Source organism: Arthrobacter sp. JSM 101049 (genome assembly GCF_041679245.1).
Taxonomy (GTDB): Bacteria; Actinomycetota; Actinomycetes; order Actinomycetales; family Micrococcaceae; genus Arthrobacter_H.
This window is the reverse complement of the sequence record NZ_JBGFFC010000003.1, coordinates 167,333-225,003: the sequence shown is the minus strand read 5'-3', so window position 1 is coordinate 225,003 and position 57,671 is coordinate 167,333. Positions and strand designations below refer to the sequence as shown.

Below are 57,671 nucleotides of genomic sequence, written 5' to 3'. Positions count from 1 at the left end.
CTCCTGTCGATTCGTCGATGAACCCGGTGACGAGCCGGGCGAGTTCGTCGGCTTCCTGGACGGGAAGCATGTGCCGTGCCCCGGGAACGACGGCGGTGCGCGAGCCCGGGATGGCCTCGCCCAACCGGCGGGTCATCTCGGGGGTGGATCCCGGATCGAGTTCGCCGGTGACGGCGAAGGCCGGGACGCGGATGTTTCCCAGCTCCGGTCCGATGTCAGCATCCCCAGTGGCGAAGACCCGATAGGCGTGCAGGTAGGAGGTGACGTCGTTCGCGCGGAGCGTGGCCCGGGTGGCTTCCACCCATTCCGGCCCCACTCCGGAGCCGTTCGGGTACCACCGCTCGATGGACGCCTCGACGCTCGCCGGGAAGTCCCGGGCCCCCATCTCCAACCGGCTGGCCACTGCGGCGGCCTCGGACGCCGTCCGCCGGCAGACCGAGGAGACGCTGGTCAGCGACGCCGCCCGTTCCGGGTGGAAGCGGGCCACATGCTGTGCGATGAGCGCACCGAGGCTGAAGCCGACCAGGTGGGAACGATCCGGGATCCGGGCCAGGACGTCCTCGGCCAGTTCCGCCAGGGTGGTCGCCCGGGACAGGGGCGGTTGGCCCCCGTGCCCGGGAAGGTCGATGGCCGCCACGGGCCGGTCGGTCAGATGTCCTGCCGCACGGGTGAACGGTCCCCACATGGTGTGGTCGAGCCCGACGCCGTGCAGCAGGACGATGGGAGTGCGCATGGCCACCGGCTACTGTTCGGTCGACAGCGACGCCAGGCGCTGCTGCGGGCGCCCCTGCGCGGAGGCGGCCAGTGCCACCAGGATCTCGCCGGGGTGCGGCGCGTCGGGGATGCGTACCTCGATGCTCTGGTGGTGCGAACGGATGGTGGCATCGGTCTTGTGCTTCAGCGGGATGTCGAAGACCGTGCCCGCCCCGGCGCGCTTTTCCACCGCCGGCAGCAGGGTCGTCGCGTCGGCCGCCCGGCGGAAATGGTCACCGAACTTCAGCGTGTGGATCAGCGCCGAACCGTGTTCGATCTCGCCTTCCAAGCCGACGATGGCAGCCTTTCCATAGGCTTCGACGGGGCTGCCCAGCGCCTCGATGACGCGGGGGGCCAGCAGCGCACCCAGGTCCGAGGCGGTGGCGTCGATGCCCGGGCCAAGGTCGTCCACGAAGCCCTGGCCGGCCCAGGGGTTCTCGATGACGGCGGCAACCACCGCGACGCGAGCGGCGGGCTCGACGGGGCGGCCGCCCTCGGTCACGGTTTCCTCGAGCAGGGTGATGATCTTGCGGACGTTCATGATGATGCTCCTTGCAGGACGTTGGAGGTGACGGCGCGGTCGGTCGTCCGGTCGCCGATACGGGCGTGGGGGCGGGGTCCGGTGGAGGCGGCGGCGATGACCACGATCTCCCCGGCGCGCGGGGCGTCGGGGACGCGCGCCGCCACGGTCTGGTAGTGGCTGCGGGTCGCTGCGTGCTCCTTGTGCCACATGGGCACGACGATCGACGTGCCGGCATCGGCGCGGTCGTCGGCGAAGGAGATGATCGACGTGCCTTCGAGGAACTCGCGGACCAGGTTGCCGAAGTATGGGGTGTGGATCAACGCCCCGGCATGTTCGATCTCCCCGGCCGTGCCCACGATCGCCGCCTTGCCGAAGGCCTCGATCTGGCTGGCCCCGCCGAGTCCGGCCTTGAGCCGGTCGGTGAGCAGCTGGGCGATGCGCGGGGCAACGCGTTCGGCTGCTTCGGCCAAGTCTGCCGCTGGGCCGGAACCCAGCCAGGGATTGGAGACGACGGCGGCTGCCGTGGCCCGCAGCGCCGGTACAGCCGGCGCCTGTCCGTTCTCCTGCATGACCTCCTCCTGGTAGTAGACGATCTTGCGGATGCCGGCATCGACCGCGCCGGTAGTGTCTGGCCTAGGCAAAGTGGGGCATCACTTTCTCGGAGAACAGCTGCAGGCTGCGCATGGCGTGCTCGTGCTTGAGACCCGGGTGGGTGGTCCAGAGCATCATGTGCTCCATCCCGACTTCGCGTTCGAGCTCCTTGATCTTCTCGGTCACGTACTCCGGGGTGCCCACGAGCATGTTGCGGTCCATGAGCATGTCGAAGTCCAGCTGGTGAGCGTCGGTGAGCTCCTCGCCTTCCTCCATGAGGTTGCTCAGCCCACGCCAGTGGGTGATCCACCGGTACGTGTTCATCACTGCTTCCTCGAACTCCTCGCGTGCCTGCTCCATGGTGTCGGCGACATAGACGTCGCGCACCAGGGCAACGCCCTCGCCGAGCGGGACCTCGCGGCCCTGTGCCTGGGAGGCGTGCTCCCGGTAGAGCTCGAAGCGGCCCTTCAGTGCGGAAACCGGGGGGAGCCAGAAGATGCCCTGCACGCCGGCCTCCGCGGCGCTGACGATCGAGCGCGGGCTGTCGATGACCTGCCACAGCCCCGGGCCGTTCTGCTGGTAGGGGCGGGGAACCAGGGCCATCTTCGTGATCTCGCCATCCTCATTGGTGAATTCCGAGGTGGCGGGGGAGAGCGGATGGTTCCATTTCACGCCGGGGGCGGGGAACTGGTAGAAGTCCCCCTGGTGGCTGAAGAACTTGTTGTTCCATGCCTTGTCCAGGATCTCCATGGTCTCGGCGAAGAGCTTGCGGTTCTGTTCCTGATCGCGCGGGTCGGCGGCCGGATTCAAGTTCAGGGCCTCCCGCCCGTACAGGCCGCGCCCAACACCGACCTCGAGCCGGCCGTCGGAGAGCTGGTCGAGCAGGGCCAAGTCCTCGGCCAGGCGCAGCGGGTGCCAGAACGTCACGATGGAGGCGGCCTGTCCGATGCGGATCGTGCTGGTGCGGGCGGCGATGTCCACTCCCATGAGGATCGGGTTCGGGGTCAGTTCCTGGCCCTCGTGTCCGAAATGGTGCTCGGTGTACCAGGTGGACCAGAAGCCGTACTTCTCGGCCGTGATGGCGTACTCGCGGGCATCCTTCATGTGCTGGTTGTAGTTCTCGATGTCGCCGGGGGCTCCGAGGCCGTGGAAGACGGAAAAGCGCATGATGGCTCCTTTCGGTTGGCGCGCTTCGCTGCGCGTCGTGGTGGTGGTGGGTCGCGGGCGGTGGCCCGTCCCGGAGTCGCTAGTGGACCTGGTCTTGCCCGTGCGTGGTGCGTGTATCGGTGAGGACTTCGCGTGCCGATGCGTAGACGTGGTTGCGCATCGTGGATTCCGCGCCGAAGGCGTCCTTCGCACGGATCATCTCCAGCACGGTCCGGTGCTCGTCGGTGGATGCATGGATTCGGCCTGGCCGCTCGACGGTCTTGAGGACCAGCCGGTGGTAGGCCAGCTGGTTCATCAGGCGCTGGTAGTGCTCGACGAGTTTGGTGTTGTCGGCGGCCCGGATGAGCGTCCAGTGGAACTCGTGGACGAGTTCGGCATACCGTGCCGTGTCGTCATGCTCGGCGGCTGCATCGGATTCGTTGATGTTGCGCTGCAGCACGTCGAGTTCGGGGACCATGCCCCGGCGGGCCAACAGGCCCGCCGCCATGCCCTCGAAGCTTTCCTTGAGCTGGAACATCTCGACGATCTCACGGCGGGTCGCTTCGCGGACGAACGTGCCGACCTTGGGGCGGATCTCGATCAGGCCCTCGTGCTGCAACTGCTTGAGCGCTTCCCTGATGGGGGTGCGGCTGACCTCGAAGTGCTGGGCCAGGAAAACCTCCGACAGCGGGGACCCGGGCAGGTACTCGCCGCCGAGGACCAATCCGCGGACCTTCTCCAGCAGGGTGGGCTCGGCGAGGTCGCGTGGATCGTCGTCGACGAGGGTTGATAGCTGTTGCATGCAAGAAAGACTACGTTGCATGCATTACGTGGTCAAGCATTCGTCGCTATCTCGGGTACTTGGCGGCAATTCTCTGAGATTTCATTAAATTTTGAGGCGAGTATTGCATACATCAGTGATCTGGATTACGGTCTCTAGCATGCAACAGACTTTCAATACTTTCCTGACCGAGGCTTGGCGGGCAGCATGGGATGACGGCAATGTCGCCGCCCTCGACGCGCTCGTCACCGACGACTACGTGCGCATCAGCAAGGGCAGTGGCAAGGGTGCCGACCTCGTGGCCTTCAAGGCAGAGATCCGCGCCATCCGGGAGGGCTTTCCGGACCTGAAGACCACGATCGATTCCGTGATCCTCGACGGCGACCACGGCGCCATCTTCTGGAGCAGCACGGGCACGCACACGCGTCCATTCCTGGGTGTTCCCCCCACGGGCCGCAGCGTCAGCACCCGTGGCTCCAATTACCTCACCCTCTCGAACGGCAAGATCGCCTCCGAGACCGTGACCTGGGACGGCGGGGAACTGCTGAACTCCCTCGGAGTGCGCCACCTCGGCGACGCCCTGGCAGCCGAAGCCGCGGCCGACGGCGAGCAGAAGGTCGTCGTCGACACCATGTCCGGAGAACCCGACCCGGAGGTCATGAAGACCTTCAACCGCCAGTTCGTCACCGGCGTCACCGTCGTGACCACGCGCGAGGGCGAGACGCCGAAGGGCCTGGCGGTGAACGCCTACGCCTCCATCTCGCTGGAACCCCCGTTGGTGATGGTGTGCGTGCAGAAGACGTCCTCGACCTACCCCGCCCTCTTCGCCTCCACCCACCTGGGCATCAACATCATCGCCAACAACCAGAAGGACACCGTCGGGACATTCGCGTCCAAGGCGGCCGACAAGTTCGCCGAGATCGACTGGCATGCCGGCCCGGACGGGAGCCCGCTCATCGATGGCTCCTCTGCCTCGATCGAAGCCGAGATCCGCGAGCGCTTCCAGGCCAAGACCCACACGATCTTCGTGTGCCGGGTCCGCCATGCCGAGGTCAGCGACAACGAACCCATGGTCTACAAGGCCGGCCGCTTCTACGACGGCGACCAGCTCAGCCCCCTCTGATCGACCGGCAGCTCCGGGGCCGGGGCCGCCACGCCCCGCCCCCGGCGGCCCCGTCTGTCCCCGACGGTGCCACCACCACCGGCCGAGCCCTCCGGGCCGGCGGCCCCACACCGTGCAATGAAGCAGAATCGGAGACCCTCCGTGGTACAGCAACTACCGTCCCCCGTGGAAGACCCGTCCGTCCGACCGCCGCGAAGCGGCGCCAACCGCGGCACCCGCCCGGGCGGTGTCGGCTCGGTGTTCTGGGGCTCCGTGGCCCTCATCGCCGGGTTCGTCCTCTGGGCAGCCATCTCGCCCTCCGGCCTGGGCGCGGCGATGACCGCGGCCATGGACTGGGTGGCGGCCTCCATCGGCTGGAGCTACCTGTTGGTCACCCTGCTGTGCATCCTGTTGATGGTGTATCTGGCCTTCAGCCGTTTCGGGGGCATCCGGCTCGGTTCAGACGACGCTCGGCCCGAGCACAGTACCTGGGCATGGCTGGCGATGATCCTCTCGGCTGTCATGGGCATCGGGCTGATCAGCTACGGTGTCGCCGAACCGATCTCCCACTTCATGGCACCTCCCCATGGCCTCGCGGAGGCCGGCACCATGGACGCGGCGGTGATGGCGCTTCAGTTCAGCTTCTTCGACTGGGGACCCCACGCATGGGCGGTCTTCGGGATCTTCGGCCTGGCCATCGCCTACTCCACCCACCGCAAGAACCGGCCAGGCCTGATATCCCCGATGCTCCGCCCCGTGCTGGGGCGATTCGTGGACGGTTGGGGCGGCAAGGCCATCGACATCATCGCGATCATCGCCACCCTGTTCGGCACGACGACGTCCCTGGGACTCGGAGCCGCGCAGATCGACGAAGGCATGGGGCGGGTCTTCGGGATGCCCTCGGGCCTGGTCGTGCAGATCGTCATCATCGCCGTCATCACCGTGCTGTTCACGCTCTCGGCCCTGTCGGGGGTGAACCGCGGCATCAAGTACATCAGCCAGGTGACCATGGGCCTGTCCGCCGCCATGGCCGTTTACGTGCTCTTCGCCGGTCCCACGAACTTCATCTCCAACCTCTTCTTCCGGTCCGTCGGACAGTACGCCTCTGACTTCTTCGCGACCAGCCTGATCACCCCCAGCTCCGCCGATGACCTCCAGTGGATGCAGTGGTGGACGTACTTCATGATGGCCTGGTGGCTGAGCTGGGGTGCCTTCGTCGGCGTCTTCCTGGCCAAGATCTCGCGCGGACGCACCATCCGGCAGTTCGTCGCCGGCGTCCTGGGGATCCCCAGCCTGGTCTTCTTCGCCTGGTTCACGATCTTCGGCGGCACGGCCATCAACATGGAGATGGGTGGCGCGGACATTGCGGCCAAGACCACGGACAACCTGAACAACGCCTTCTTCGCCATGCTCGAGGGCCTGCCGCTGCTGAACATCACGGCGGTCATCACCATCATCCTGGTCGCGCTGTTCTTCATCTCCGGTGCCGACGCCAACACGTTCGTGCTCAGCATGCTGTCCTCACGCGGATCGCTCCAGCCGACCAAGCCCGTCCTGACCGTCTGGGGAGCGATCACCGGCATCTGCGCCATCGTGCTGCTGCTGGTCGGCGGCTTGACGGCGCTCCAGCAGGCCGCCATGCTCTCCGCCCTGCCCTTCACGATCATCGTCGCCCTGCTCGGCATCTCCCTGATCTCCGAACTGCGGCGCGACCCCGAATTCGCCGCCTACCGTCCCCACGGCACACCGTTCCCGCCGACCCCGGCCCGGGAACGCGAAACCACCCACGATCCGCTTCCGGCGGGCAGCAAGGAACTCCCATGACCACCATCAAGCAGCAGAAGGTCGCGCCGGTGTCCGAGGACTCCATCGCCCAGGACCGGGGCTACCGCAACAGCCTGACCAAGATCGAGCCCTACGGCATCGAACACATCCCCGACGTCGAACGCCACGGCAAGCCGGCTTCGCAGTTCTTCCTGTGGTTTGCCGCCGGCATGAACTTCCCGATCGTCGTCCTGGGATTCAGCGCCACCTACTTCGGGCTGCCGTTCTGGTCGGCGGCGCTGGCCATCCTGGCGGCGGGCCTGATCGCCGCCAGCGTGATGGGCTACCTCTCGGGCATGGGCGTCCGCCTGGGCGTCCCGCAGCAGATGCAGGCTCGCGGTCCCCTGGGGTTCATCGGCAACCTCCTGCCGGTGGCCTACGTGAACGTCTTCGCCGGCATCGGGTGGGCCGCCGTCACCGTCATCCTGGGCGGGCAGGCCATCGCCCTGCTCTCGGGCATGCCGTTCTGGGCCTCGGCATTGATCCTGATGCTGCTGCAGCTGGGCGTCGCCGTGATGGGGTACAACCTCATCCACTTCCTGCAGCGCGTCCTGTCGATCATCCTCTTCGCCGGATTCATCTTCATCACCGTCGTCGCCCTGGCGAAGGGCGAGGTCGTGAACACCGTCAACACCTCGGCCCCGGGGTTCGCCGGCCTGGGCGGGTGGATCATCTTCTTCGGCTACTTCATGTCCTTCATCATCGCCTGGATGCCCTTCGCCTCGGACTACTCCCGCTACCTGCCGAACACCCCGGCCAACCGCCGCGGTGCCGGCGTCTTCACGATGCTCGGCAACTTCACGACGCTCTCCTGGATGGGCATCCTGGGCGTCCTGCTCGGGGCCACGGCCACCACGGACGACGCCATCGGCGCGCTCAAGGAACTGATGGGTCCCTGGGCCATCGTCGGCATGGGCATCGTGGCGCTGTCCTCCTTCACGCAGAACTTCCTGAACGTCTACGGCGGGGCCATCTCGATCCAGACCATGGGCGTTCCCGTGAAGCGGCACACCGCCGTCGTCTTCATCTGCGCCGCCTCCTACCTGGTGGCCCTGTGGGGCCAGACGGGGTTCAACGACGGCTTCACCGTGTTCCTGAACCTCACGGCCTACTTCGTCGGCCCCTACGTCATGGTCCTGGTCTGCGACTACGTCCTCGGCCGGCGCCGCAGCGAGCGCGGACTGCGCGAGCTCTTCGACAAGTCGCGGAAGTTCGAATGGGGCTTCGTCGCCTGGGCAGCGGGCGTGCTCGGCTCCACCCCGTTCTGGATCTCCGGCCTCTACACCGGCCCCATCGCCGCGGCGAACCCCCAGCTGGGTGACCTGACGTTCTATGTCGGGGCGGCCATCGCCCTGGCCGTCTACCTGGCCACCTTCCGGCTGCCGCGCCTGTCCCGGCGCGAGGCGCTGACGGCCGACCAGGGATTCTGAACCGTGGTGGTCCTGCGGGGCAGCGGCACCGCGCGGCTGGTCGTGATCGACATGCAGGAGGCTTTCCGCCGGCCGGGGCAATGGCACGTGCCCCGCTACGACGAGGCCGCCACCCGGATCGACCGGCTCCTCCCGCTCTTCGGCGACCCGCTGTTCACCCGCTTCGTCCCGGATCCGGCCGAGCCGGGATCGTGGGGCGCCTACTACGACCGCTGGGACCAGATGCGGTTGCCACCCGAGGACGCCGTGTGGGGCATGGTGCTTCCCGGGTACGACGGCGGTGCCACCCTGGATCTTCCCACGTTCGGGAAGTGGGGCACGGCGATGGCCGGACTCGTTCCGGTCGGCGGAGAACTCATCCTCACCGGCGTCGCCACCGACTGCTGCGTGCTGTCCACGGCGCTGGCAGCCGTTGACGCGGGCCGGTTCGTCACCGTGGTCACCGACGCCTGTGCCGGGCAGGACGATGCTGCGCATGACGGGGCCGTGGAGCTGATGGGACTGCTGTCCCCGATGGTGCGGCTGGTGACATGCGACCAGCTGCTGGCCGACCGGTAGCCTATGCAGTCGAAAACCGCCGTGGCACGCTGGAGGCATGGATAGAGCCGATCTTGAACAGGCGGTGCAATTGGCCACCGATACCGAGCGGATGGCTGCCGCCGAGTACCGCGCGGAGATCGCGCAGAGCGACGCCGATGGCAACGGCCAGCTGTCCGACAAGGGACGGGAGTGGGTCATCGCCTTCGACGAACTCGCGGCCGCACGCGACGAGCTGGAGGCCGACCAGCGCTGAAAGGAGGTCCACCGTGTCCTATTACCTGGAGTACACCGTCCCGGCCGGCTCGGAGGAGGACGGCTTCGAGTTCCCCGTCAACGACGAGCAGCGCGGCGAAACGATCCCGCTGACCGAGACCGATGCGGACGTGGTCCACACCGACAGCCTGCCCGTGCGCACCGAGGTGTTCGGGGCGTCGCTGCCGGAGGCCCAGCAGGCGACCGAATCGATCCTGCCCAACAGCAGGGCCCGGCATGCCAAGCTGTATGACGACTCCGCGGATTCCCTGCAGCCCGGTGCGGGCACCCTGACGGCCCGGTACGCGGAGGGAACCGGCTGGCAGGACGCCGTGTAACGGCCAGAAAGTAGCAGCGGCCAGACATAAGTTCCGTCAGCGGAACGGCGCCGGACCCCCGAGGGGATCCGGCGCCGTTCCGCTGGCGGGCCCGTGCCCCGCGGGCTGCTACGCCTTCTGCGCCTGGTTGGCGTGCAGCAGCGGGGCGAAGAAGGCCGCGAGCTCATCGGTCGCGGTCAGCGGCAGGACGTTGGCCACGTACTGGTCCGGGCGGACGATGACCACGACGCCGTCCCGGCTCAGACCGCGCTGATCGAAGATGTCGGCGCCGGGAACGATGCCGTAGACCTTCTCGAGGTTGGTCAGCTTGAACGGGCCGACCTCGGGGCGGAACACGGCGGGGACCGCGTTGATGTCGATCTCCTCGTGGGGCTGCTGGTAGATGACCTTCAGATCGAACCAGGCATCGTCGTCGTACCCCTCTGGGGTGGCGGTGAGCGGTGAGTCCGGTGCGGTGGCGAGCCATGCGGCCAGGTCCGTGGTGGGGGAGGCGGTGCCGGCCGGTGCCGGGTCGGCGAAGACGTAGATGCGCCAGCGGCCGTCGGCGGTGGCCTGGTGGCCCAGCTGCAGCGGGTTGGTGTCGCAGACGCGGGAGGCCAGGGCGGACTTGAAGCGCTTGCCGACCGGGAAGCCGGTGGCCAGGTCCTGGTGGGTGGCCTCGCCGGTGATCAGCGAGGGGGCATACTCGGTCATGAAGCCGGCCGGGAACTCGGCGGTGTCCACGTAGAAGTCCTCGAGGTCCGAGGGGCTGTCGAACTCCTCGGGCTTCTTGGCCATCATCGTGGACCATTCCTTGTCGAAGTCGATGAGGTTCTTGGCCACTACCTGGCGTTCGGCCGAGTAGGTGGAGAGCAGCTCCTCGGGGCTGCGGCCCTCGAGGACGTGGGCGAGCTTCCAGCCGATGTTGAACCCGTCCTGCATGGACACGTTCATGCCCTGGCCGGCCTTGGCGGAGTGGGTGTGGCAGGCATCGCCGGTGATGAACACGCGCGGCGTCTGGGTGCCGACGTTTTCGGGCAGGACGTCGTCGAAGCGGTCGGTCAGGCGGTGTCCGACCTCGTAGACGCTGTGCCAGGCGACGTTGCGCACGTCCACGGTGTAGGGGTTCATGATGGCGTTGGCCTTGGCGATGATCTGCTCGATGGTGGTCTTGCGGACCTGGCCGTTGTCGTTCTCCGGCACGACGCCGAGGTCGACGTACATGCGGAAGAGGTGCCCGCCCTCGCGGGGGATGAGCAGGATGGATCCGCCGTCGTGCGACTGGATGGCGCACTTGGTGCGGATGTCGGGGAAGTCGGTTCGGGCGAGCACGTCCATGACGCCCCAGGCATGGTTGGCCTGGTCGCCGGCCATGGTGCAGCCGATGGAGGCGCGGACCTTGGAGCGGGCCCCGTCGCAGCCGACGACGTACTTCGCGTGGACCGTCTTGGTGGCGCCCTCGTCGGGACCGGCGCTGCGGACCAGGGTGACCGTGACCGGGTAGTCGCCTTCGTCGGTGACCTCCAGGCCCTGGAAGTCCCAGCCATAGTCCGGGACCAGGCGGGTGGGGGAGTTGCGGGCGACCTCGGCGAAGTAGTCCAGCACGCGGGCCTGGTTGACGATCAGGTGCTTGAACTCGCTGATGCCGGTCTCGTCGTCCTTGGCGCGGCCGCCGCGCACGATGTGCGTGGGGTTCTCGGTGTCCGGGCGCCAGAAGGCCATCTCGGTGATCCAGTAGGCCTCGGAGGTGATGGCCTCGGCGAACCCGAAGGCCTGGAACGTCTCGACGGAGCGGGCCTGGATGCCATCGGCCTGGCCGATCTCCAGGCGGCCGCCGCGGCGTTCGACCAGGCGGGTGGTGATGTCGGGGAACTGGGAGAGCTGGGCGGCGGTGAGCATGCCGGCCGGTCCAGAGCCGACGATGAGCACGTCGACCTCCTCGGGCAGCTCCTCGGGGCGGTCGATGCCGACGCCGGCTACCGGCTGGACGCGCGGGTCGCCTGAAACGTATCCGTGGTGGTGGAACTGCACGGTGGGTCCTCACTTCGCTGTGTGCTGGTCGTTCATGCGTGTTCTATATTAGAACTCAACATTCGATTATCGAACACGCCATCTGCAAGACACTATACGGGGAGTATGACGCGGCTAACAAGTGGTGCCCCGGATCGCCGTCACGCTGGGGTCCGGGGACGACGGCGGTGCGCTGGCTGCCGTGGGCACAGCCAGGGTGTTCCGGTCCTCCACGTCTGGCCGGCGGGACAACCCGAGGGGGCGTACTCCTACGCCACGGCGAGCAATGCAGCGAGCTCCTCCACCGCCGCTACCCCCGTCATGTCCCGGACGAGCAATGGCAGCTCGGCCATCGGCACGTCGGAGACGTGCTGGCGCAGCAACTGCAGGCCGGCATCCTCGTGTTGGCGGCGTTCCGCGAGGAATGGCCCGGCGTCGGACGGGGAGCGGCGGTTCACGACGACGGCGGACACGTCGATGCCCAGGGCCCGGAGCTGCCGGACGATGTCGGCGGATTCGGCGACCGGCATCTTCTCGGCGGTGGTCACGACCACGAAGCCCGTGGCGGTGGCATCTGTCACCGTGTCGCGCATGCGTGAGAACCGGTCGCGTCGGGAGACCAAGGTGCGCCGCAACTCGGAGTCAGCTGCTGCTTCCGGGTCCTCGGCGCCGACAAGTCCCCGGGCCGCTGCGGCGAATCGTTCCGACCTCGAGCGGCTGGCCAGCAGCGATTCGGTCCACCCCGACAACTGCTCGGGCAGGCTGAGCAGGTGCAGGGTGTGCCCCGAGGGCGCAGTATCGAATACCACGAGGTCGTAGGCGTCGATACTGTCGTCGATGAGCTCGGCAATCCGCTCGAGCACGGCCGACTCATGGCTGCCCGGCGCCGTTTTGGCCAATTCGAGGTGCTGGTTGGCGGAGCGGTGCAGCCGCTCGGGCAGGAGTTTCCTCATGGTCGCGCCCACCGCGGCGAAGTGGCGCTCGATGGTGCTGACCGGATCGATCTCGACGGCGTCGACGAAGCCCTCGGGTGCGGCGAAGACGCGTGTAGCAGCGTCGGACAGCGCCACATCCCACAAGTGGCCGAGGTTGTGGGCTGGGTCGGTGGACACGAGCAGTACGCGCCCGTTGTCCCGGGCACGGGCCAAAGCCAGGGCCGAGGCCACTGAGGTCTTGCCGACCCCGCCCTTGCCGCCGACGAAGAGGACCCTGCGCTCGTCCGCGAGTTTCAGCAACATGCGATGTGGTCCAGGGGAGAGCGGGGGATGCCCATGCGGCGGTGCCATGCGTGGAAGTCCTCCCAGACGGCGGGCATGAGTTCGGCCGTGTAGTAGGCGGCAGGATCCGGCACGCCCAGGGCCTCGCCGAGGACGGCGATCATGAACAGGTCGTCCTCGTCCTGCTGCTCCTTCTTGAACATCTGGCGGTACGGACCCACGTAGAACTCCAGCATGCCCTCACGGAACGCCGACCAGCGCCGGGAGAACCGCTCCCGGCGCCGGACTGTGGCCGAAGTTCCCACCGTCAGAGGTCTTCCCGGACTGCGCTCTGCTCGGCGTCGGCATTCTCATGTTCGGGTTCCTCGTTCCAGGCCCTGCGCATGGCCAGAACCGCTTCGACGCCAACCCACACGCTGGCCACGATGATGATGACGTCCAGCGAGAACAGCATCCAGTCGGGATTGCCGGGATCGGCGAAGCTGCCGAGCTGTTCCAGCGCCGCCCAGAAGGCCATGACGAAGATGATCACCAGCGGGATCACCGCGGCAATGGGATTGCGGCCCTTGCGGATCAGGATGACGGCGATGATGGACAGGCTCAAGGAGGCCATCAGCTGGTTCGTGGTGCCGAAGAGCGGCCAGATGCGCAGGCCGCCTTCGCCGCCCAGGCCCTGCGAGAAGGTCAGGCCCAAGCCGAGTATCACGACCAGGAGCGTCGCGGGGAACTTGCCGATCTTCAGCTTGACGGCCTCGCCGGCTTCCTGGATGACGAAGCGCAGCAACCGCATGCCGGTGTCCATGGTGGTGGCGGCGAACAGCACCGCCATCGTCGCCAGGACCGTGGCGCTCAAGGAGGCTGGCAGGCCGATGCCGTTCTGCATCAATGTCCCGCCGCCCTGCACGAAGGCGTTGACTCCGGCGGATCCGAACTCGCTGTAGATCTTGTCCCATTCGGCCACGGACTTGAAACCGCCGATGACGGCGAGGATGGTGCCCAGCGACAGCAGCCCTTCGCCGACGGCACCGAAGTAGCCGACGAAGCGAGCATCGGTCTCCTTGTCGAGTTGCTTCGACGAGGTCCCCGAGGCGACCATGCCGTGGAAGCCCGAGATGGCGCCGCAGGCAATGGTCACGAACAACAGCGGGATCATGCTCGGGGTCCCCGCCGGGACGTCCATGTTGATCGCCGGTGCCACGATGTTTGGGGGAGTCGCGGAGAACAGTGCGGCCAGCAGGACTGAACCGAAGAGCAGGATCAGCCCGACGAACAGCTGGACGCCGTTGATGTAGTCGCGCGGCTGCAGCAGCACCCACACGGGCAGAAGCGATGCGATCGCACCATAGACGAACAGGGCGACGATCCAGACGGTGGCCGGGGACATGCCGAGCAGCGACTCGGGCAGGACCACCGGGACCTGGTCGCCGACCACGATGAGCGCATAGAGCACGACGACGCCGACGACGGTCACGGGAAGCAGCGGCCAGCGCATCCGGTAGACAGCCACGCCCACCAGGAGGGCGACGACGATGGCACCCCATACCGGAATGACCGCGCCCGGCGTGCTGATCAGGAGGTTCTTGATCACGACGGCGAATGCCGCGATCACCATGAGCAGTACCAGGAAGATGACGACCAGGAACAGGTTGGCGCCGCGCTTGCCGATGTAGCGGGCGGAGAGGGCTCCGATGGAGCGGCCCTTGTTGCGTGCCGAGGCCCACAATGTGCCGAAGTCATGCATTCCTGCGAAGAAGACGGTTCCGAGGGTGACCCAGAGCAAGGCCGGAAGCCAGCCCCAGATGACGGCGATTGCGGGTCCGACGATCGGGGCGGCACCTGCAACCGAGGTGAAATGGTGGCCCCACAGGATGAACTTGTTCGTCGGCACGTAGTCGACGCCGTCCTTCAACTCGTGCGCAGGCGTGACGAACGCATCGTTGAGCTTGTAGACCTTGCGCGCGAGAAATTTCGAGTAGACCAGGTAGCCGGTGGCCATGATGGCCAGGCCGATGATCATGAGAACCAGGGAACCCATGAGTCCTCTCCCTCCTAGATGGACTAGTAAGGCCGGTTTGCCCGGAGAGACCCAACGGTGGCCGGCGGTGCGAGTGAGACGCTGCCGGGGTGCGGTGGAGGCCGGGTGATGCCGGTCATATGTCTTGTCAACGTATCAGGTCCGAGCCCAAAGGGCTTCGGCAAACGCAGTATGGAGGGTTGCACGTGGCGGGGCCACCGCTGGCCCCACCGGGGTTCGTCGGCGGCCCCGGCCGGCGCCTGTGCCTCAGCGCCAGCCGAGCTCCGGTGCCACATGCTCCAGGATCGCCTCGATGACGTGGGCGTTGTAGTCGACGCCGAGCTGGTTCGGGACCGTGAGCAGCAGGGTATCCGCTGCGGCGATCGCCTCGTCCTCGGCCAGCTTCGCCACCAACTCGTCCGGGGCTCCCGCATACGAGCGGCCGAAGACCGCGCGGGTCTTCTCATCGATGTTGCCCACCTGGTCGGAGCTGTAGCGGTCGCGGCCGAAGTACTGCCAGTCGCGTTCGTCCGTCAGGGCGAAGATGCTGCGGCTGACCGAGACGCGCGGCTCCCGCTGGTGCCCGGCCTCCTTCCACGCCTGCCGGTAGAGCTCGATCTGCTCCGCCTGCTGGACGTGGAACGGCTTGCCGGACTCGTCGTCCTTGAGCGTGGAACTCTGCAGGTTCATGCCGAGCCTCGCCGCCCAGACCGCCGTGGCGTTCGATCCGGAGCCCCACCAGATCCGCTCGCGCAGGCCCTCAGAATGGGGCTCGACCCGCAGCAGGCCCGGAGGGTTCGGGAACATCGGGCGAGGGCTCGGCTGCGCGAACCCCTCGCCGGTGAGCACCTCGAGCAGGCGTTCGGTGTGGCGGCGGCCCATGTCGGCGTCCGATTCGCCGTCGGCGGGGGAGAAGCCGAAGTGGCGCCACCCGTCGACGACCTGTTCGGGTGAACCTCGGCTGATGCCCAGCTGCAGCCGGCCGCCCGAAATGAGGTCGGCCGCACCGGCGTCCTCCGCCATGTAGAGCGGGTTCTCGTAGCGCATGTCGATCACGCCGGTGCCGATTTCGATCCGGCTGGTCCGCGCGCCGATCGCCGCCAGCAGCGGGAACGGGGAGGCGTATTGCTGGGCGAAATGGTGGACCCGGAAATACGCCCCGTCCGCGCCGAGCTCCTCGGCCGCGACCGAGAGATCGATCGCCTGCAGCAGCGCGTCCGAGGCGTTGCGCGTGGCGGACTGGGGGTGGTCGGTCCAGTGGCCGAAGGACAGGAATCCGATGTTCTTCACACCCATGTCCAACCCGGTCGCGATGGTTCCTATTCCGTGTGCCGGGCAAGGACAGAGTACGACGGCGGTGCCCCGGCTTCGGCGATGCCCAAAACAGCCGGGAACTTGCTCATGACGCCGCGTCTACCAAAAATGCACGTAGCTCGTCACGGGTGGAAAGAGCCACCAGCTGGACGAGTCCCCAATTGTGTGCATGGTTCGAAGCCGATGAATAGTGGGCGGGCCACTCCTGCGCATAGTCGACCAAGTCGTCTACTAGGAGGTCGACGGCTTCGTCAATGGTCGTGGCCTCCGCCGCAAATGATTGCCCCTGGGATAGCAGTACATAGGCGTTGTCTTCGCGATGGACGGTGACCGGAAACGAAACTGCATTCCGGAGATAGTCGCGCAGGCGCGCCGAATCCACGACGGCGGCGCGGCGGTCGCCACTGGAAATCTCCGTGATGCCGCCGTGTGCCGAGGAATCGAGGATCGATTTCAAGCCGACACGAGCTTGTGAATAGGTGACCGGACGCGGCCCGGGAAGGGTGCCCATGCATCCAATCTGGCTGCGTACCTGACGTACGTCAAGTGCAAATCTAGTGCGTGGGCAGTCTTGGACGTCCCCCTTCAGCTTTCCGGGACGAACACCTTCCCGGGGTTCAGGATGCCCAGCGGATCGAAGAGCTGCTTGATCCCGAGCTGCAGCTCGTACTGGTCATCGCCGAGTTCGTCGCGGAGCCATGTGCGCTTCAGCAACCCGATGCCGTGCTCTCCGGAGAGCGTTCCGCCGAGGTCGAGCGCGGTATGGAACATCTCCCCGGCCGCGGCCCAGACCTTCTCCGGGACCTCGTCGCCGGTGTAGACGAAGCTGGGGTGCAGGTTCCCGTCCCCGGCGTGGCAGGTGGTGGGGATGACGACGTCGTACTTGTCCTCGATGCGCCGGATCTCGGCGAACGCGTCGGCCATCCGGTCTCGGGGCACGGCCATGTCCTCCACCAGCATCGTTCCCATGGCCTCGAGTGCCGGGAACGCATTGCGCCGTAGGCCCACGAGTCGGTTCGCTTCGACCGGATCCGTGGTGACCTCCACCCGTCCGCCGGCGGCGACGGCCAGTTCCGCCACACGCTCGGCGGTAGCCCGGGCGTCGGGCCCGTCGCACTGCACCAGCAGGAAGGCACCGGCCCCGCCGAACACCGCAGTACCGGCGTGCCGCTCCATGGCAGTGATCGTGTGCCCGTCCATCAGCTCCATGATGGAGGGGACGAGCCCGTGCGCGGTCACGGCGGAGGAGGCGGCGGCCGCGTCTTCGACGGAGCCGAAGAACCCGCCGACAGTGGCGACCTCGCCCTCGACGAGGGGCAGCAGCTTGAGCGTGGCCTCGACGATGATGCCCAGAGTGCCCTCGGAACCGATCATCAGCGCGCAGACGTCGAACCCGGTGACCCCCTTGACCGTGCGGTGCCCGACGGTGATGAGCCGGCCGTCCGCGAGGACCACCTTCAGCGCGAGCACCGCCTCCCGGGTCACCCCGTACTTCGCACACAACAGCCCCCCGGCGTTCATCGCGATGTTGCCGCCCACCGTGGAGATGTCCTTGCTCGCCGGGTCGGGCGCCCACCACAGGCCGTGGCCGGCCAGCGCTCGGTTGAGGGCGCCGTTGAGGATTCCCGGTTCGACGACGGCGAGACGGTTTTCGGGGGAGACCTCCAGGATCCGGTTCATCCCGGTCAGGGACAGCACGATTTCCCCGGGGCTCGCAATGGCCCCGCCGGCCAATCCCGTCCCGGCGCCGCGCGTGACCAGCGGAACCTGGAATTCGGAGGCGAGGCGGCACGCGGCCTGGACGTCCTCGATGGTGGCGGCGTTGACGACCGCCAGCGGCGTGCCGGGGGAGCGGTGCCCCGAGCGGTCGACGGTCATGGAGTCCAGCAGGGCCGGATCCGTGTCCACGTGGCCGGGCAGCGCCGTCTCCAGAGCGTCGATGATCGTGGTGGTGCTGTGCGTGGTGGTCATGGGTCCTCGTTGCCTGCCGTGCGGTTCACCGGGCAGTCGCGCGCGGTTGGCTTCATTCCAGCAGCGCACCGTGACCCAGGTCAAAGCTGCCGCGTCGGAGACGCGCTGACGTCATGTGGGTTGCGTCGCTCGACCGAGCTGGCCTTGGACCCCGAGGATGACGTTGAGCAGGGTCTGGGCGAAGAGCCAGAAGTTGATGACTGCCAGGACGATGCCCAGCAGCCACTTGTCGGTGGGCTTCCAGCCCGGCGGCGGCCGCCATCGGCGCGGCGCTCACCGTCCCGCGCCGCCAGCCGGGGCCAGGTAGGCCAGCGCGGCGACGGCCTGGGTCTGCGTCCCGACCGCGAGCGTCGGATCGATCGCCGGGGCGAAGCAGGGCGAATGGTTGGCCGGGATGTCCTTCGAAACCGTCCCGGCGGTTACGGCCTTCTGGTAGACGTCGGTCGGCACGCAGCCCACGGTCCAGTACGCGTACGGGGTCCCGAAGGCGTCGGGGACGCGGCTGAAGTCCTCCGAGGCGGTGTAGGGCGCAGTGTGGGAGACCCGGTCCGCGCCGAAGTGCGCGGCGAACGCCTCGGTGACCCGGGCATTGGTATCGGCGTCGTTGTCGGTCAGCGGGAACTGGTCGTAGTACTCGAACTCGGGGTCCTTCGGCGATCCGGCGGTGGCGCATTCGCCGCGGACGATCCGTGCGATGGACTCCATGATGTGCGTGCGGATTCCCTCGTCGTAGGTGCGCAGGTTCAGCAGCAGCTCGGCCCGGTCGGGGATGATGTTGGACTTTGTCCCGGCGTTGGAGGCGCCGATGGTGACGACGGCGAAGTGCCCGGGCTCGATCTCCCGCGACACGATGGTCTGCAGGCGCAGCACGATGGATGCTGCGAGGACCACCGGGTCGACGGAGTTGTGCGGCATCGACCCGTGCGCCCCGCGCCCGTACACGGTGATCTTCAGCGAATCGCCGGCGGAGAGCACCGGCCCGGCGGTGGTGCCGACCGCCCCGGCCTCGGTGGTCATCACGTGCTGGCCGAAGGCGACGTCGGGCTTGGGCACCTTGGTGACCAGGCCGTCGTCGATCATGGCCTGGGCCCCGGCTGCGGTCTCCTCGGCCGGCTGGAACAGGGCGATGTGCGTGCCGGACCAGGCGTCCTGGTGCTCGGCCAGCAGCTTCGCGGCCCCGAGCAGGCAGGCAATGTGCATGTCGTGCCCGCAGGCGTGCATGACGCCGTCGTTTTCGGAGGAGTAGTCCAGGCCGGTGTCCTCGGTGACCGGCAGGGCATCGATGTCGGCCCGCGAGAGGACGGTGGCGCCGGTGCCGTTCTCCAGCACGCCGACCACTCCGGTGCCGCCGATCCGCTGGACCGCATAGCCGATGCCGGCGAGTTCGGACTCGATGCGCTCGGCGGTGCGGTTCTCCTCGGAGCTCAGTTCCGGATGCCGGTGCAGGTCCTTGTAGAGATCGCGCTGCCAGTCGAGCTGCGCATCGAGGGTGGCGAAGATGTCGGGAATGCTCATGTTCAACCTTCCAGGTCGACCACATGCGGGAACGACGGCGGTCGCCCCGAGGGGTGCGGGTCCTGAAACCAAACTACGCCCGCCCGAGCGGTGCACCCAAGGACAAAAGCCAACGGTGACTAGTCATGACGGCTGGCCGAGGCCTGAGGCGTCAGGGCCGCTCCTGGCTGCCCAGGAAAAACGCACCGATGGAACCGGCGAGGGTGGCGAACACGGCGACGGAGTAGACGGCAAGCGCTACTTCCAGCAGACTGGCGAAGACGCCGTCGACACCGAGCTCGCTTCCAGTGATGGTGGACATGGCGGCGTCGTGCAGCGCCCCGGCGTAACTGGGATATGACTCGTTGAGGTAGAGCAGCTGGCTGGCCACCAGAATGACGACGGCGGTGACCGCCACCAGCCATCCGATCCGGGTGGAGAGCAGGCGGCCAGCCGAACGGGAGCCGCGCACCCCCGCGGAGAGGATGCTGCCGATCCGGCCGAGCCGGGCCACCCTCCAGAACCGCAGCGCCTGCAGGGCCCGGAAGAACCGCAGGAACGGCACCAGCAGGAACAGCACCTGCCACCAGTTCCGTTTCCAAAATGCCCACTGGAAACGGGCGATGAAAGAGCGCAGCAGGAACTCGACCACGAAGATGCCCCAGAAGAACCAGGCGGCAACTTCCAGGACGGCCAGCATTCGGGCGTCGTCGGCCAGCAGCTGCGCCAGCACCACAAAAACAAAGATGATGCCCAGCACGCCCATCGGCCGGTCCATCCGGGCGGCCAGCAGCTCGGCCCGCCCCAGCTGGTCTACACGGACCGCCGGGTCCGTCCGGTTCTGCCTGCGCTTCTGTACATCTGCCATCGGCTTCAGGTTATAGCCCGGCCTGTACCGGGGCCAGCACGGGATCAGCCGGCGGCCACGGGACCACGGCAGTGAATCCTCCCTCGACAGCCGCGCCGGCCGTGGCCGCGGCGGTGCCCGGATGCCGGACCTGCACGCGGCAGGAAGTTGAAGATACCCGGCGGGTCCTTCATGCCCTACGTCGTCCTGGACTTCTTCGCTTCATCCTGTGAACGCTGACCACCCAGCCGGACACGCCGGACGCCCTGTTCTTTACCCGCTCCGGTTCATCGCCGTGGGCATCGGTTACGCGGTGAGGCTCCACATTCAGCAACACGTTGTGCTGCGCACCCTGCAGCGAGCCAAGGTCCTCGACGAGCGCCAGGCCGCTGCGGTCTTCAGGGCCGGGGGTGCGGCAACGGATGCCGAGGACCGCGAGTCCGTCTTGAAGTAGCGCAGGCGCCCGCGCGCCTGGGCGCAGTTGATGACGACGGCGGGGCCGCCTCCCATTGAAGATGGCCCCGCCGTTGTGGCTATCTCATGCTGGCGCTCCTCTCAATGGCCGTGCCGCCAACGAGGAGCGCGGTCATCATGCCAGCGATGATTCTTCCGAGCGTGCAGGCAACGTCGCGACCGTGAGCCTGGAACACCCAGCAAGCCGCTCGCATCAGGTCGAACGGCCGTCGCTCGGGTCGACGGGCGCATTCGCGAGCTCCGCCTCGATCTGGTGGACGAGCTTGCTCCTGGGCCAGTCTTCCTCTGGCTGCGTGGGAGGCATGCCAAGTCTGCGTGTCGGCAGCATCGAGTTTGTCCAGCAGAACGGCATTGTGTCCCCACGGCAATATTGCAACGGGCTGTTGCAACACTTTGGGATCGGGGCAAGCTGCCGCGAACGACTTCATGTAGCGGGGGTTGCGGGGGAGTAGCGCCGGGGCAATGGTGCAAGCGGCCCTTGCACCATTGCGTCGGCATCGCAGACCCCGGGCAATTGCTCGCGTGCATGCGGGGTTGCGGCAAAAAAAGGCCCTGGCCTCCGGAAACTGGTCACGAAGGTCGGCGGAGAATCGGTCGATGACCTTCGTGGTCCGGGTTGTACAGCTTGACGACAGGCCACCAACCTTTCGCCGAGCCCGGTCCACTGATGCCGGGCCGGCGCGGAACAGGAGTAACCATGCCCATCGGTGCACGCCAGCGCAGGGACGACATCGTGCTCCTGGCCCACACCAGCGGCTTGACCAGCGTCGAGGAACTCTCGGTCCGCTTCGACGTCACCGCCTCCACGATCCGCCGCGACCTCGCCCGGCTGACCGGCGAGGGCAAGATCGCCCGCACCTACGGCGGCGCCATGGCGCTGACCGGCAACGGCGGGGAATCCACGTTCCGTCAACGCAACCAGGAGGCAGCCGCCGCCAAGCGCGCCATGGCCCGCCTGGCCCGGACCCTGGTGCACGACGGCGAATCCATCCTCCTCGACGCCGGCTCCTCGGTCGCGGCGCTGGCTACCGAGCTCCAACACGACATCTCGCTCACCGTCGCCACCACGTCGCTGGCCGTGCTCGAGGAGCTGGCCGAGGCCGACGCCATCCACGTCGAGTGCCTCGGAGGCACCCTCCGCCATCCCAGCCAGGGCTTCGTCGGCCCCCTGGCCGAGGCCGCCCTGGAGCGCATGACGTTTGACCGCGTGTTTCTTGGGGCGGACGGCGTCGCCGTGGACTCGATCTGCGAGGCGGACCTGCAGCAGACACGGCTGAAGGAGATGATGTGCCGGCAGGCCCACGAGGTCGTGGTGCTGGCGGACGCCTCCAAGCTCGGGGCCGCTCCCTTCCACGCGTGGGCAAAACTGCCCGAGGGATGGACCCTGGTCACCGACGATTCGGCGACCGAGGAACAGCTGGAACCGTTCTACCTCGCCGGCGTCGAGGTGGTTTTGGCGACGGTGACGCCTTTGGTGCAGGCGACGCCCGAGGCGTGACTAACCAGTGGTAAGCGGACTCCCTGTCATTGGATAGGTGCCTAACCGGTGGCAAGGGTTGCCGAAAGCAGCACTTACTGTCGGGGAAGGAACTGTTCATGTGGTCCGATAGTCGCGACGCGCGTCCTGCGGTTGGTTCCAAAAAAGCGGTTGTCATCGATGGGCTCCCGGGTTAGGCCAAGCGGCATAACCCGACCTAGGAGTCATCTTTCATGCTGGATGCGGAGCGCCAGTTGGCGCTTTTCCCCGCCGGCAGCCGTACCGCGGCACGCTCCGGCCCAAATGGTGCCTATCTCGGCGACCTCGGGTGCCACATCCGGCATCTACGCGACCTCCCGGATGATCCACGGGCTGGCGCGCGAGGGCGGTGCGCAGCAGCGGTTCGCCCGGCTCTCCCGCACCAAGGTCCCGCGCAACGCCCTGCTGTTCTCCTGCACGTTCCTGCTCGCCGGCGTCGCTTTGCTCTACGCCGAGGGCGGCGTGGCCGAGGCCTTCACCCTGGTCACGACCATTTCCGCGCTGTGCTTCATGTTCGTCTGGTCGATCATCCTCGTCAGCTACCTGGTCATCCGCAGCCGCCGCCCGCACCTACACGCGGCCAGCAAGTTCAAGATGCCCGGCCGGACGTTCATGCCCTATGTGGTGCTCGGCTTCTTCGCCATCACCCTCTGGGCCTTGACCACCCAGCCGGACACGCTCTCCGCGTTGCTGTTCACCCCGGTCTGGTTCATCGCCGTCGACTTCGGCTACGCGGTCCGCCGGCTCAACCCGCAGCACGCCGCCCTGCATACCCTGCACGATGCCAAGGTCCAGGACGAGCGCCGGGCCGCCCCAACTTTCCGTGCCGGGACCAGCGTCGAGGACCGCGACGTCAGCGAATCCGTCTCGAAGTAGGGCCGACACCAGGCTGCACCAGTCGGCACGACGCCGGTGCCCTTTCTTGGGGAGGGGCACCGGCGCCGTAGTTTATTCAGTTGCCCGGCGCTGGTGCGGCGACGTTGGCGTTCGCGCTGCCGAGTGCAAACCAATTCGAAGAAAGAGAAATGAAACATTCGCTTGGCGAAGGACCGAACTGTCCGAAACACCACATATGGTGTTCTCAATCACAAAAAATGAGAGCCCACGCGAATGGCGTTCTCACTGGGGTCCGGGGGGAATGATGGTCGAGAACGGATATGCCGAAGAGCTCGCCACCGAGCAAGCGCATTTCGATAAGGCAAGAGTGGGCTATGACTCATCCTTGGCCTACGACAGCCCGAGTAAGTGGAACGTTGGGACCGGACCTGAACGCCGTGCCATGAAGAAGCATGTTGACTCGAAAGAGCGGCTGGCGGACGGCGAACCGGTGGCATTCGGGCGAATGGACCTCGAGGACGGGGACCGCTACTACGTTGGCAAGGTCGCCATTAGCGACGAAGGGCGCGACAAACTGGTTATCAGCTGGAAGTCGCCCATGGCCAAGAAATACTACCAAGCCACTACAGCTGATCAATTGGGTCTGTTGCGCAAACGCGACTTTCGTACCACGCGCAACCATGTCGATTCATTCTCCGACAAGGTCTTTAAGCAAATTGCTGCGGCGATAGAGAGCCTCGATGACGAGATCCGAGCCGACGACGCCTTGCTGCACAGCCTCGCTACGTCCCGTACTGGCAAGATGCAGGACATCGTTCGCACGATCCAGGCGTCGCAGGATCGTCTGATGCGTCGGCCCAAGGATCAACTGCTCGTCGTCCAGGGCGGCCCGGGCACGGGAAAAACGGCGGTCGCGCTTCACCGCGCTTCTTGGTTGCTGTACACGTACAGCGACGAACTGCCTGCTGACGACATGCTGGTGGTGGGCCCGAACCCCGCCTTCACCAAATATATCCAACAGGTGCTCCCGGCCCTCGGCGACCAGCGGGTGCGGCAGACCTCCATCCACGAACTCCTAGCCGGGGAACTCCGCGTCAGGGCGACCGAACCGGCCAATGTCGCACGGGTCAAGGGGCTGGCTGACATGGCAGATGTCATCGCTCGAGGGCTGGACGACCGAATTAAAGTACCGACTTCACCACTGCGCATTAACCGTCGGAACTCGGCTGCCACCGTGACTATTCAGCGTGAGACAGTGGCTCCGGACATCAAGGAACTTCGCTCAGAACCGTATGGCAGAGGGCGAGAGGAGCTCAAGGCCCGGTTGCTCACACATTGTGCAGCAGCAGCCGGGTTGCGTTCTGGTATTCCGGCGGCCCAAGTTATGGACCCCGCCTCAGTTGATGCTGCCGTGGACCGTATGTGGCCGCGGCTGTCGCCAGCGCAATTCGTGCGGGAATTGCTGGGTTCGAAACAACGCATCCGGTCCGCAGCAGCGGAATATCTGTCGGCGGATCAGATCGAGCTGCTCTATCGCGGTGCCGCGGATCGAGTATCGGATGAGCCGTGGACCTTGGCGGATTTGGCGCTGATTGACGAGGCCGAAGGCTACATGTCCGAAGTCGAATCCCTGTGGGGGCACATCGTCGTCGATGAAGCGCAGGACCTGACTCCTATGCAGCTTTTCGCCCTACGGCGTCGCTCGCGACGCGGGTCAATGACGCTCGTTGGAGACGTCGCACAGTCGACAGGGCCCTTCGCCCGGGATAGCTGGGACGACGTCGTCGAGGCTTTAAAATCGCGCTTGCCTGCAGAGGTCGAGGAATTGCAGCACGGCTACCGCGTGCCCAAGGAAGTCTTTGAGGTGGCGGCCAAATTGTTGCCGCTGGCGGCCCCCGGGATTACGGCGCCGACAATTGTTCGACGCGCCAATGCGGATCCCATGCTCTTCGATGTCGTCAGCGGACAAATGGCGCGTGAGGTGGCCAGGGTGGCTAGCCATCACAGTTCCAAGGGTCGATTCGTCGGTGTGATTGCGCCGAAGGAGACGTGGGAGCAAATCCAGAATGCGTTCACCGAAGCCGAACTCAAGTGGAGCGACTCGAGCGAAGGGCAGCTCGGTTCGTCCATCAATCTGGTAACTCCCGAGGACTCGAAAGGCCTGGAGTTCGACGCCGTCGTGGTGGTCGAGCCTCAAGCGATTATGGACCAGGACAATGGGGCGCGTCTTCTCTACATTGCCTTGACGCGAACCACGTCGAGGTTGGATGTCATCGCTCCTGCGGGGGAGATTCCGCAGATCCTCCGGGGAGCATTTTCTGAGATCACGTACATTGATGATCCGGAGGTCAGCAAGCCCTCGGAAGAGCCTCAAAACTCCGCTGGTCCGACGATTGACGAAGGGTCTCCGGTCGATGCCCCTTCAATACAGCCGGAAGTCGAGGCGGCTTCCAGCCAACCCGGAATGGACCATGCTGCCGATTCGGCTGAGCAGGTATCCGCGGACAAAGCCACTGTTACGCCTCTTGCACTCGCGCGGTCAAACGGCAGCGCCGTCCCCAGTTTCGGGCCACCACCAGTTCAGGCCGGCACCTCGGCAAATGTTGAACAGTTCAATCCCGTCGAGGTGGAACTGATTGCTCGAAATGCGGAGTACCTTTTGGATGTGGTCCTGAAATTCTATGGACCTGAAATCCGTCGCGCCGTCATGGAGGAAACGCTGCGCAGATTGGACGTCTCCTCTGGCGCCCAATAGTGGCCCGGCGACCGAAACCGATAGTAACCCAGCTGCATACCATTGGTTAGGCACTTGACCAATGGTATGGAGGAGTGCGGGCAGCGTAGATCGCATCCGGTCCGCTCGTTCAGGCCTTGCCGGAGTAGTCGTACCAGCCCTTGCCAGTCTTCCTCCCGAAGTCGCCGCGTTCATACATCGCCGCCAGATCCGGATGCGGAAGGTCGGCGGGATCGCCGGTCTCATCGAAGGTGGACTGGCGGATCTGGTAGCTGACGTCCAGGCCGACGAGGTCCATGAGCTCGAACGGGCCCATCGGGTGACCTAGTGCGGACCTGGCAGCGGTGTCGATGTCCTCGAAGCTGGCGATCCCGTCGGCACGCAGCCGCAAGGCCTCGTCACGGATTGCGCCCATGAGCCGGTTTGCGACGAACCCCGGGATCTCCCGGTTGATCAGCACCGGGGACTTGCCCATGGCCCGCGCCACCTCGAGCACGGTGTCGATGGTGTCCTGCGAAGTCGCCGCGTGGCGGACCACCTCAACGCATTTCATGACCAATGCGGGGTTGAAGAAGTGCATGTTGCAGACCTTGTCCGGCCGGCCCGTGGCCGCGGCGACCTGGGATGAGCCGATCGATGACGAGTTAGTCGCCAGGATCGCCTCGGACCGGGTGAGGCGTCCGAGATCGGCGAAGATCATCCTCTTTGTGTCCAGGTTCTCGGTGGCGGCCTCGATGACCAGGTCCGCTCGCGGTGCGACGGCTGAGAGGTCCGTGGAGAAGCGGATCCGCTGCCAGGCGGCATCGGCTTCCTCGCGGGGCGTCCGATTCTTCTCGACGTTGCGTTCCATGCGGTCCCGCAATCCTGCCCGGACCTTGTCCAAGGCCGTGCCGCTGACGTCTTGGATGGTGGTGTCGTATCCGGCCAGTGCGCCGACGAGCCCGATTTGGGAGCCCATGGCCCCGGAACCGATGACCAACAGGTTTTCGATGTCCATGCTCGCGCCCTACCGGAACGCGGGGGTGCCGGTGATGTGGTTCCCGAGGATGAGGGTGTGGACCTCGTCGGTGCCCTCGTAGGTGCGCACGGATTCCAGATTGTTCGCGTGGCGAAGCGGTGAATGGTCCAGCGTGATTCCGTTGCCGCCGAGCATGGCACGCGCGTCGCGGCATATCTGGATGGCCTCGCGGCAGTTGTTGAGCTTGCCCACCGAGATCTGGACGGGCTCCAGGGTGCCGGCGTCCTTGAGCCGTCCGGTGTGGATGGCCAGCATGGTGCCCTTCTGGATCTCCAGGAGCATGTCCACCAGCTTCTGCTGGGTGATCTGGTAGGCGGCCAGCGGCTTGTCGAACTGCATCCGCTCCTTCGAGTACGCCAGGGCCGCCTCGTAGGAGTCGCGGGCGGCTCCCATGACGCCCCAGATAATCCCGTAGCGGGCCTCGTTCAGGCAGGAGAACGGCCCACGCAACCCTTTCGCCCCGGGCAGGACCGCGGTGGCAGGGAGGTGGACGTCGGTGAGGGTGATGTCGCACTGGATGGAGGCACGCATGGAGAGCTTGGGCTCGATGACGGTGGCGGTGAAACCCTCGGTGTCGGTGGGGACCAGGAACCCACGCACCCCTGCCTCGGTCATGGCCCAGATGACGGCGATCTGCGCGATCGAGGCCAGGCCGATCCAGCGCTTGGCCCCGGTGAGGGTCCAGGAACCGTCGGGTTGTTCGGTGGCGGTCGTGGCCATCGAGGACGGGTCGGAACCGGCCGTCGGTTCGGTCAGCCCGAAGCAGCCGATGATGTCGCCGGCCGCCATTCCGGGCAGGTAGGTGTTCTTCTGCTCCTCGGAACCCCACTTGTGGATGGCCGACATGGCCAGGGAGCCCTGGACGGAGACGAAGGTCCGCAGTCCGGAGTCCCCGGCCTCGAGTTCCATGGCGGCGATGCCGTATTCGACGGCGGTGCGGCCGGGGCACCCGTAGCCTTCCAGATGCATGCCGAGCAGACCGAGGTCTCCCATTTCGCGCGCAATCTCGACGGGGAAGTGCGCGTTCTCGTACCAGGCGGCGATGTTCGGGCGGATCCGGGCATCGACGAAGCCCCGGACTGTGTCGCGCAGTTCGAGTTCGGCGGCGGTGAGCAGCCCGTCGAGGTTCAGCACGTCGGAACGGTTCTCGGCGGCCGGGCGGGATTCGGTGGTCGAAGTCATGGGTGGATCTCCTGGAAGGGGTCGGGTTTTAGCGGTCAGCGTGCGTGACGGGCATCCGAACGCCGAGGATCTCCTCGGTATCGGCGCCAAGGACTGGGGGAGCGGAGCGCACCGGCGGCCGTATGCCATTGAAGTTCACCGGGAACGCGACCTGGCGCATGGGCCCGATCCTCGGGTGCTCGACGGTCTGCACCATGCCCAGCGCCTCGGTCTGCGAGTCGTTGTAGACCTCGTCGAGGTGCTTGATCGGCGAGGCGGGGATCCCCTTGTCGGAGAACAACGAGCACCAGTGCTCGACGCTGCGCGTGCCGAGCGTGCGGGACAGTTCGGCATTGACGTATTCGCGCTGGACTACGCGTCCGCGGTTCTGCAACAGCCGCACATCTTGGGCCAGGTCGTCCCGGCCGATCGTGGTGCACAAGCGCTGCCAGAGGGCGTCGTTCCCGATGGCGATGACGAAGTATCCGTCCTCGGCCGGGTACGCCTGATAGGGGACAAGGTTTGGGTGGCCGGAACCCAAAGCCTCGGGCCGGCGCCCGTCGGCGAAGTAGTTGGTTGCCCAGTTCACATGCAGCGCCAGCTGGCCCTCGTAGAGCGAGGTGGTCAGGTATTGCCCGCGGCCGGTCCGGCTGCGCTCGAACAGGGCGGAGACAATTCCGATGACCCCGAAGAGCCCTGCGCCGAGATCGCCCATCGCGAAGCCGGCCTTCATCGGCGCCCCACCGGGCTCGCCGGTCAGGGACATCAGCCCGCCGGCCGCCTGGGCGATCATGTCGTAGCCGGGGGCGTCGCGCATTGGCCCGTGGTCTCCGAACGCGGAGATGTGCAGGACGACCAGCTGCGGGTACTGCTCGGAGAGCTCGCGGTAGTCGAAGATCCGCTGCAGCGAGGACCCCGGGCGGAAGTTCTCCACCAGCACGTCGGCGTCGGCCAGCATGCGGTGCACGTGGGCCTGCCCCTCCTCGGACTTCAGGTCGATCGTCACCGACTTCTTGCCGTGGTTCGCCGCGTGGAAGTAGGTGGCGTCATCGCCCAGCGCGGGCGGCCCCCAGGATCGGGTGGGGTCTCCGCCCTCGGGGTGTTCGATCTTGATGACCTCGGCACCCAGGTCGGCCAGGGACATGGTGGCGTAGGGTCCGGCCAGGATCTTGGACAGGTCCACCACGCGCACGCCGGCGAGCGGGCCGGCGAACGAGGCGGCGGGGGCGGAGGGGCTGGAGTCGGTGTTCATGCTGTCCTCATCGTAGGTTGGGCTCTCATACCACGGGAGTGGGGGAGGCGACGGCGTCGCGGGAGACCACGGCCCCGTCGATGATCTGCTCCAGATGGGCCAGGGCCTCGGGTGCCACCTCATCGTCGTGCAGGATGTTCAGCGCGATGAAGGCCCGGGCCACCAGCAGCTTTCGGAAGTTGCCGTCCCGGGTGGCTTCGGTGTCGGCCTGGGTGAGCAGCAGGGTCGCCATCACCAGCTGCGCGAGCGCGTCGGCATAGCGGCCGATCAGCGCCTCGGCGTCGGCACCTGGCCCGGCGAGCAGGGCATCCCCGCGCACCGTGATCGCCTCCCACCGGTGCAGCAGCGTGCGCACATCGTCCCCGGCCTCGGGCAGTTCCACCGCCTCCAGCGAAGCGGTCATCGTCTCGGCGAGCAGCCGGTGCGTACCCTGCTGCCGCAGGCAGCGCAGCACGTCCAGGGCGATGACGTTGCTCGACCCCTCCCAGACGGAGCCCAGGTGCGAATCGCGCACCAACCGGGCGTCGGGCCACTCCTCGATGTAGCCGCGGCCGCCGCGGACCTCCATGGCCTCCGCGGTGACGTGCCGGGCACGCTTGCAGATGTAGTGCTTGGCCAGCGGGGTCAGCACCCGGATCAGCTGGGTCGCGGTCGCATCCCCGGCGTCGGCGCGCTGGAGGGCGTCCCCGGCGAAGAAGACCATCCCCAGGGCGGCCTCGGCCTCGGCCTGCAGCGGCAGCAGGGTCATCCGCATCAACGGCGCCTCGATCAGCGGGCGCCCGAACACCACGCGCTTCCGGGCGTGGGCGACGGCCTCGTTGACGGAGCGGCGCATCAGCGCGGTGGAGCGCATCGCGTTGGACAGCCGGGAGGTGTTGACCATCTCGGCCATTTGCCGGAACCCACGCTCGAGCTCGCCGACCTGGACCGCGTAGGCGCCGTTGAGGGTAACCTCGCCGCTGGGCATCGAGCGGGTGCCGAGCTTGTCCTTGAGCCGGTCGATCACGTACGCGTTCCGCGACCCATCGGGCAGCACCTTGGGCAGCATGAACAGCCCGACGCCACGGGTGGTGTCGTCCCCGCCGGGGTAGCGGGCCAGGGTAAGGATGATGTCGGCGTCCGGGTTGGAGGCGAACCACTTGCGTCCGGACAGCTTCCACTCCTCGCCGTCGCGCTCGGCGACGGTCTCGGTGCGGGCGATGTCGGTGCCGGCCTGGATCTCGGTCATGAACATCGCCCCGGTGTACCGCCGCGCCGAGTCCACGGAGGTGAGGCGGTCGATGACCTCCTCGAAGCGCCCGGCCCCGAACTTGCGCAGCGTGCGGGCCGCGGCGTCGGTCATCGACACCGGGCAGGCCAGCCCGAACTCGGCCTGCACGAACACGTAGGACAGGATGTACTTCACCAGGTGCGGCGGCACGTCGTCCCACCCGTGCAGGCCCCGGTGGGACAACGCGGAGAGTCCGTACTCCTCGTACGCGGCCCGCGAGAGCTCCCGGTAGCTGTCGTGGTAGGTGATTGCATCGACCCGCTCGCCCTCGCGGTCGAACTGCTCGAGCACCGGCGGGTTCTTATCCGCCGTCTCGGCCAGCGGGCCCAGCCGTTGTGCGGCGTCGGCACCCAGGGCATTCAGCACGGGGGCCAGCAGCGCCCGGTTGGTCGGGTCGAGGTAGGACTCGATGAGCGGCTGCAGGGCAGGGTCGAGGGACACGAAGTTCATGGTGGGGTTCTTTCGTAGGTGGTGCGGGGAAGCAGGTGGGGATTCTCAGCGCACGACGGCGGTGCTCTCCTGGGTTGCGCCGGTGGCGGTTTCGTCGGCCTCGACAACATGGCCGGCTTGGCCCTCGCGGTTGGTCCAGCTCTTGCCGCGCAGCAGCAGCGACATGCAGACCGCCGAGACCAGGACGTAGAACAGGCCGAGGGCGACGACGGTCCAGATGGTGCCGGAGACGTTGAGGAGTGCCTGGCTGACGAACGGCGCTGTGCCGGCGAACAGGGCAGTTGAGAGCTGGTAGGCAACGGAGATCCCGGTGTAGCGGATCCGGGTCGGGAAGAGCTGGGCGAGTACGCCGGCCAGTGCCGAGTAGTACATGGCGTGCGGTGCGGTGGCCAGGACCATCCCGAGCATGGCCAGGGCGAAGCTGCCGGTCTGGATGAGGACGAACATCAGCGGCAGCAGCACCAGTTCGGGCAGCAGCATGATGAGGATGGCCTTCTTGGCGTCGATTTTGGAGGCCAGCACCGCGCCGAACGGCTGGATGATCACCTGTGCGACGAGCGCGACGGTGACGATCTGCAGGAACTGGGTACGGCCGAAATCCAGCTCCGTGGTGGCCCAGGAGAGGGCGAAGGTGGTCTTCAGGTACGTGATGGCGACGCCGGTCACGACGGCCCCGACGGCCAGGGAGACAACGCGCCAGTGGTCGCGCATCAGCGTGACCAGCGGGATCCGCTGCTGCGGGGTCTGCTGGGTGGCTCGGATCATCTCCGGGGACTCGGTGATGTGCAGGCGGATGTAGAGGCCGATGCCGATGAGGATCGCCGAGGCGAGGAATGGGATCCGCCAGCCCCAGGAGCCGAAGTTCTCCGCACTCATGTAGGTCAGGCCCAAGAAGGCTGCGGTGGCGAGCAGGTTGCCGACGGGTGAGCCCTGCTGGGCGAACGCGCCATAGAGGATCTTCTTGCCCGGCGGAGCGAACTCGGTGGCGATCAAGACCGCGCCACCCCATTCGCCGCCCATGGCGATGCCCTGGATGACGCGCAGGACCACCAGCAGGATGGGTGCCATCGCGCCGATCTGCGAGTAGGTCGGCAGCAGGCCGACGCCGACGGTGGCCAGGCCCATGAGCATCAGCGTGGTGATGACGGTGTTCTTACGGCCGAATTTGTCGCCGAAGTGGCCGAAGATGATGCCGCCCAGTGGACGGGCGATGAAGCCGACGGCGAAGGTCGCAAAGGCGGCCAGGGTGGCGATCGCCGGTTCCTCGCCGGGGAAGAAGAGCTTGCCCAACACCAGGGCTGAGGCCGTGCCGTAGATGTAGAAGTCGAACCACTCGATGGTGGTGCCGACGAAGGCGGCGACGCCTGCCTTGCGGCCCTGCTTGGTGTCGAAGGCCGGTGGCTCGGTGGGGATCGGCGCTGATCCGTTGGCTGTGCTCATGGCAGTTCTCCCGTGCTGGAGGTCGTGCGGTGCTTTGTGCTGCACGTCACTCTTCCAGTTGTTTTCACAAGAGTCTAAGACCTAATATCAAGGCAATTATTTTAATTAACCGAACAATGGAGGCGTTGGATGGAGCTACGGCACTTCACGGCGTTCATCGCCGTGGCGGAGGAACTCCACTTCGGCCGGGCAGCCGAGAAGCTGCACGTCGCTCAGCCGGCGCTGAGCCACATGATCCGATCGCTGGAAAAGGACCTCGGGACCCCGTTGTTCGAGCGGACCACCCGGAGAGTGAGGCTGACGTCATCGGGAGAGGCGCTGCTCGAGCCCGCGCGGTCGATCCAGGTTCAAGTCGACGGTGCTCGGCGGATCGCACGGGCTGCGCAGGAAGGCGAGGTAGGCCGCGTCCGCGTCGGTTTCGGCGGAACGAGCGGCTACTCGATCCTGTCGCTGCTTGCCCGCGAGGTGGCGCGCCGGCATCCGGGCATCAGCCTTGAGCTGCATCCGCGGACGTACTCGGGCGATGCCGCGCTGGCGCTGAGGGACGAGGGGATGGATTTGGCGATCGTGAGTCCGCCGGTACCGGCGGGTATCGACGTTCACGTGATTCGAGAGGAGCGGGTCATGGTGGCCATGCCGTCTGACCACGAGCTCGCTGGCCGCGAGTCCGTCAGCATGAACGAACTCCACGACCAAGCGTTCATTTCTTATCCGGCATCCCATGGATCGAAGGTGCGGGAGTCGATGATGCGGATGTGCGATGAAGCGGGATTTCTGCCGCACATCGCGCAGGAAGCACCGGATCCGTACAGCTTGCTAGCCTTGGTCGGCGCTCAGGTGGGGATCGCCATCGTGGTCGAGTCGTCGGAGCACATTCGCATTGACGGCGTGACATATGTGCCGCTGGCGGAGGGGGCTAACGCCTTTACTCTGGCTTTGGGTTGGCGGCATAGTAATGCCTCGACGGCGTTGGCACGGGTGCTGGACATTGCGAGGGAGATACTGCCGCTCCCTTGGACGTAATTGGTCTAGTGCGCACACTAGAGGTACCTGGGAGCGCCGTGACGGTAAGGGCAACAGGCGCGCTGCATGGCGATTCCATGGTGCTGGAACTGCATCGGTTGCCCCGGTCGCCGCATATTCAAACGCTAGGCGTCGTGAGGTGGTAATCGAATTCCCGAATCCGGCACCAGCTGTCCGGAAGGATATGGAACCCGGCAACCGGAGCGCTTTTTGCTGGACTTCGATACCAAACCGTCGAGAGCGTTGGCCCGGGCCATGGGGAGAACACCACGACGTTCTCGGGATCGTTGCCGGCTCAACCAGGAACCCAGGCTCCGCTCGTGGTCGGTTGTCCCGCTCCGGTATGCCGGGAGCCGCCCATGTTTTTCGATGAACACCCTGCAGGCAGCGAGTCGTTCATCCCAGTGTTTGGCGTTGAGTTGGTCGCGTCCGAGAATGGTCCACCGGGGTATGGACTCCAGCTGGCGCTCCTGAAGGGCCGTCAGGCCGCCAGCTGCGGATTGGCTGCGTTGAGCACGGGCCCAGTGGTACAGGAACACCTCCAGCGCCCCGGAGACCGTGGTCGTGTCCGCAGACCGCCGAGGAAATCTTCCTCGTGTCTCGACGAAGACGGAGAGTGACAGTCGATTGCCTTCCCATCCCTGCATGGCGTCTTCGTTCCGGAAGACCGGCAGGGATGGCTCCCGGCACGGGGACAGCCGCGTGTCGAACAGAGTCGGGTCGCGTTCGAGCTGCTCCCGGATGAATGACTCCGCGGTCCGTGGCAGTGTGTGGCAGATCCGTGCGATGTCTGTTGGCTCGAGTCCGCGCCGGTACAAGAGCATCCACTCGGCTCTGGAAGCATGATCACGCGCCATACCAGCAACCTATCCCATCCCCAAGGCCGCTCAGGGATCGTCTTCGCTGCGTGTGGAGGGCCGGGGGCCCTATTGTCGGCAGTTCTGCCATCTACCCCGCTATGAAAGACGCGGCATGAGTGGACGAGACATATAGCCGAGGACTTTGGGTTGTCGGGTCTCCGCCTGGACTGACATATCAGGGGAATATCGGCGTTGGGCGTATGCCTTTGACCGGAAGCTGATGGGGACGGCCTGGGGCTGGAACGTCGAAGCCGCCTGGCCCCGGGCAGAGGGAGGCCTGGGTATTGGAGCCGATACCTTGTGTGAACCAAGGCCCCGTCACGGCATGCGGGGGCTGCGAGCCGGCGCGGGAGGTGTCAACGGTGGGTTAGTGCTGTGCCGCTATTTTATCGGCCAGTTGGGACATCTGTCGGAGAAGCACTGATGGGTGTTGGTTCAGGTCGATCGCGTGGCAGTGGATATACGCTGTGTGCCCGATGATTTCGTGGATCCTGGGTTCGTCCTCGCCCTTGGCGTATACGAGGTGCCCGGCTTCGAGCCCGAACCGCATGCAGTAGGCCAGCATTTGGTAGATGTCGGCATTGGGGTAGTTGGCAAGTTTAGTTCGCTTGTATTTGGCGTCGATGACTGCCTTGCAATGGATGCCGTCGTGCCACAGCAGGTCGGGCCGCAGCGCAATCTTTGCACCCGTGTCGAGGTACGTGCCTTTCGCCTGCGAGGTCGCGGTGCCGCCTCGGTCCTCCAAGCGGTGGGCCAGAACTGTCGTAACGAAGTCCTCAAAGACCCTCCACATGTCGAACAGGAACGCGGTGGTGCCAATGTTCCCTCCGTCTTGTTCGAGGGAAGAGTTTCGCAGGATGATTTCCGCGAGGACCAGGGCTGGCTTGTATCTCGCATTAAGCCTGGTGAAGTGCACGCGGGGCATGGCCTGACCCACGGCAAGGGGCGTGACCCCGTCCAGGGCCTGTGTCATCTTCCGCAGGGCGACCATCGACCCGTCCGTCAAATCCGGCAGATTCAACAGGCGGCGGGCCGCCGAGAGGAGCAGCCGGTTTTCGGCTACGTCGGTGGTGAACTCGTCATAGACCACTTGTGCAGGGAAGGCGAGTCCTCCTCGCCGGGCGATCTGGGCGGGAATGTCGATTCTGCCCCGCATGATTGGCAGGGAGTCCTCGTAGCTCTCGTACCCCTGGATGATTCCTTCCCGGATTGCCTTGGAGGCGTTCCGGATGAACGTGAGAGCGATGGTGTTCACCAGGTCGACGTCCACGTCGGGGCTGATGGCGATGTCGTCATCGAGCCAGAAACCGCGGTCCAGGCTGTAACCCATGAGGAAGAAGAGGCTAGTGACCGGGATCTTGGGACGGATGGTGATTTGGCAGCCGACTGCCATCAGGACTCCGACCTTGCGGATGTTCGCCACCAACCACCCACCGCCTTCTGCGGGGGTGACGGTTGCGATGTCGAGCCGGTTGAGAACCGTGGCGACACCATCGGGCAGGCAGTGGATTTCGGGGCCGTTGCCCTCGCGGAGCTGGAGCCGCAACACGGGCCTATTCCGCCGGATCGACGGTGGCCGGGGGAGAGGTCTTCATCCGGACCCGCAGCGCCTCGAGGCCGTAGGTCCCTTCGACGTCGATCCGTTCGCCGTAGTGGTGCTCAGTCAGGAGGGGCAAGATGTCGTATTCCCAGATGTCCTCCAGCTGGCCGGGTTGGAATAGCCCGTCCTTGGGCATGAGGTAGCTTGGCCCGATCCTGAAGTCGGCGGCTCCGATCTGCGCGTTGGCCAACGCGAGGAGGTCCGCTGGTTCCTTGCCGAGTCCGTGGCGGTCAAGCCAGCGGGCGAGGACGGCGTCGATGGGGTACTTGGCCGGATGCAGTTCCACGAACGAGAAGCGCCGGCGCATGGCCGTGTCAAGCAACGCGATGGACCGGTCGCTGGTGTTCATCGTGCCGATGAGGAAGAGGTTCGCAGGCATCACGAAGGAATCCTCGCCGTCCCGGCTGTATTGCAGCTTGATGGGTCGGTCCCGGTATTCCAGCAGGAAGTACAGTTCGCCGAAGATCTTGGCCAGATTGCCCCGGTTGATCTCATCGATGACCAGGACGTAACTGAACTCCGGATTCTTCCTGGCCTGCTCCACTATCCGTCGCAGGGGACCGTCCTTGAGCTCATAGGTCAACGATCCGGCCTCCGTGGTGACCGGGCGGTAGCCCTGGAAGAAGTCCTCGTACGTATAACTGGGATGGAACTGGACTATTTCGGTGTACTCACCGTCGCCTGCAACGTGGTTGGCCAGCGTCATCGCCACGAAGGTCTTACCCGTTCCGGGAGGCCCATAGAGGATGATCTGGCCGCGGCGTTCGAGCAGGTCCAACTGCTTTTGCAACCAATCCGCGTCGATGTACAGGGACTCCGCCAGTGTTGCGTCGGCAGCGCGGAAGGGACGCCGTAGAGTGGCCCGGGTTTCGACGGCGAGCCCGGTTTCCGGTTCGGGCTCGGGATCCGGCACCACGTTTGCTAGAGGCTGCTTCTTCCATTCGTGCGCGAATGGTTCGGCGTAGAAGCCCACCGGACCACCGGCCTTTTGCTGCAGCTTCAAGATGATGGCCAGCAGGTCACGGTCCACATCGGCGGACCCTTCCCCCACTTCGCCGATGAACGCATCGCGGATGGCGAGTTTGTGCGCTTCGGAGACGATGGAGCTGATGCGCAGGGGGTGGACGATGTAGGTCAGCGAATTGCGCTGCGTTGGGAAGCTGTGGCCCGGCAAGTCGTTCACGAAATCACGCCACGCCCACGCGTCTCCGAGCAGCACTTCCTTCTCGTCGTCGGTCTGCTTGAGCCAGCTGTCCAGCAGCTGAATGATCATGACAAGCGCGCCGTAGAGGTTGTTGGACATGGCCGGACCTGGGTTGAACGTTCCGTTCTTGAAGGCCCGGGCAATTTCCGCAGGGATTTGCACGGGATGGTCCATGTAGCCCAGAAGGGCCTGCACGCGCTCCGTCTTCGCGCGTTCACCGATCGTCCCGGGACTGATCGGAAGCAACTGCCAGCACACTAGTTCGGCCATCAGTAAACGGGCGTCGTCTGAAACATCGGCCATCTGGACTTTCAGCTTGTCCACGAAATTGCCCGATTCCGGATCAGGGGCATCGACGAAAACCGAGCGAAGGTCATCCACGGAGCCCGATTGCCAGACAGGCCGCCCGGGGGAGAACACGGAGTCGCCTGCCCGCAGGCCGCGCTCCACGAACGGCAGGGCGGCCTGCCGGACCACTTCCTCGTTCTTGTCCACGGCCACGATCGTGGTGCTGAGCTGCTCCTGCTTTTGCCGGCTGGTCAGCGCGCTCCAGGCGTTGTAGCGGTTCCTGGCCTCCGCAACGAGGCCTTGGGCATCGGGGTAATCCTCGAGGGCGTGCACGCCTGCGGCGGTGGCTTTCCACACGCCGGTGCCGCTTTTCTCCAGCCAGCCCGCCTTCACCAGGTCCACGCTCGACCACATCAGGTTCGACTCGCCACGGGAGAGCCCGTCCTTGAGCTGCGTGGACTCGGATCCTTCCTCCGGAACCTGAGAAAAGACCTGCGGAAAGAACGCTTCAGGACCGGATGTCGGGGGAAGACCCTCCGGGTGGTGCGCCAGGAACTCAAGCATCAAGCGCACGCGTTGTACATTGTTCTCCGCAGCTGACATCTCTGTCTCCTTCATGGCTTTTGATTAGACTATCCGGCCTGAAGGCAATGATCGTGTGGAGAACACCGGAGTGAACACGTCGGGGAAAGGAACAGCGCTGGTGGAGGGGCGCTGTGGAACCTTACAGGTAATGGGACCGGAAGGGCTCACATGGTCATCCAAATTCGATTCGCCGGACTCGCGATTTCATATGCGCCGTTATCGGCGTTCAACCACCAGTTGTTTTTTGCCAGGACTACAAGCCCAGTTGTTTTTCAATCCATGCTTGGAGAAGGTTCACACCAACTTGTCCCGCTTTGTCGCCGATCGAGAGCAGAAAGCCTTTGAGCCGTTGCTTAGCTTTCAAACGACCGTTGACCGGAGCCGAGCCATCCAAGAATTCCCGTAGAGAGTTCAAGAGGTCGCCTTGCTCTGCTGTGTCAGCGTGATGAGCGATCAAAGCCTGAAGCTCGTTCGCTTGTTTACCCTGGATGGCGTCACCCGCGATGTTCTGCGCAATAATGCCTTCCGCGCGTGTGATGAATTGTTGGTTGATAATTAAATATGGGGCTGCTGATAGATGTCTGCGTGCTGGAGCTTCAAGCAGTTGGGGCTCATTTGGCAGAAGCATGTCGACGACTTGGGAAATCGCAGTTCCGGACTGACTGGGGATTTCGTCTAGGAGCTCGGATTCAAGCTGCTGTCGGATGTCTAGACTTCGGCGCTCCCGCTCATGCTTCACATCGATTTGGAGGCGACGTGCGCGTTTAGCGTACTGAGACACTATGGAGGATGCGCGTTGGAGGTTCACGCCCATGCCAACCAACAGTTGTTCAGCTTCCAACGGGTGCTCAACCAAAGCAAGAAAAGCTTGAAAACGCTGCATTTCGCCGTGTAGTCCAGACGCATCCGACCGGTTCTCAGCAAAGAACTCGATGACACGACCGCGTGCCGTTGTATAACCGCCTTGACGAACGTTCATGCCCCGGACCGAGGTGAGCCATTCGTGGAAGAGCCTAAGAAGGTCAGCGGATTCGTTTTCGTACAGACGCCCGGCAGGCACGTAAAGTCGAAATAGAAGATTGCTTTGCTGGTCTTCGATGAAGCCGAGAGAAAGCATAGAGGCGTCTGCATTTCGCCTATATGGCGTGGTATTGATACCGGCCTCTGAGAGGCGTTCATTTGCTCGCAGGCGGACATGTTCGTCGATATCACCGAAGTGGTCACGGGCTGCTTTGTCCGACCATTCATCGTACGACGCGTCTTCGTCAGATTCGACCTCCACTCCCTCATGGATTGCGGCACCGCCTAGGACCGCTTCATGTATTAGAACTAAGTGGGGTTGTGCGGCAATCGCTGCCAGCATGCCGTCAATGACGACTTGGCTGATAGTGCCGAGCGGAGGCTGACGGTCATCTTCTCCGTTTCTTCGGTCTGAAGCAAAGCACTGATAGGCGTGCTCACGTAGAACTGCAATCACTCCCAGGCAGTTCTTCGACTTTGCCATCCGGGTGATTTCGTTCCAGTTGGTTTCACCGGAATTCAGGCTCTTTCCTCTGTGATCAATTCCCGTCGTGATGAATTTGCTAGTCAGCGCCTCAGTTCGGGAGTCGAGGAGTAGGAAGTATCCGGAAACTGACTGCATTATGAATTCCATCCCTTCTCTTGGATACGGCTGAACCAACTATGCCAGAGCTCTTTCTCACTTGACCGTCTGCTAGCCCTCTCGCATGCAGTCGGCCCCTGAGGATATGTCCTCAAACCAGAGCATGGAGCCGCTTAAGGGTCGATAGGCCAACACACCCATATCCTGACCCGGGAACTGGGTGAGAAAGAGGCAATAGTGGAGGGGCCGCTACGTTGCAAGGTCGTTCCCGGCCACAAGAATGTCCTGCGCTGTGGGCTGGAACGTCGTTCGAATCTGATTGTCGATTCCATGAGAAACGGTGGGGGCTGCTAGACATTGAGAATCAAGTTCTTGAAATGGGGGAGTGCATGCCGAAAATTCTGGACAACACCGAAGGGAACACCCTCGGTGGCAGCCTGTTGAAAGCCTTCCCGCAGCACCAACGCCTTGATGTGGCTACCGGGTATTTCGACTTGCGCGGGTGGGGGACTTTCGCCGAGCAAGTCGACGCCAAGGCCAGCAACGCGAGCTCCCAGAAGCCGGTGGTCAGGATCCTGGTGGGCATGGTTGCTCCTTCCGACGCTGCAGCCATGCTCACCACGTTGCAGGAGCAGATAGGGCGCCCCGACCCCCATGCCGGACTGCACGATTTCGAAACGGCAGACAAGCGGGCCGCGCATTTGGTGAGTCACTTGAGGGACCAGCTCATGCGGGGACTCTCCACCACCGCGGGCCAGAACGCGCTACGCGGGCTCAAACGCCAACTCGCCGCCGGCCTCGTGGAGATCAAGGTCTACACAACCCGGCCCTTGCACGGCAAGGCCTACATCCTGCACAACCCAGGACACTACGCGTATCCGGTCATGGGCTACCTGGGGTCCTCGAACCTCACATCGGCGGGACTGTTCAGGAACCTCGAACTGAACATCGACGTTCTCGAACAAGACGCTGCCCGCAAGTTGGCGGACTGGTTCACCACACACTGGGACGACGACTTCACCGTCGACGTCACTGAGCAGATCATCCAGCTCATCGAGGAGTCGTGGGCCAACGAGAAGCAACCCACCCCGTTCGAGGTCTTCCTCAAAGTCTGCCACTCGATGTCCCAGGACGTGCGCGGCGGCTATGGCTACGTGTTGCCGCCCTCGATGCAGAACCTGCTGTTGGGCTACCAGGAAAGCGCGGTACGGATCCTGGCCCGCCGGATCGTTCGCCGCGGCGGCACCATGCTTGGCGACGTCGTGGGCCTGGGCAAGACCCTCACCGCCGTCGCGACGGCGATGATGCTCCAAACCGCCGAGGACTACTCGACCCTGGTGTTGTGCCCGAAAAACCTCGAGGGAATGTGGACCGAGCACCTGGATGCCTATGACATCAACGGGAGGGTCATCCCGTACTCCACCGCAGCCCGGGACCTGCCCGAACTGCGACGCTTCAACTTGGTGATTTGCGACGAGTCCCACAACCTGCGCAACAACACGCGCAAGGACTACGAGGCAATCCACAACTACGTGCGGGACAACGACTCTAAGGTCCTGCTGCTGACCGCCACCCCTTACAACCTCGCCTTCGAGGACGTCGCCAACCAGATTTCCTTGTACCTCGAAGAAGATGATGACCTGGGCATCGAACCCACCGTCGCGATGGCCAAGGACACCAAACTGATTGAAAAGGTCGACGGGAAAACCAACACGCTGGCCGCATTCCGCCTCTCCGAGGAAGCCGAGGACTGGCGCCGGCTGATGAGCGACCACCTAGTGCGGCGAACCCGGTCCTTCATCAAACGCTCTGCCAAGAAGCAGCAGGTAGAGACCGCGGAAGGGAAAATTATTGAGCGCGAATACCTGCAGTTCGCCGACGGCACCCACTTCTTCTTCCCCACAAGGATCTCCAAACCGGTCAGCCACGACTTCAGTCACGACGATCCGGCCCGGTTGATGGAGGACGACCAGACACTGGACGCCATCAAGTCTCTGCTGCTGCCGCGCTACGTGCTCGCCTCCTACGATTCACCTCGCAAACGCCACAGCACCAAAGACAAAGAAATCCTCGAGGACATCAAAAAAGGCCGCGGCAACGTGGCAGGGTTCGTTCGCACCGGGCTGTTCAAGCGACTCTCCTCCTCCGGGCATTCGTTCATCCAGTCCCTGCAACGCCAACGCGCCCGCAACCAGCTCTTTCTGTATGCCATCGAAAACAAGCTGCCCCTCCCGCTGGGCAACTTCACCCAGGCCCAGCTCGGTGCCGCCGACGAAGACATCGAGGGAGGCGCCGGGATGTTCGGCAGTGGGGACACCCATTATGTGCACCTGCAAAAGACGTTGCCCGGGTCCACGAAGTGGATCAACTCCACCATTTTCAGCAGCGACCTGCACGCCGACCTCACTCGGGACAATGACACCCTGACCTGGCTTCTGGAACGCTTCGGGGAGTGGGACCCCGCCAAGGACTCGAAAATCAATGCGGTCATCGACCTGCTGCGAACAGAACACCCCGGGGAGAAGGTCCTGCTCTTCACCGAATACAAGGACACCGCAGAATACATTGCCACCACCCTGGGGACGGCGGGCATCGCGAACGTGGGACTCGCCACGGGTGACACCGACCACCCCGGGGCCGTCGCCCGCAGGTTCTCACCCGGCTCGAACAAGTTGCCCGGGGAATCAGAGGAATCCCAGATCGATGACCCGATCGATGTATTGATCGCCACCGATGTGCTCTCCGAAGGCCAGAACCTGCAGGATTCCCACATCGTGATCAACTACGACCTGCCTTGGGCGATTATAAGGCTGATCCAGCGTGCCGGGCGCGTGGACCGGATCGGCCAGAAATCCGACACCGTCCACGTCTACCTGGTCTCCCACGAAAAAGTCGAGGAACAGATCAGTCTGCGTATCCGCATCAAGAAGCGCCTTGAAAGTTCCGCCCAAGCCTTCGGCTCGGATGAACAGTTCTTCGGAACGGAAAAGGAAATCAAGCTACTCGGAGACTTCTACAACGGCCAACTCACCGACGACGAGGTCGAAGAGGAAGAAGCAGACGCAGTCAGTGAAGCCTGGCTGGTCTGGGCCCACGCCTTGGAAAACCACGCCGAGACTGCACGCCGCGTCACGGCCATGCCCGACATGATCCAGTCCACCCGCAACCAATATGTGCACGAAACACAAGGGGGTGTGGTCTGCTACGTCAACACCGCCTCCGGTATTGACGCATTCGCGCTTTCGCGCGGTGGCCACGACGGGCTGCGCGAACGCGAACGACTCATCACCCCCTACGAGGCGTTCAAGCTGTTCCGGGCCGAACCAGAAACCCCAACCGCGCCCAAGCGCGATGACCACTACGAGCGGCTCGAGCACCTGGTCCAGGGACCGCTCTCTACCGATGGAATTGCCGCAGGGAACCTCAAAGGGGTCCGCAAGCGGATCTGGGAACGCTTCGTCGGCACCTTGTTCCTGCGCGGGGCCGAGGAAGCCCTCAACGCACTCCATGAACGGCCCTTGCAACGCCAAGCCGAACTTCGCCTGCGCGCAGTACTGCGCAACCGGGCATCCGACGAGGACCTGGTCGAAACACTCAACCAGCTGCACGAGGACGACAAGCTCGTCATCAAGACAACGGAAAAGGATCCGGCCCGGATCGTCTGCTCGCTAGGAGTCCAGGACTAATGCCTACCAACTTGCTCGACCTCGTCGAAGCACACAAATACCAAGAACTTTTCCTCAAGCACCTGCGCTGGTCCAAACCCGACCTGAAACCGCTGTCCATCGACGTCGACGGGCAGACGTATATCGCGACAAACGTCTCCAGCTACAAGGGCCTACGGGTGTGGGCCTGCCCCGAACTGCCGAACTCCGCAACCCAGACTGTCATCGACAGGGCCGTCACCAAACAGAGTGTGGACCGCATCGTCATCTTCCACGACGACGCCAAACAGGTCTGGCGGTGGCCCTCCCGCACCTCCAAAGGTGGGGCAACCACCACCCGGCTCACCTCCCACACCCATCTCGCCGGGAGGGAGAACCCGAAGCTCATTGACCGGCTGCAGCTAATCACCCTCGAACCCGGCGAAAGCCTGGGTGCCACCGAGATCATCGAACGGGTCAAACACGCCTTCGACGTCGAAACCGAACGCGAAACCAAACGCGCATCCAAACTCATGGCTGCCATGTATGACGCACTGGAGAAGGCCGGCACCCCCGAGCACGACATCTCGGTCACCCTCGCACGCATCCTGTTCCTGATGTTCGGTGACGACACCGAGATGTGGAACACAGACCTCTTCCAGGACTTCATACTCGAACAGACCTCCCCGGACGGAAGCAACCTGAGCGAACGCCTCAATGATCTGTTCAGGTTTCTGAATACGAAGCCCAATAGGGACAATGGCCTGCAGCATTTCAGAGGGTTCAGGTATGTGAATGGGGGGATCTTCGAAGAGCGCTTAGAACTTCCTTCATTGGCTGGCACCAATTTACGTCGGGCTATTCTCGACGCGTGCACGGCCAAATGGGGGCAGATATCACCTGCAATATTTGGGTCGATGTTCCAAGCAGTTCGCGACGCGAAAACAAGGCGCGAATTCGGCGAGCATTACACGTCCGAGAAGGACATCCTGAAGACGTTGGAGCCCCTCTTCTTGGATGAACTTCGTGACGAATTTCAGAGGTCCATCGGACATCGGGAAGAACGAAGCCGCCTGAGCAAGCTCCGTGAGCGTCTGGGAAAAATCCGATTTCTAGACCCAGCCTGCGGTTGTGGCAATTTCATTATCATCGCTTACCGCGAGATGCGCATACTGGAAATTTCCATTCTGGAGCGTCTTCGTATTAAAGACGCTGAACGGGTAAGCCATCTAGCCGCAAATCAACTTGAATTTGGGCTGGATGGAGAACTCGATGCTGAAGGGCTGAGCCGTACAACTCTGCTGGACCCGCTGGTTCGACTGGAGAATTACTTCGGGATTGAGCTCGATGAGTGGCCAGCGAAGATTGCCGAGACAGCCATGTTCTTGACGGATCGTCAGTGTGACCTGCAGATGCTTGAACGACTTGGGTATGCGCCGGAGCGGCTGCCAATTTCGAGCCAGTCAACAATCCATACCAACACATGTGACGGGTCTCAGAACGGGAACGCTCTCCTGCTGGATTGGAGGGAAGTCTTCCCCATTGGGCCAGAAAATATTATCGCCGGCAACCCGCCGTTTATCGGCCACAAGGAACGTACTAAGCAGCAAGGACTTGAACTTCGGGCAGTTTGGGGCGGTCGGGGGATTGGCCATCTTGATTACGTCACAGGGTGGTACAAGAAGGCAATCGACTACTTCGGAGATGCTCCCGGACGCTGGGCATTCGTCTCGACCAACTCGGTCACTCAGGGCGAGTCGGCGAGTTTGCTGTTCCCCCCGGTTTTCGATGCGGGTTGGCGTATCAAGTTTGGGCACCGGACCTTCGCCTGGCAGTCAGAGGCTCCGAATGCGGCGGTCGTTCACTGCATCATCATTGGATTCGACCGGGATTCAACGACGCCTCAGAGACTGTTTGCATACGACAATCCCAAAGCAGAGCCGAGGGAGTTACCGGCGCGGTCCATCACTCCGTATCTGACTGTGGGCAAGCCATTGGTCGTTAAGGGTCGTCGGCGAATGTTGTCTCCTTTTTTGGACCCGATCAAGGCCGGTTCAACTCCAATCGATTGGGAGAACCTGGTTGTTACCGAGGACGATTTCGACGTTGTCTCGGCCGATCCCGTTGCAGTGAAGTATTTGCGTCACTACTTCGGGGGTGACGAGCTCATAAATCGCATACCCCGGTGGTGTTTATGGCTGGTGGGAGCAAATCAATCAGATCTTGACGGGTCCGACATTCTGAGACAGCGAATCGCAGCGGTACGGGAACGTCGACTAGCAAGCAACAGGTCGGAAACAAAGAAGCTCGCGGGAAAGCCGCATCTGTTTGGAGAAATCCGGCAGCCAGATTGGGACTACCTTGGCATCCCACAGAGCTTCGCAGAGTCACGGCTGTACGCGACTGCAGCCAGGCTACCGAAGGAGGTAATCGCCTCCATCAAACTTTTCACGATGGCTGACCCCGACGGGTTCCATTTCGGTATTGTCTCGTCGTCCATGTTCATCACGTGGCAAAAAACTGTCGGCGGAAGAATCAAATCCGACCCTTCAGTTTCTAGTTCCTTGGTCTGGAATACCCTGCCCTTGTTGCCCGTAAGTCTCGGACAACGACGAGCCATCATCGATGCAGGGAGCGCCGTTATTGCGGCTAGAGCCCTAATGCCAGGTAGGACGCTTGCACAGCATTATGACCCCTCCCGGATGAGTAGCGACTTGTTGGAAGCTCATCGTCTTCTCGACGCAGAAGTAGATCGTGCTTTCGGAGCTGGTAAGACTTGCCAGAGCGAAATTGAGCGTCAGCAGGTGCTCTTTGAAGCGTATGAGCAGTTGATCTCGGGGGAGAGGACAAGTTCCGAGTAATGTGGTGAGAATTTTGGTAACCGCGAATTTGAGGCACTGAGGCCGCCTACGGTCAGATCATCGGGATATATGTGAGGTGCTGGGTAACGCCTCAGGGCACGAAGCGACTAGGCCAGCGATGGCTGCAAGATCATCGCGCGAAATACTAGCCTCGGTGGCTAGATCTTCGATGGCTCTCCCGGTAGAGGTAAGCAGCTCGATGGCGGATCGAAGAAGTTCCGGCCGTTCTGTCGTTCGAAGGGGGAAGGGCTCATCTTTTTTGCCGTAGTTCTTGTTCATGGTTACCACGGCTCGGCGATAGGCGGCGTCGGAAATGACGCCGAGTTTTTTCGATCTATAAAGCAGGGCAGCGATGGATACGCCCCACTCATGCTTCAGTCGAGCGTATGCTCCAAGGTCGAACCGCCGGGGGAGCAAGTCGATGATTTGTTGGCGTGGCATCAGGAGCTCGGCGGCGAACGAATGGGCCTGTTGCTCTTGGCCACCGCCGGGATCGGCCTCGGGGTGGCAGACGAGGTGCCCGAGTTCATGTGCTGCATCGAATCTGCTACGTGCAGCGTCTTTGTCCTGCGGTCCGAGTACTACAACTGGCCGGCGTCCTTGGAAGTGGCTGAAAGCGTCCACACCCTTTGAAGATTCCGGTGCTCGTGTGACGAGGATGCCGTGTGCTTCCATATGCTTGACCAAGTTGCCAACTGGTCCTATGGGTAGCTTCCACTCGGCTCTCAACAGACCAGCGGCTTCGGCGATGGTCTCGTTGTCGTCCTCCCTGGCGAGCGACCTCTCGGGGAGATCGACTGGGGGGAAGCGTACGTAGCGCTCCAGGACATCGGAGGCGTCCAGTGTTAGCTCCGACCACGCCCAAGCAGCTGACCGAACAGCCTTTGTTGTAGAGCGAAGACTGCGAAAGTGGGTACCGTCAAGGCCGCCGGACGAGACGGGTCGCCGGTCGAAGCCAAAAAAAGATGTATTGACTCCGGTAGCCAGGGCCAGTTTGGCAAGAGTTATGGATGTGGGCCGGGTACGGCCAGTTTCATACTGTGAGACGGCGGAGTGAGTTATCCCAACCCTTTCGGCTAGGTCCTTGATGGTCAGTCCCGCGCGGAATCGTGCCAACCGCATTCGGTCACCGGAAAAGGCGGCTGCATCCTCAGCTCTCATTGGTCTTTTCTTCTGCCACGAGACCAAGTTCGAAGGTGGGTTCCGGCTGACTTTCGTATGTTGGCATTGGGATGGCGTCGGCGGGCATTCTGTCCAACGTCAATTCAGTGCCGGCGTTGTCGACGCGTATCAAATCCTCCCAATCTAAGTGCTGATTGGAAGTTGTCATGAGCTTTCCAACGTAGACGGCCGTGAGCCCAGCGTCCACATCGCCGCTCCAGATGACGTGCAGGACGCTATTTGAATTGAATTCGGAGAGCCCATCAAATGCAGTCTGGGAAAAGGCGTTAGCAAGACCTGCACGGTGACGCGCGGGGGAGGAATCAATATCGAAGTTGGAGCGGTTCCTAAGGTCTGCTCCTCGGGCCGTCCCAAAATGCAATTCGAGTCCTTCTTGGGTGGCGCGCAGACCTCCGCCCTTACGGGTTACGCGGAAATTGTGTTCTTGGAGAGCAGGGATAATCAATTCAGTCGCTCGGTGGTAGCGGTCACTGCCGAACGTGAAGTTATTGGATCCGGGGTCCAAATGATGAGCTTTGGCGATCTCGTGTGCCTTCTCACCAAAGCGGATAAGTTCCTTGATTAGGGAATCTTCAATTTCCACACCATCGCTCATTTTCATGTTTTCATGGTAGCAGAAGGTATTGAATCTTGGTCATAATGTAAGTAGGGCGACATGTGCGCGTCGAGATCAGCGCGACAGCCAGAGGGGCGCGACACACCAATTAATACCGATCCAGCACTAATGCTACAAAGATGTCCCCACCAAACGTGGCGAGCACGGGTTGATGGTACGGCTGGTCCGGGCACTTGGTGTGTAACCTCATCACTTCGTGGACACCGGATCTCGTCACTTCGTGGACGGTGAATCTCATGGCTTCGTGCACAGCTACCAGCACGCCCTACGAGCTATTTGGCTCTTGAACCTGGCCGTTGTTGAACACCTCGGGCACCTGTACTTGGCGTTCGGCGAACTGTTCGCGGTAGGCGGCTTGTTTTCGCGCCCACTGCTTCGTGGGATGGGACAGCTGCACGCCCTGGATCGCGTAGGAGGCTACGTAGCGCCCGTGCACCTGCAATGCGATCATGGGCAACGGGAACGAGAACACGATTTCACTGGTGTCAGGGTCTGAGAGCAGGAATTCATTCTCCGTGATCGTTCTATGGAACCGGCGTCCGGAGAACGTCGTCGGCAACGACACATGGAAACCCGGATAGTAGACCTGCCGGTTGTCCGCGGTGACGTCCACGAGCATCTGGTTCGCCGCCTGGGGCGCATCCTCGCCGTCGAGGTCGCCGACATCGATGATCTTCCCCGTTTTGGACATCGTCACCGTGGCCCGTCCCAGCTCCAGGCCCCTGAGCCTGCGCACCTGCCTGTACTCGGCGGCCTTGGCCTCCAGCACCGCCAACGCCAGCGGCTCCGTAGCGGGCGTATGGGCGTATGGGCGAGCAGTTCCCACGCGGTGTGTGGGGTGGACTGGTTCAGGGACTGGTGCGGCCGGCGGTGGTTGTAGTGATGCCTGTAGCGGGTGATCCTCTCGCGCAGTTGCTCCAGGGAGCCGGGTCGGTCGGCTTGGAGAAAGCGCTGCAGGGTTTGATGGGAGCGTTCGTTCTTGCCCTGGGTGGTGGGTTTGCCGGGCAGGCCGCTGATCGGCATGGTGCCCTTGGAGGCCAGGAAGATTTCCACGGATCCGATCCTGCCCTGGCGCAGTTGGTTGAACGCCAGCGAGTTGTCGCTCAGGACCTCTTGCGGTGCCCCGTGGGTGTCGATGGCGGTTGCAAGGACGTCTTGGGCGTCGGTGCTGTTTTCCTCCCGCTGGTATGCCCAGGTGCCCACGTCGTAGCGGGTGGCATCGTCAAGGAGCTGGTAGACCGTCACCGTGGTTCCGTTGGCCAGTCGGAACTCGAAGGCGTCGAGCTGCCACAGCGCCATCGCGGTGGCCCGCACGAAGGGGATGTAGGAGGATTTCGGGCGTTTGCGTGGTGCGTGGTCGACCTGCCCGACGCCGGCCAGAAGCCTGGTGATCGTTGCCACGGAGGGGACCTTCGCGCCGGGGAAGGTGTTCTGGATGGTGGCCTCGTAATAGATCGTGAGGGGCCCGTAGTCCCACCCGTCGGATTTGAGCTGCTTGCGGATCCTGACCAGCTCATTGTCGACGTCTGGCCCGTAGAGGCGGGCGGGTTGTTTCGGGGCCCGGGAAGGGGGATGCAGGGCGGCTGTTTATTCGGTAGTCGCGCGGTTGCGGATCTTGTAGAACACGCTGCGGGAGACCTTCATTGATTTGCAGAACTCGCTCACTGTCAGGGCGTGGGGCTGGGCCGGGTCGTAGTTGATGATCGCTGCTCGTGTGCTGGGCGAAAGTACGTTGGTCATGCCATCGACTTTTCCAGCGCATTGCGCACGGGACGGTGTCCACGATGTGGTGAGACAGCGTGTCCACGATGTCATGAGATCGTGTGTCCACGATGCGTTGAGACAGGACACACGAAGCCATGAGATTCACTGTCCACGAAGTGACGAGATCCGGTGTCCACGAAGTGATGAGGTTACACACCACCTACCCGGACCATCAGTACCCTAAAGCCGTGCTCGCCACCAAACGTACGGAACATGCTTCTGGTACAGAGCCCTGCCGCCATCGCGGTTCACTAGGTTGGTTCGACACGGGCAACGCTAGATTGTCGTCTCGGGGTGTGGGGCCGATCGTTCCTTTGAGCTAGTTGGCTCGCCGGCCGCGGGTGTTGCCCCATCCGCCGTTCCCGCCCTGACTGTTGGTGCGCTGTTGGCTAGGGCGTTGCGCCTCGGGTGGTTCCGGAAGGAACGGGATCTCTGGTTCCGGCAGTGGCTCGTGGGAGCCTTCGGGCGCCGGGGGAGCAGTCGTATCGGCGGGTGCCGGACCGGCCAACGGGTCCGGTTCGGCAAGCGGGTTCATGAACAGGTTTTCAGGGAGCATGGCGGCCTCTGGAGTGGAATCGGATCAGCCTACCCGTGAAGGCCGAGATATGTTACTGCCTGCGGTGCACGCAATGCAGGCCGCGGCCATCCCATGCTGACGTCAGGATCTGCGGTCAGAGATTGTCAGATCAGGGTCGGATCCAGCGATTGTGGACGCCGCAGGTGGAGGTCTCAGAGTTCATCGTGATGGGGTGCTGACCGGAGTGGGGAGCGAAACCACGCGGACGTCGCATCTAACGTTCCTTTTTTGGGACGCCCTGGCCCATCGATTCGGCGACGACAGGCGGCGCCGCCGAGCGGCCTGTCACCACAACGCTTTTCGGCCCTGCGGATCCGACGCGCCTCGTCTCATTACGTGGCTCACTCGATATCGTCTCAACCACACAGGATGATTGGGTATTTGAGAAAGAGGCGCGGATGGCAAGTCTGGGATATGCGCGGGTCAGCGCCTCGTGTAGAACACAGGCCTCCAGCCCCTGGCACTCAAGGCGACAAGACTCCGGGAGGTCTCCATCTACGGAATTCGGTGGCAGAGCCAGAAGCAGGGGCGGGATGGCATCGGGCAGGGCGGTGGGGGCGCGTGGTTCAGCAGAGCGTTGACGCACCTTATGTGCGCGGGGGCGAAACACATCTTTGCAGCTGGCCAGCCTGTATACGTCCAGTGTGGCTCTATAGATGACTAACCTGCCAAAACCTATTGGCGCCGGCGTCGTGTCCCGCAGTAGATTCGGGATTAGTTAGAGAAGATCTTCTCGGGGCGTTTACACACGGGTCCCACTGCCCTGTCTTGCAGCTGACTTGGGTTTTTTAGTTTCGGAGACTGCTACAAGAAGGAGCATCGTGCGACTTAAAAAGATTAAGGTTGCGAATCACAGCCGGTTGCAAGATTTCGAGCTTGAGGTTCGTGACCATCTCGTCTTGGTTGGCTCCAACGATGTGGGGAAATCTTCGCTGCTCCGGTGTCTCGACCTGTTACTCGGTTCTTCGGCTGCTCAGCTATACAACCGACTCGAACCCGATGATTTTCGCGATACTGAACTTCCACTTCAAATAGAAGCGACGTTAGAAACATTCACGCCGTTAGAGAAGGCCGCGTTCCCAGACGAAATACATGTTGAGGGCCAGGGTTCCGAGCTGAAGCTCAACCTTCAGCTAGAAGCCACCCTCGATAATGGGGAGAACCTGGAAATTCGTCGTATAGCAGGAAACTCGACGGGGCGACAACTTTCACGAGATCAACTCGTCGTTCTTGGGTGGAAGTCGGTGGGAGCTTTACAGAGCGCGTCGCGCGACTTTCGTGAGGATCGAAATTCTGTGCTCAAAGAAATACTGAGTGCCGTTGAGCTTGGCGAAGAGGCGGAAAGTTTGGGCGAACTCGCGGAGCAGTTCCAAGCGGGTCTTACTTCCTCAAAGGTCCTGGCCGGGATTAGGAACGACCTGGCAGTGCAGTTGTCCAAGGCGGTGCCGGTGCCGATATCGGCTAACGAACTGAGCTTTGTCACCAATGCACGGGCGGCTGATGACTTACTCGCTGAAGTTCAACTGCGAGTCAATCGGGATGGGCGCGAGCATAGTCTCGCCGAGCAATCTGACGGTGCTCGAGCCCTTATCGCGTTGGCCTTGTATGACTTGGTCAGTTCCTCTGCCAATATCGTTGCCATCGATGAGCCAGAGATCCACTTGCACCCCACAAGTCAGCGGAGTCTTGCCAAACTACTCAAGCGTGGCGATAACCAGAAGATCCTGGCGACGCATTCTCCCGACATTGTCGGTGCCTTTGCTCCTGAAGACATCGTGGTTGTTCGAAAGGGAGGACAGATAGCTCAACCGCGCATCGGTTTCTTAGATGCCGAAGCCAAGCTTATGGTGCATTGGTGGGTAAAGGACAAGCTCGAACCGCTGACTTCAGCTGTTGTGATCCTTGTTGAAGGAGCATCTGATCGCATCCTTGTTGAACGTGTGGCAGAGCTACTGAACAAGGACTTAGACCGGCTGGGTGTCTCTCTGATGGAGATGGACGGTTCGGGAGATGTTAAGTACATACGAGCCCTGTTCGGTCCTAGTGGATTCGAAATTCCCACTCGTGTCCTAATCGATCGCGACGCCGTTTCAAAAGCTGCTCCCGAATTTGGGGTTGCCGCCGAGGCGTTGGAAGACGATGGAGCGCTAGAAGCAAAAGGCGTTTTTGTTTCGCAATGCGATCTAGAAGATGAATATGTTGCAGCGGTTGGGGCGGAGCGCATGTGGCAGGTCATCGAAGGGAGTTCCCTTTTCTCAAATAACGAGAGGGCATTGTGCGTTGCTACTGATCAGGACCAGCAACGATCGAATGCAGACATCGCAGCATTCTGCCGACACAAGAAACGAAAAATCAGGTCCGCCATTATGGTCGTCGATATTCTCACCGTGGAGGAAGCCTCGAAAATTGCTTCTGTCGTTCGCCTATTGGAATCGCTGAATAAGGCATGAAATTACAGAGGGAACCAACCGCCCGCCAGCTTGAGATACGTGATGCGCCGGAGCTGGGCTTGCTCGTGACTGCGCCAGCGGGCTGCGGAAAGACCGAAGCTCTCGCGCTTCGGATCAAGGGGCTAATCGAACAGGGAAAGGTGTCCTACCCGCGGCGTCTACTGGTGCTTACGTTTACCAACAGGGCAAAAGAGAACATTCAAGAACGCCTGCGAGAGCATGTCGATGAACGGAGCATTCGCGAATACGTCACAGTACATAATTTCCACGGCCTCTCGGCTCGCATTATCCGCGCGCATGGAAATGTTATCGGCATCGGCGAGGAATGGCAGCTTCCTCTCTCCGATTGGGTAGGCGAAGAATGCAGAAAGCTGCGGCTCAACTGGAAGCAATCTAATTTGATCAGAGCCAATCTTCAACATGTGAAACTAGCCACCATCACCGATGAGGAAGTGAGGAGTGCCCTGGTACAGGTCAACCATCCGACGACCAGCCTGATAGAGCAGAAGCGGACCTCCGAAAAGATTCTCACCTACGAAGATCTACCTCGGCTCGCAGACCTGATTCTTCAAAATGATCACGTGGCGGAACTCTATCGGGAGCACTTTTGCGGTCTCGTCGTTGACGAATTTCAAGATCTAACGCCGCAACAACTCAGGATTGTTCAACGCATCGGATGGCGGCGAACGACGTATGCGGGAGACCTAGCGCAGGGAATTTACTCTTTCGCTGGTGCAGACCCTGAAGTCGTATTGAACGGAATCTCGCGGGAAATACAGCGAACGATTACCTTCGCTGAATCCCACCGTTCATCCCCCTCTGTTTTAAACCTCGTGAACGCAATGATTCCCTGGACAGGCGGCGTTGAACTTGCGCCTGCCGCGGGCAAACTGTGGCCGGGCGATGGACTCGCTACGTATAAGGAATTCGATCGACAAGCGGATGAGGCGGATTGGGTTATTTCCTTCTGTCGGGCTCTTCTGAAACGCGCCCCGAATCAACGAGTAGGCGTGTTGTCCAGAACCAAGAAGCGACGTGAGGTACTCGACAACAGGCTCGAAGAAGGCGCCGATCTCAGCTGGCATCGCTGGGATGATCCGGTCTTCGATTCGTCGACTGCGCCGGTGATGCGGGGCCTCTTGGGAAGACTTCGGGTATCAGAATACTCGAATGCTGACGAACCAATTTCATATTTAGCTTCGTTGATCCACGTCAAGGAACCGCACGATCCGTCAACTTTGGAATTGGTTCAGGCTGGCCTTGAGTGGATTGCCGATCTGCTTCAGGAAGGCACTCCCGTTGAAGCGATTCGGCAACGTATCCGTTTCGGAGACGGTGAAACGCTACTGACGGTTCCGGGTGTCCATTTACTCACCGGTCATACCGGTAAAGGACAGCAATTCGATTGGGTCGTGGTCTTGGGGCTGGAAGAGGGCTCCATCCCAGCCTTTCAAGCCGAATCAGACGAGGCTATCACCGAGGAAGCTCGCATTCTTTCAGTCATGATGTCGCGTGCGCGCCACGGGGTTATCACTACCAGAACAGAGGTGACCCTAAAGCCGTGGGGTGATGAAGTCGAGGTGCTTCCATCCCGGTTCATACAGAACCTTGAGTGTGCAGAGCACTATGTGAAGTGGGAGGATGCCAAAATATGGCTGAATGGAGCTGACTGGGAGGCGATCCAGAGCATGAGCTGACGTGCTGGCCGTCTCCTGGACCAGGTCGAGCCGGTTCACCAGAAATCATATTTGGGGTCAGACAACAGACTGAGGGTACAAAACCTGCTCCCACCCAAGGCGTCTGTTTGCACTCCCACCAAGGGTGTTGCTGAAGGGATACCACCGTCCCACTTCCTTCGAAGTGGGACGGTCAAAACGACGACGCGAAAACAAGTGGCATGCCCCTACTCTGTGCGCAGACTTAAGACCGAAACGCGTCGATGACGCTCTCGTAGAGCTTTCCTATCTTTGCCCACTTAAGCTCGAAAAGTATCTGACAGCTACTTTTTGTCCAGGATCGCGTCCTAGAAGCCATTGCAGAATGGTTGTTGCAAGCGCCGAGCCGGCGCCTACGGAAACTGCCAGTCCTATATTGAATGTCGCAGCATCTACAACACCAGCTGCAGCCATACCGACGGCCGCGTCGATCCCGTTTGGTTTGAGCCTGCTACTAAACGATTCTCCTTTCACCTTTTGTTTCAGCTCTCGCGCAGCTTCTTGCATCTCTTCTTCGAAGACGACGCTTCTAGCGGTCGTCGGTGCTTCATCAATGGAGCCTGTCGACAAGTCATTCATTGCATGACGTAGTTTGTTCCTAAAATTCTCGAACGCGTCTCCCCTCCTGATGGAGATTGCGTCAGCGACGGACAACTCAGTCGTATCCAAGTTTGGCAATGTACCGATTGAGAGCCGATTGACGTACCTAGTTCTTTCGCGCTGCCTGTCTGCCTCTTTACCGTCAATGGGGTTGCAGGCGTGGCCGAGGATGGTATCTAAAATTCGATGTTCCAATGGCCCGCTGAGCGTGACGTCGCAATGCGGCTGGCTCGCACAAACCGCTAACTGCCACGAGACGTGTATCAGCGCTGAAGCCATTTCATGAATGGCTTTTCGAGCTTCGGCGGCAGAGGACATTTTTGGAATGGGAAGACCCATCACCCGGTAAAACTCGCGAGCTTGTTTTACATAGCTCTGTTCCTCGGAACCACCATAATAAACCGCATCTGGATAGGCCTCCTCAAAATTGGTAAAAGGTTGGAGATCGGGAGGTATGTGGAACAAGCCCAAAATTGAAAGCCTTTTCTCCTCATGGAATGAAGGGCGTGCGGATTCGAACCGAAGAATGCCGCGATCTACAAGCGGTTCGACGAGAGCTAATTGTGCGACGACAGCATTGAAGGTGGTCAGGGCTTCGTCGAATCGACCAACCTCCCACAACCGTTCTACTTCGACAAGCGGGTCGGAGGCGACGATGCCGTCGTGGGCAAGAAGGATGGCGAGAGTCTTCTTGTAGACATTTCCTTGTTTTGCAACACCAAAGAGACTTTGGGGATTAAACCCATGATGGCTGATGAGGGGCCATATTTCAGGTCGGTCAGGACTTAGCCAGGTGTCCTCCCTAGACGCGGATTGCCGGAGGGTGATCACCCGCTGCACGTCCTTTAGTGCGGCACCATTTGGCCTTATGGCAAAGTACTTCGGACGACAGCCCAGGCCTTCTTCTAGCTGCTCAAGTATCCTCATTGTCCAAGTATTGGCTGGGCCTAGTTTTTTGGATAGGGCAGGTCCGATCTACAACATGATTCGTTGCCTCTGTTGTCCTGCCTATTGCGGATCGGCTGGAAAAAGTTTCGTCTCCAGCTGTGTGTCAACGCCAAAGGAAGACCGAGCGATTCCGTCGAAAATGTTTGGAGACGCTCTATTACGAGCTCCACTCAATGGGCGTCCACGACCTCCTGTGTGAGTCCAGAACGCCGAGCCAGAACCAGAAAGACATCGCCCACGTCGTCGGACTTCGAAACCAGGGGCTGGCCACGGACTTCCATATTGCCCATGCTCGCGGCGCAGACGAGCCCCTCCTCTGGATACCGGACACCTTCCTCGGAGCCCTCAACGCGGGTGCCAACGGTGAAGTCGAATATATGGAGGTTTTGCAGTCGATGGTGATCGTTGAAATGCGGACCCCGGACTCGCTCTAAAAGCGAAAGGCCCAGGGCCCAGTCGTCCGGCTGGGTTCCTAGGGCCTTCTTCCCGCACCATCGCAATGGGGGGCAGTACCTAGTCTACGCGCGGCCGGTTCCTGCGATCAATGATCCGCGGATGCCTGTTCGTCTCGTGGCGACATACGTGCGGGCAGTACGAAGGCTGAAGCCCGCTCACCGCTTCAACAACACCGCTTGTCGAGCGTGGTGTACGTCACGTCTTGACCATCACGTGCACGAGAGGAAGGGTGAACGCAATCGTGGAGTGATTGACAAGAGTTCGAAACGAGGAGCCTCCCCATGTCCGACCAGCGCACCCTGTCCACCCTGGCAACCAGTCCCGTCCGCCGTCGTGCTTTCCTGGGAGGTGCAGCCGCCCTCGGCGTCGCGGGCCTCGGGGGAGCGGGACTATTCGCCGGGACGGGGACCGCGCGGCCGGCGTCCGCCGCTGCTGCCATCCCGGACGCGGACCAGGACGCGCTGGACCTGTTGCAGCGGATGCTGCGCTTCGACACCCAGAACCACGGGCAGGGTGCCAAGACCCGGCAGCACGCCGAGATGCTGCGGGAGGTGTGGGAGCGGGCCGGCGTGGCCGTGGAGATCATCGATACGCCGCAGCCGGACAACGTGCACCTCATCGCCCGCATCCCCGGCACGGGGACGGCCAAGCCACTGCTGATCCTGGGGCACTCGGACGTGGTGCCGGTGGAGACGGAGAACTGGGACATCGACCCCTTCGCCGGCGAGGTGCGCGACGGGCAGGTCTACGGGCGCGGTGCGCTGGACATGAAGGGCGCCAACTCCGCGACCATCAGCGCGCTGCTGCGCCACCTCGCCGAGGGGGCGACGTTCGACCGCGACATCATCGTGCTCACCGACTGCGACGAGGAGGCCGGGTCCTTCGGCTCACGCTGGTTGGCGAAGAACCACTGGGACAAGCTCGATGCCGGTGCGGTGCTGACCGAGGGCGGCTGGTTCCTGGCCCAGGACGACAAGACCACCCCGATGCTCATCACCGCCACCCGGCAGGACAAGGTCTACTTCAACCTCGACCTCACCGCCGACGGCACGGCAACCCACTCGTCGAAGCCGATGCCCGATTCGGCGGTCGTGGCCCTGTCGCGTGGCGTGGCCGAGCTGGGGGAGTGGGAGGCGCCCGTGCACCTAACGGAGGTGACCCGCGAGTATTTCGCCGCGCTCGCCGACGCGTCCAGCGACCGCCGGTTCAAGCAGGCCATCAAGCTGATGCTCAAGGCACACAGCCAGAACGCCCGTGAGCGGGCCGCGGCGGTCATGGTCAAGCGGTCCAACTACCCGTACCTGCACCGCGCCCTGCTGCGCACCACTCATGCTTTCGTCATCGAGGACGCCGGCTACAAGGAAAACGTCATCCCGTCCTCCGCCCACGTGCGGGTGAACTGCCGGGCCATCCCCGG

42 protein-coding genes and 1 pseudogene (2 of these 43 running past the window's edge) are annotated in these 57,671 nt (G+C 63.1%); 16 read left to right on the top strand and 27 right to left on the bottom strand.

The genetic code is table 11. The features are described from left to right. The 5 genes from AB8M85_RS10450 to AB8M85_RS10430 form a co-directional block, all read right to left on the bottom strand. Positions 1-733, bottom strand: partial view of an alpha/beta fold hydrolase gene (locus AB8M85_RS10450; RefSeq protein ID WP_372698752.1) — the 5' portion only. 14 nt of this gene lie to the left of the window's left edge; only the first 733 of its 747 coding nucleotides appear in the window; it begins with the start codon at positions 731-733; the stop codon falls past the left edge of the window. A gap of 9 nt (positions 734-742) precedes the next feature. Further along, positions 743-1,294 (bottom strand): amino acid synthesis family protein, encoded by a 552-nt coding sequence (locus AB8M85_RS10445; protein ID WP_372698751.1) that lies wholly within the window; start codon positions 1,292-1,294, stop codon positions 743-745. Further along, positions 1,291-1,917, bottom strand: coding sequence for an amino acid synthesis family protein (locus AB8M85_RS10440; RefSeq protein WP_372698750.1), 627 nt, complete (start codon positions 1,915-1,917; stop codon positions 1,291-1,293). Before AB8M85_RS10440 ends, AB8M85_RS10445 begins: the two co-directional genes overlap by 4 nt. Then, a complete protein-coding gene (locus AB8M85_RS10435; protein ID WP_372698749.1) occupies positions 1,910-3,034 on the bottom strand; it encodes an LLM class flavin-dependent oxidoreductase in 1,125 nt (374 codons plus the stop codon). Before AB8M85_RS10435 ends, AB8M85_RS10440 begins: the two co-directional genes overlap by 8 nt. A gap of 79 nt (positions 3,035-3,113) precedes the next feature. Continuing rightward, a complete protein-coding gene (locus AB8M85_RS10430; protein ID WP_372698748.1) occupies positions 3,114-3,815 on the bottom strand; it encodes a GntR family transcriptional regulator in 702 nt (233 codons plus the stop codon). A 139-nt stretch (positions 3,816-3,954) separates the two neighbouring features. Between AB8M85_RS10430 and AB8M85_RS10425 the strand changes: the two genes are divergently transcribed. The 6 genes from AB8M85_RS10425 to AB8M85_RS10400 all read left to right on the top strand — a co-directional run bounded on the left by AB8M85_RS10425 (position 3,955) and on the right by AB8M85_RS10400 (position 9,280). After that, positions 3,955-4,917, top strand: a complete 963-nt coding sequence (locus AB8M85_RS10425; protein WP_372698747.1) for a flavin reductase — start codon at positions 3,955-3,957, stop codon at positions 4,915-4,917. A gap of 117 nt (positions 4,918-5,034) precedes the next feature. After that, positions 5,035-6,720, top strand: coding sequence for a BCCT family transporter (locus tag AB8M85_RS10420; RefSeq protein WP_372698746.1), 1,686 nt, complete (start codon positions 5,035-5,037; stop codon positions 6,718-6,720). Further along, a complete protein-coding gene (locus AB8M85_RS10415) occupies positions 6,717-8,150 on the top strand; it encodes a cytosine permease (protein ID WP_372698745.1) in 1,434 nt (477 codons plus the stop codon). The genes AB8M85_RS10420 and AB8M85_RS10415 overlap by 4 nt, the downstream gene beginning before the upstream one ends. A gap of 3 nt (positions 8,151-8,153) precedes the next feature. Next, the gene (locus AB8M85_RS10410; protein WP_372698744.1) at positions 8,154-8,708 is read left to right on the top strand and encodes a cysteine hydrolase family protein; all 555 of its coding nucleotides are present in this window, start codon (positions 8,154-8,156) and stop codon (positions 8,706-8,708) included. Between the two features lie 37 nt (positions 8,709-8,745). Next, the gene (locus tag AB8M85_RS10405) at positions 8,746-8,943 is read left to right on the top strand and encodes a hypothetical protein (RefSeq protein WP_372698743.1); all 198 of its coding nucleotides are present in this window, start codon (positions 8,746-8,748) and stop codon (positions 8,941-8,943) included. A 13-nt stretch (positions 8,944-8,956) separates the two neighbouring features. Continuing rightward, positions 8,957-9,280, top strand: coding sequence for a hypothetical protein (locus AB8M85_RS10400; RefSeq protein ID WP_372698742.1), 324 nt, complete (start codon positions 8,957-8,959; stop codon positions 9,278-9,280). 108 nt (positions 9,281-9,388) lie between these two features. On the opposite strand, the gene AB8M85_RS10395 is transcribed toward AB8M85_RS10400, so the two are convergent. From AB8M85_RS10395 to AB8M85_RS10355, 9 genes are all read right to left on the bottom strand, one after another. Then, a complete protein-coding gene (locus AB8M85_RS10395; protein ID WP_372698741.1) occupies positions 9,389-11,290 on the bottom strand; it encodes an FAD-binding monooxygenase in 1,902 nt (633 codons plus the stop codon). A 248-nt stretch (positions 11,291-11,538) separates the two neighbouring features. Beyond that, on the bottom strand, positions 11,539-12,507 hold the full coding sequence (locus tag AB8M85_RS10390; protein WP_372698740.1) for an ArsA family ATPase: 969 nt from the start codon (positions 12,505-12,507) through the stop codon (positions 11,539-11,541). Then, positions 12,498-12,722 (bottom strand): cory-CC-star protein, encoded by a 225-nt coding sequence (locus AB8M85_RS10385; RefSeq protein ID WP_372698739.1) that lies wholly within the window; start codon positions 12,720-12,722, stop codon positions 12,498-12,500. The genes AB8M85_RS10390 and AB8M85_RS10385 overlap by 10 nt, the downstream gene beginning before the upstream one ends. A gap of 71 nt (positions 12,723-12,793) precedes the next feature. Next, positions 12,794-14,521, bottom strand: coding sequence for a carbon starvation protein A (locus tag AB8M85_RS10380; RefSeq protein ID WP_372698738.1), 1,728 nt, complete (start codon positions 14,519-14,521; stop codon positions 12,794-12,796). Between the two features lie 246 nt (positions 14,522-14,767). Further along, entirely contained in the window at positions 14,768-15,790 is a 1,023-nt protein-coding gene (locus AB8M85_RS10375) for an LLM class flavin-dependent oxidoreductase (protein ID WP_372698737.1), read from the bottom strand. Positions 15,791-15,899: 109 nt separating this feature from the next. Further along, positions 15,900-16,325, bottom strand: coding sequence for a hypothetical protein (locus tag AB8M85_RS10370; RefSeq protein ID WP_372698736.1), 426 nt, complete (start codon positions 16,323-16,325; stop codon positions 15,900-15,902). 74 nt (positions 16,326-16,399) lie between these two features. Beyond that, the gene (locus AB8M85_RS10365; RefSeq protein ID WP_372698735.1) at positions 16,400-17,785 is read right to left on the bottom strand and encodes an FAD-binding oxidoreductase; all 1,386 of its coding nucleotides are present in this window, start codon (positions 17,783-17,785) and stop codon (positions 16,400-16,402) included. A gap of 273 nt (positions 17,786-18,058) precedes the next feature. Then, a complete protein-coding gene (locus AB8M85_RS10360) occupies positions 18,059-19,300 on the bottom strand; it encodes an amidohydrolase (RefSeq protein ID WP_372698734.1) in 1,242 nt (413 codons plus the stop codon). A 151-nt stretch (positions 19,301-19,451) separates the two neighbouring features. Beyond that, a complete protein-coding gene (locus tag AB8M85_RS10355; protein ID WP_372698733.1) occupies positions 19,452-20,147 on the bottom strand; it encodes a hypothetical protein in 696 nt (231 codons plus the stop codon). 1,150 nt (positions 20,148-21,297) lie between these two features. Here AB8M85_RS10355 and AB8M85_RS10350 point away from each other — a divergent pair. The 3 genes from AB8M85_RS10350 to AB8M85_RS10340 all read left to right on the top strand — a co-directional run bounded on the left by AB8M85_RS10350 (position 21,298) and on the right by AB8M85_RS10340 (position 25,708). Next, positions 21,298-22,098, top strand: a complete 801-nt coding sequence (locus AB8M85_RS10350; protein WP_372698732.1) for a DeoR/GlpR family DNA-binding transcription regulator — start codon at positions 21,298-21,300, stop codon at positions 22,096-22,098. A gap of 282 nt (positions 22,099-22,380) precedes the next feature. Continuing rightward, positions 22,381-22,992: an amino acid permease gene (locus AB8M85_RS10345; RefSeq protein ID WP_372698731.1), complete on the top strand. Its 612-nt coding sequence runs from the start codon at positions 22,381-22,383 to the stop codon at positions 22,990-22,992. Positions 22,993-23,254: 262 nt separating this feature from the next. Further along, entirely contained in the window at positions 23,255-25,708 is a 2,454-nt protein-coding gene (locus AB8M85_RS10340) for an AAA family ATPase (RefSeq protein WP_372698730.1), read from the top strand. Between the two features lie 109 nt (positions 25,709-25,817). On the opposite strand, the gene AB8M85_RS10335 is transcribed toward AB8M85_RS10340, so the two are convergent. The 5 genes from AB8M85_RS10335 to AB8M85_RS10315 are packed head-to-tail and all read right to left on the bottom strand — an operon-like array spanning position 25,818 to position 32,278. Beyond that, positions 25,818-26,684 carry a 3-hydroxyacyl-CoA dehydrogenase family protein gene (locus AB8M85_RS10335; protein WP_372698729.1) on the bottom strand — a complete coding sequence of 289 codons (867 nt, stop codon included), beginning with the start codon at positions 26,682-26,684 and terminating at the stop codon, positions 25,818-25,820. Between the two features lie 9 nt (positions 26,685-26,693). After that, entirely contained in the window at positions 26,694-27,887 is a 1,194-nt protein-coding gene (locus AB8M85_RS10330; RefSeq protein WP_372698728.1) for an acyl-CoA dehydrogenase family protein, read from the bottom strand. A 28-nt stretch (positions 27,888-27,915) separates the two neighbouring features. Then, positions 27,916-29,118: a CaiB/BaiF CoA transferase family protein gene (locus AB8M85_RS10325; RefSeq protein ID WP_372698727.1), complete on the bottom strand. Its 1,203-nt coding sequence runs from the start codon at positions 29,116-29,118 to the stop codon at positions 27,916-27,918. Positions 29,119-29,143: 25 nt separating this feature from the next. Next, positions 29,144-30,838 (bottom strand): acyl-CoA dehydrogenase family protein, encoded by a 1,695-nt coding sequence (locus AB8M85_RS10320; RefSeq protein WP_372698726.1) that lies wholly within the window; start codon positions 30,836-30,838, stop codon positions 29,144-29,146. 45 nt (positions 30,839-30,883) lie between these two features. Continuing rightward, positions 30,884-32,278, bottom strand: a complete 1,395-nt coding sequence (locus AB8M85_RS10315) for an MFS transporter (RefSeq protein ID WP_372698725.1) — start codon at positions 32,276-32,278, stop codon at positions 30,884-30,886. A gap of 129 nt (positions 32,279-32,407) precedes the next feature. Here AB8M85_RS10315 and AB8M85_RS10310 point away from each other — a divergent pair, with 129 nt between their 5' ends. After that, positions 32,408-33,301 carry a LysR family transcriptional regulator gene (locus AB8M85_RS10310; RefSeq protein ID WP_372698724.1) on the top strand — a complete coding sequence of 298 codons (894 nt, stop codon included), beginning with the start codon at positions 32,408-32,410 and terminating at the stop codon, positions 33,299-33,301. Positions 33,302-33,426: 125 nt separating this feature from the next. Here the strand turns inward: AB8M85_RS10310 and AB8M85_RS10305 are convergent, their stop codons facing one another. The 4 genes from AB8M85_RS10305 to AB8M85_RS10290 form a co-directional block, all read right to left on the bottom strand. Beyond that, on the bottom strand, positions 33,427-33,948 hold the full coding sequence (locus AB8M85_RS10305) for a helicase associated domain-containing protein (protein ID WP_372699081.1): 522 nt from the start codon (positions 33,946-33,948) through the stop codon (positions 33,427-33,429). A 580-nt stretch (positions 33,949-34,528) separates the two neighbouring features. Further along, complete coding sequence (locus AB8M85_RS10300; RefSeq protein ID WP_372698723.1) at positions 34,529-35,710, bottom strand: McrC family protein; 1,182 nt, start codon at positions 35,708-35,710, stop codon at positions 34,529-34,531. A gap of 4 nt (positions 35,711-35,714) precedes the next feature. After that, on the bottom strand, positions 35,715-37,871 hold the full coding sequence (locus AB8M85_RS10295; protein ID WP_372698722.1) for an AAA family ATPase: 2,157 nt from the start codon (positions 37,869-37,871) through the stop codon (positions 35,715-35,717). Positions 37,872-38,091: 220 nt separating this feature from the next. Further along, positions 38,092-39,480, bottom strand: coding sequence for a hypothetical protein (locus AB8M85_RS10290; protein WP_372698721.1), 1,389 nt, complete (start codon positions 39,478-39,480; stop codon positions 38,092-38,094). Positions 39,481-39,830: 350 nt separating this feature from the next. Between AB8M85_RS10290 and AB8M85_RS10285 the strand changes: the two genes are divergently transcribed. Together AB8M85_RS10285 and AB8M85_RS10280 are read left to right on the top strand one after the other, a co-directional pair. After that, positions 39,831-43,127, top strand: a complete 3,297-nt coding sequence (locus AB8M85_RS10285; protein ID WP_372698720.1) for a helicase-related protein — start codon at positions 39,831-39,833, stop codon at positions 43,125-43,127. Next, positions 43,127-45,946: a class I SAM-dependent DNA methyltransferase gene (locus AB8M85_RS10280; RefSeq protein WP_372698719.1), complete on the top strand. Its 2,820-nt coding sequence runs from the start codon at positions 43,127-43,129 to the stop codon at positions 45,944-45,946. Before AB8M85_RS10285 ends, AB8M85_RS10280 begins: the two co-directional genes overlap by 1 nt. Positions 45,947-46,003: 57 nt before the next feature. On the opposite strand, the gene AB8M85_RS10275 is transcribed toward AB8M85_RS10280, so the two are convergent. The 3 genes and pseudogenes from AB8M85_RS10275 to AB8M85_RS10265 all read right to left on the bottom strand — a co-directional run bounded on the left by AB8M85_RS10275 (position 46,004) and on the right by AB8M85_RS10265 (position 49,484). Next, positions 46,004-47,107 (bottom strand): helix-turn-helix domain-containing protein, encoded by a 1,104-nt coding sequence (locus AB8M85_RS10275; RefSeq protein ID WP_372698718.1) that lies wholly within the window; start codon positions 47,105-47,107, stop codon positions 46,004-46,006. Continuing rightward, the gene (locus tag AB8M85_RS10270) at positions 47,097-47,729 is read right to left on the bottom strand and encodes a hypothetical protein (RefSeq protein ID WP_372698717.1); all 633 of its coding nucleotides are present in this window, start codon (positions 47,727-47,729) and stop codon (positions 47,097-47,099) included. The genes AB8M85_RS10275 and AB8M85_RS10270 overlap by 11 nt, the downstream gene beginning before the upstream one ends. Positions 47,730-48,009: 280 nt before the next feature. After that, a pseudogene (locus tag AB8M85_RS10265) lies at positions 48,010-49,484 on the bottom strand (integrase core domain-containing protein). Positions 49,485-50,906: 1,422 nt separating this feature from the next. Here AB8M85_RS10265 and AB8M85_RS10260 point away from each other — a divergent pair. Both AB8M85_RS10260 and AB8M85_RS10255 read left to right on the top strand, forming a co-directional pair. After that, positions 50,907-52,535 carry an ATP-dependent endonuclease gene (locus AB8M85_RS10260; protein ID WP_372698716.1) on the top strand — a complete coding sequence of 543 codons (1,629 nt, stop codon included), beginning with the start codon at positions 50,907-50,909 and terminating at the stop codon, positions 52,533-52,535. Further along, complete coding sequence (locus AB8M85_RS10255) at positions 52,532-54,232, top strand: UvrD-helicase domain-containing protein (protein ID WP_372698715.1); 1,701 nt, start codon at positions 52,532-52,534, stop codon at positions 54,230-54,232. The genes AB8M85_RS10260 and AB8M85_RS10255 overlap by 4 nt, the downstream gene beginning before the upstream one ends. A 264-nt stretch (positions 54,233-54,496) precedes the next feature. Here the strand turns inward: AB8M85_RS10255 and AB8M85_RS10250 are convergent, their stop codons facing one another. Further along, positions 54,497-55,777 carry a hypothetical protein gene (locus AB8M85_RS10250; protein WP_372698714.1) on the bottom strand — a complete coding sequence of 427 codons (1,281 nt, stop codon included), beginning with the start codon at positions 55,775-55,777 and terminating at the stop codon, positions 54,497-54,499. Between the two features lie 194 nt (positions 55,778-55,971). On the opposite strand from AB8M85_RS10250, the gene AB8M85_RS10245 reads away from it, so the two are divergent. Next, the gene (locus AB8M85_RS10245; RefSeq protein ID WP_372698713.1) at positions 55,972-56,232 is read left to right on the top strand and encodes a hypothetical protein; all 261 of its coding nucleotides are present in this window, start codon (positions 55,972-55,974) and stop codon (positions 56,230-56,232) included. Between the two features lie 303 nt (positions 56,233-56,535). Continuing rightward, positions 56,536-57,671, top strand: partial view of a M20/M25/M40 family metallo-hydrolase gene (locus AB8M85_RS10240; protein WP_372698712.1) — the 5' portion only. 412 nt of this gene lie beyond the right edge of the window; the window shows 1,136 of its 1,548 coding nt (coding positions 1-1,136); it begins with the start codon at positions 56,536-56,538; the stop codon falls past the right edge of the window.

Coding starts and splice junctions, on each gene's coding strand:
- AB8M85_RS10355 (WP_372698733.1), bottom strand. CDS start 20,147: ATGGCAGATGTACAGAAGCGCAGGCAGAACCGGACGGACCCGGCGGTC.
- AB8M85_RS10295 (WP_372698722.1), bottom strand. CDS start 37,871: ATGAAGGAGACAGAGATGTCAGCTGCGGAGAACAATGTACAACGCGTG.
- AB8M85_RS10280 (WP_372698719.1), top strand. CDS start 43,127: ATGCCTACCAACTTGCTCGACCTCGTCGAAGCACACAAATACCAAGAA.
- AB8M85_RS10330 (WP_372698728.1), bottom strand. CDS start 27,887: ATGACTTCGACCACCGAATCCCGCCCGGCCGCCGAGAACCGTTCCGAC.
- AB8M85_RS10405 (WP_372698743.1), top strand. CDS start 8,746: ATGGATAGAGCCGATCTTGAACAGGCGGTGCAATTGGCCACCGATACC.
- AB8M85_RS10275 (WP_372698718.1), bottom strand. CDS start 47,107: ATGAGAGCTGAGGATGCAGCCGCCTTTTCCGGTGACCGAATGCGGTTG.
- AB8M85_RS10365 (WP_372698735.1), bottom strand. CDS start 17,785: ATGACCACCACGCACAGCACCACCACGATCATCGACGCTCTGGAGACG.
- AB8M85_RS10270 (WP_372698717.1), bottom strand. CDS start 47,729: ATGAAAATGAGCGATGGTGTGGAAATTGAAGATTCCCTAATCAAGGAA.
- AB8M85_RS10345 (WP_372698731.1), top strand. CDS start 22,381: ATGGTGCCTATCTCGGCGACCTCGGGTGCCACATCCGGCATCTACGCG.
- AB8M85_RS10255 (WP_372698715.1), top strand. CDS start 52,532: ATGAAATTACAGAGGGAACCAACCGCCCGCCAGCTTGAGATACGTGAT.
- AB8M85_RS10445 (WP_372698751.1), bottom strand. CDS start 1,294: ATGAACGTCCGCAAGATCATCACCCTGCTCGAGGAAACCGTGACCGAG.
- AB8M85_RS10360 (WP_372698734.1), bottom strand. CDS start 19,300: ATGAGCATTCCCGACATCTTCGCCACCCTCGATGCGCAGCTCGACTGG.
- AB8M85_RS10425 (WP_372698747.1), top strand. CDS start 3,955: ATGCAACAGACTTTCAATACTTTCCTGACCGAGGCTTGGCGGGCAGCA.
- AB8M85_RS10430 (WP_372698748.1), bottom strand. CDS start 3,815: ATGCAACAGCTATCAACCCTCGTCGACGACGATCCACGCGACCTCGCC.
- AB8M85_RS10315 (WP_372698725.1), bottom strand. CDS start 32,278: ATGAGCACAGCCAACGGATCAGCGCCGATCCCCACCGAGCCACCGGCC.
- AB8M85_RS10370 (WP_372698736.1), bottom strand. CDS start 16,325: ATGGGCACCCTTCCCGGGCCGCGTCCGGTCACCTATTCACAAGCTCGT.
- AB8M85_RS10335 (WP_372698729.1), bottom strand. CDS start 26,684: ATGGACATCGAAAACCTGTTGGTCATCGGTTCCGGGGCCATGGGCTCC.
- AB8M85_RS10415 (WP_372698745.1), top strand. CDS start 6,717: ATGACCACCATCAAGCAGCAGAAGGTCGCGCCGGTGTCCGAGGACTCC.
- AB8M85_RS10310 (WP_372698724.1), top strand. CDS start 32,408: ATGGAGCTACGGCACTTCACGGCGTTCATCGCCGTGGCGGAGGAACTC.
- AB8M85_RS10390 (WP_372698740.1), bottom strand. CDS start 12,507: ATGTTGCTGAAACTCGCGGACGAGCGCAGGGTCCTCTTCGTCGGCGGC.
- AB8M85_RS10325 (WP_372698727.1), bottom strand. CDS start 29,118: ATGAACACCGACTCCAGCCCCTCCGCCCCCGCCGCCTCGTTCGCCGGC.
- AB8M85_RS10245 (WP_372698713.1), top strand. CDS start 55,972: ATGGGCGTCCACGACCTCCTGTGTGAGTCCAGAACGCCGAGCCAGAAC.
- AB8M85_RS10380 (WP_372698738.1), bottom strand. CDS start 14,521: ATGGGTTCCCTGGTTCTCATGATCATCGGCCTGGCCATCATGGCCACC.
- AB8M85_RS10320 (WP_372698726.1), bottom strand. CDS start 30,838: ATGAACTTCGTGTCCCTCGACCCTGCCCTGCAGCCGCTCATCGAGTCC.
- AB8M85_RS10420 (WP_372698746.1), top strand. CDS start 5,035: ATGAAGCAGAATCGGAGACCCTCCGTGGTACAGCAACTACCGTCCCCC.
- AB8M85_RS10340 (WP_372698730.1), top strand. CDS start 23,255: ATGATGGTCGAGAACGGATATGCCGAAGAGCTCGCCACCGAGCAAGCG.
- AB8M85_RS10435 (WP_372698749.1), bottom strand. CDS start 3,034: ATGCGCTTTTCCGTCTTCCACGGCCTCGGAGCCCCCGGCGACATCGAG.
- AB8M85_RS10305 (WP_372699081.1), bottom strand. CDS start 33,948: ATGCAGGGATGGGAAGGCAATCGACTGTCACTCTCCGTCTTCGTCGAG.
- AB8M85_RS10350 (WP_372698732.1), top strand. CDS start 21,298: ATGCCCATCGGTGCACGCCAGCGCAGGGACGACATCGTGCTCCTGGCC.
- AB8M85_RS10290 (WP_372698721.1), bottom strand. CDS start 39,480: ATGCAGTCAGTTTCCGGATACTTCCTACTCCTCGACTCCCGAACTGAG.
- AB8M85_RS10285 (WP_372698720.1), top strand. CDS start 39,831: ATGCCGAAAATTCTGGACAACACCGAAGGGAACACCCTCGGTGGCAGC.
- AB8M85_RS10250 (WP_372698714.1), bottom strand. CDS start 55,777: ATGAGGATACTTGAGCAGCTAGAAGAAGGCCTGGGCTGTCGTCCGAAG.
- AB8M85_RS10385 (WP_372698739.1), bottom strand. CDS start 12,722: ATGCTGGAGTTCTACGTGGGTCCGTACCGCCAGATGTTCAAGAAGGAG.